The organism is Thioclava sp. SK-1 (genome assembly GCF_001705665.1).
Taxonomy (GTDB): Bacteria; Pseudomonadota; Alphaproteobacteria; order Rhodobacterales; family Rhodobacteraceae; genus Thioclava.
This window is the reverse complement of sequence record NZ_MDHA01000021.1, coordinates 170,946-228,109: the sequence shown is the minus strand read 5'-3', so window position 1 is coordinate 228,109 and position 57,164 is coordinate 170,946. Positions and strand designations below refer to the sequence as shown.

General features: G+C 56.6%; 53 protein-coding genes and 1 pseudogene (2 of these 54 cut by a window edge). 25 read left to right on the top strand and 29 right to left on the bottom strand.

Features of this window, described 5'->3' with window-relative positions:
* From BFP70_RS01880 to BFP70_RS01870, 3 genes are all read right to left on the bottom strand, one after another.
* On the bottom strand, positions 1-93 hold the 5' portion of the coding sequence (locus BFP70_RS01880) for a DUF3307 domain-containing protein (protein ID WP_176715467.1). It extends 369 nt beyond the left edge of the window; the window shows 93 of its 462 coding nt (coding positions 1-93); it begins with the start codon at positions 91-93; its stop codon lies off the left edge, out of view.
* 14 nt (positions 94-107) lie between these two features.
* Positions 108-710 (bottom strand): hypothetical protein, encoded by a 603-nt coding sequence (locus BFP70_RS01875; RefSeq protein ID WP_066009581.1) that lies wholly within the window; start codon positions 708-710, stop codon positions 108-110.
* An 81-nt stretch (positions 711-791) separates the two neighbouring features.
* Positions 792-1,163, bottom strand: coding sequence for an SUF system Fe-S cluster assembly protein (locus BFP70_RS01870; RefSeq protein ID WP_066009579.1), 372 nt, complete (start codon positions 1,161-1,163; stop codon positions 792-794).
* Between the two features lie 173 nt (positions 1,164-1,336).
* Here BFP70_RS01870 and prfA point away from each other — a divergent pair, with 173 nt between their 5' ends.
* The 12 genes and pseudogenes from prfA to BFP70_RS01810 all read left to right on the top strand — a co-directional run bounded on the left by prfA (position 1,337) and on the right by BFP70_RS01810 (position 13,022).
* The gene (prfA, locus tag BFP70_RS01865) at positions 1,337-2,392 is read left to right on the top strand and encodes a peptide chain release factor 1 (RefSeq protein WP_066009577.1); all 1,056 of its coding nucleotides are present in this window, start codon (positions 1,337-1,339) and stop codon (positions 2,390-2,392) included.
* Positions 2,389-3,255 carry a peptide chain release factor N(5)-glutamine methyltransferase gene (gene prmC / locus BFP70_RS01860; protein ID WP_066009575.1) on the top strand — a complete coding sequence of 289 codons (867 nt, stop codon included), beginning with the start codon at positions 2,389-2,391 and terminating at the stop codon, positions 3,253-3,255. The genes prfA and prmC overlap by 4 nt, the downstream gene beginning before the upstream one ends.
* A gap of 298 nt (positions 3,256-3,553) precedes the next feature.
* A pseudogene (locus BFP70_RS21550) lies at positions 3,554-3,814 on the top strand (DUF4167 domain-containing protein); the annotation flags it as partial.
* 876 nt (positions 3,815-4,690) lie between these two features.
* Positions 4,691-5,041, top strand: coding sequence for an H-type lectin domain-containing protein (locus BFP70_RS01850; RefSeq protein WP_066009573.1), 351 nt, complete (start codon positions 4,691-4,693; stop codon positions 5,039-5,041).
* Positions 5,042-5,296: 255 nt separating this feature from the next.
* Positions 5,297-6,175, top strand: coding sequence for a TIGR01459 family HAD-type hydrolase (locus BFP70_RS01845; RefSeq protein WP_066009570.1), 879 nt, complete (start codon positions 5,297-5,299; stop codon positions 6,173-6,175).
* 230 nt (positions 6,176-6,405) lie between these two features.
* Positions 6,406-6,840, top strand: a complete 435-nt coding sequence (locus BFP70_RS01840; protein ID WP_369820172.1) for a MaoC family dehydratase — start codon at positions 6,406-6,408, stop codon at positions 6,838-6,840.
* A gap of 43 nt (positions 6,841-6,883) precedes the next feature.
* Entirely contained in the window at positions 6,884-7,807 is a 924-nt protein-coding gene (locus BFP70_RS01835; protein ID WP_066009568.1) for a bifunctional riboflavin kinase/FAD synthetase, read from the top strand.
* Between the two features lie 56 nt (positions 7,808-7,863).
* Positions 7,864-8,304 carry a YcgN family cysteine cluster protein gene (locus BFP70_RS01830; protein ID WP_141693063.1) on the top strand — a complete coding sequence of 147 codons (441 nt, stop codon included), beginning with the start codon at positions 7,864-7,866 and terminating at the stop codon, positions 8,302-8,304.
* Positions 8,301-9,341 carry a low specificity L-threonine aldolase gene (locus BFP70_RS01825; RefSeq protein ID WP_066009564.1) on the top strand — a complete coding sequence of 347 codons (1,041 nt, stop codon included), beginning with the start codon at positions 8,301-8,303 and terminating at the stop codon, positions 9,339-9,341. The genes BFP70_RS01830 and BFP70_RS01825 overlap by 4 nt, the downstream gene beginning before the upstream one ends.
* Positions 9,342-9,757: 416 nt before the next feature.
* Positions 9,758-10,771: a TRAP transporter substrate-binding protein gene (locus tag BFP70_RS01820; protein WP_066009560.1), complete on the top strand. Its 1,014-nt coding sequence runs from the start codon at positions 9,758-9,760 to the stop codon at positions 10,769-10,771.
* A gap of 175 nt (positions 10,772-10,946) precedes the next feature.
* Positions 10,947-11,630 (top strand): TRAP transporter small permease, encoded by a 684-nt coding sequence (locus BFP70_RS01815; RefSeq protein WP_066009559.1) that lies wholly within the window; start codon positions 10,947-10,949, stop codon positions 11,628-11,630.
* Positions 11,631-11,633: 3 nt separating this feature from the next.
* Positions 11,634-13,022 carry a TRAP transporter large permease gene (locus BFP70_RS01810; RefSeq protein WP_066009558.1) on the top strand — a complete coding sequence of 463 codons (1,389 nt, stop codon included), beginning with the start codon at positions 11,634-11,636 and terminating at the stop codon, positions 13,020-13,022.
* 185 nt (positions 13,023-13,207) lie between these two features.
* Here the strand turns inward: BFP70_RS01810 and BFP70_RS01805 are convergent, their stop codons facing one another.
* A complete protein-coding gene (locus tag BFP70_RS01805; RefSeq protein WP_066009556.1) occupies positions 13,208-14,227 on the bottom strand; it encodes a ribose-phosphate pyrophosphokinase in 1,020 nt (339 codons plus the stop codon).
* 130 nt (positions 14,228-14,357) lie between these two features.
* Here BFP70_RS01805 and BFP70_RS01800 point away from each other — a divergent pair, with 130 nt between their 5' ends.
* Both BFP70_RS01800 and BFP70_RS01795 read left to right on the top strand, forming a co-directional pair.
* The gene (locus BFP70_RS01800; protein WP_066009554.1) at positions 14,358-14,960 is read left to right on the top strand and encodes a 2-hydroxychromene-2-carboxylate isomerase; all 603 of its coding nucleotides are present in this window, start codon (positions 14,358-14,360) and stop codon (positions 14,958-14,960) included.
* Entirely contained in the window at positions 14,957-15,763 is an 807-nt protein-coding gene (locus tag BFP70_RS01795) for an alpha/beta fold hydrolase (RefSeq protein WP_066009550.1), read from the top strand. The genes BFP70_RS01800 and BFP70_RS01795 overlap by 4 nt, the downstream gene beginning before the upstream one ends.
* 118 nt (positions 15,764-15,881) lie before the next feature.
* Here the strand turns inward: BFP70_RS01795 and BFP70_RS01790 are convergent, their stop codons facing one another.
* Complete coding sequence (locus BFP70_RS01790; RefSeq protein WP_066009549.1) at positions 15,882-16,310, bottom strand: helix-turn-helix domain-containing protein; 429 nt, start codon at positions 16,308-16,310, stop codon at positions 15,882-15,884.
* A gap of 115 nt (positions 16,311-16,425) precedes the next feature.
* On the opposite strand from BFP70_RS01790, the gene BFP70_RS01785 reads away from it, so the two are divergent.
* Positions 16,426-17,553, top strand: a complete 1,128-nt coding sequence (locus tag BFP70_RS01785) for an NADH:flavin oxidoreductase (protein ID WP_066009547.1) — start codon at positions 16,426-16,428, stop codon at positions 17,551-17,553.
* 185 nt (positions 17,554-17,738) lie between these two features.
* Here the strand turns inward: BFP70_RS01785 and BFP70_RS01780 are convergent, their stop codons facing one another.
* Positions 17,739-18,095: a rhodanese-like domain-containing protein gene (locus BFP70_RS01780; protein ID WP_066009546.1), complete on the bottom strand. Its 357-nt coding sequence runs from the start codon at positions 18,093-18,095 to the stop codon at positions 17,739-17,741.
* Positions 18,096-18,315: 220 nt separating this feature from the next.
* On the opposite strand from BFP70_RS01780, the gene uvrA reads away from it, so the two are divergent.
* Positions 18,316-21,171 carry an excinuclease ABC subunit UvrA gene (gene uvrA, locus BFP70_RS01775; RefSeq protein ID WP_066009542.1) on the top strand — a complete coding sequence of 952 codons (2,856 nt, stop codon included), beginning with the start codon at positions 18,316-18,318 and terminating at the stop codon, positions 21,169-21,171.
* 86 nt (positions 21,172-21,257) lie between these two features.
* Here the strand turns inward: uvrA and BFP70_RS01770 are convergent, their stop codons facing one another.
* The 5 genes from BFP70_RS01770 to acnA form a co-directional block, all read right to left on the bottom strand.
* A complete protein-coding gene (locus BFP70_RS01770; RefSeq protein WP_066009541.1) occupies positions 21,258-21,707 on the bottom strand; it encodes a hypothetical protein in 450 nt (149 codons plus the stop codon).
* A 17-nt stretch (positions 21,708-21,724) separates the two neighbouring features.
* Entirely contained in the window at positions 21,725-22,132 is a 408-nt protein-coding gene (locus tag BFP70_RS01765; RefSeq protein WP_066009538.1) for a hypothetical protein, read from the bottom strand.
* A gap of 177 nt (positions 22,133-22,309) precedes the next feature.
* Positions 22,310-22,690 carry a hypothetical protein gene (locus tag BFP70_RS01760; protein WP_066009536.1) on the bottom strand — a complete coding sequence of 127 codons (381 nt, stop codon included), beginning with the start codon at positions 22,688-22,690 and terminating at the stop codon, positions 22,310-22,312.
* Positions 22,691-22,870: 180 nt separating this feature from the next.
* Positions 22,871-23,932, bottom strand: coding sequence for a 3-hydroxyisobutyryl-CoA hydrolase (locus tag BFP70_RS01755; protein WP_066009534.1), 1,062 nt, complete (start codon positions 23,930-23,932; stop codon positions 22,871-22,873).
* Positions 23,933-24,166: 234 nt separating this feature from the next.
* Positions 24,167-26,917 (bottom strand): aconitate hydratase AcnA, encoded by a 2,751-nt coding sequence (acnA, locus tag BFP70_RS01750; protein WP_066009532.1) that lies wholly within the window; start codon positions 26,915-26,917, stop codon positions 24,167-24,169.
* Between the two features lie 218 nt (positions 26,918-27,135).
* On the opposite strand from acnA, the gene BFP70_RS20575 reads away from it, so the two are divergent.
* Entirely contained in the window at positions 27,136-28,239 is a 1,104-nt protein-coding gene (locus BFP70_RS20575) for a thioredoxin family protein (RefSeq protein WP_141693057.1), read from the top strand.
* Positions 28,240-28,260: 21 nt separating this feature from the next.
* Here the strand turns inward: BFP70_RS20575 and BFP70_RS01740 are convergent, their stop codons facing one another.
* The 3 genes from BFP70_RS01740 to tkt all read right to left on the bottom strand — a co-directional run bounded on the left by BFP70_RS01740 (position 28,261) and on the right by tkt (position 32,156).
* The gene (locus tag BFP70_RS01740; protein WP_083217290.1) at positions 28,261-29,133 is read right to left on the bottom strand and encodes a lysophospholipid acyltransferase family protein; all 873 of its coding nucleotides are present in this window, start codon (positions 29,131-29,133) and stop codon (positions 28,261-28,263) included.
* A gap of 38 nt (positions 29,134-29,171) precedes the next feature.
* Positions 29,172-30,044, bottom strand: coding sequence for a DMT family transporter (locus BFP70_RS01735; protein WP_066009530.1), 873 nt, complete (start codon positions 30,042-30,044; stop codon positions 29,172-29,174).
* A gap of 93 nt (positions 30,045-30,137) precedes the next feature.
* The gene (gene tkt / locus BFP70_RS01730; RefSeq protein WP_066009527.1) at positions 30,138-32,156 is read right to left on the bottom strand and encodes a transketolase; all 2,019 of its coding nucleotides are present in this window, start codon (positions 32,154-32,156) and stop codon (positions 30,138-30,140) included.
* A 291-nt stretch (positions 32,157-32,447) separates the two neighbouring features.
* Here tkt and BFP70_RS01725 point away from each other — a divergent pair, with 291 nt between their 5' ends.
* Genes BFP70_RS01725 through BFP70_RS01715 form a run of 3 tightly spaced genes read left to right on the top strand, consistent with a single transcriptional unit; the run spans position 32,448 to position 33,869 of the window.
* Positions 32,448-33,125 carry a hypothetical protein gene (locus BFP70_RS01725; RefSeq protein ID WP_066009525.1) on the top strand — a complete coding sequence of 226 codons (678 nt, stop codon included), beginning with the start codon at positions 32,448-32,450 and terminating at the stop codon, positions 33,123-33,125.
* Positions 33,118-33,495 (top strand): cell division protein ZapA, encoded by a 378-nt coding sequence (locus tag BFP70_RS01720; RefSeq protein ID WP_066009524.1) that lies wholly within the window; start codon positions 33,118-33,120, stop codon positions 33,493-33,495. Before BFP70_RS01725 ends, BFP70_RS01720 begins: the two co-directional genes overlap by 8 nt.
* On the top strand, positions 33,492-33,869 hold the full coding sequence (locus tag BFP70_RS01715) for an MliC family protein (RefSeq protein ID WP_066009522.1): 378 nt from the start codon (positions 33,492-33,494) through the stop codon (positions 33,867-33,869). The genes BFP70_RS01720 and BFP70_RS01715 overlap by 4 nt, the downstream gene beginning before the upstream one ends.
* A 267-nt stretch (positions 33,870-34,136) precedes the next feature.
* Here the strand turns inward: BFP70_RS01715 and purF are convergent, their stop codons facing one another.
* The 9 genes from purF to pyrC form a co-directional block, all read right to left on the bottom strand.
* On the bottom strand, positions 34,137-35,609 hold the full coding sequence (gene purF / locus BFP70_RS01710) for an amidophosphoribosyltransferase (RefSeq protein WP_066009519.1): 1,473 nt from the start codon (positions 35,607-35,609) through the stop codon (positions 34,137-34,139).
* 166 nt (positions 35,610-35,775) lie between these two features.
* Positions 35,776-36,333 (bottom strand): CvpA family protein, encoded by a 558-nt coding sequence (locus BFP70_RS01705; protein ID WP_066009518.1) that lies wholly within the window; start codon positions 36,331-36,333, stop codon positions 35,776-35,778.
* A 40-nt stretch (positions 36,334-36,373) separates the two neighbouring features.
* Entirely contained in the window at positions 36,374-37,741 is a 1,368-nt protein-coding gene (radA, locus tag BFP70_RS01700; RefSeq protein ID WP_066009516.1) for a DNA repair protein RadA, read from the bottom strand.
* Positions 37,742-37,923: 182 nt separating this feature from the next.
* Positions 37,924-38,385, bottom strand: coding sequence for a paraquat-inducible protein A (locus BFP70_RS01695; protein WP_066009514.1), 462 nt, complete (start codon positions 38,383-38,385; stop codon positions 37,924-37,926).
* Entirely contained in the window at positions 38,366-39,244 is an 879-nt protein-coding gene (locus tag BFP70_RS01690) for a hypothetical protein (protein ID WP_083217289.1), read from the bottom strand. The genes BFP70_RS01695 and BFP70_RS01690 overlap by 20 nt, the downstream gene beginning before the upstream one ends.
* A 282-nt stretch (positions 39,245-39,526) precedes the next feature.
* The gene (alr, locus tag BFP70_RS01685; protein WP_066009512.1) at positions 39,527-40,576 is read right to left on the bottom strand and encodes an alanine racemase; all 1,050 of its coding nucleotides are present in this window, start codon (positions 40,574-40,576) and stop codon (positions 39,527-39,529) included.
* Between the two features lie 245 nt (positions 40,577-40,821).
* Positions 40,822-42,330: a replicative DNA helicase gene (locus BFP70_RS01680; RefSeq protein WP_066009508.1), complete on the bottom strand. Its 1,509-nt coding sequence runs from the start codon at positions 42,328-42,330 to the stop codon at positions 40,822-40,824.
* A 252-nt stretch (positions 42,331-42,582) separates the two neighbouring features.
* Positions 42,583-43,263, bottom strand: coding sequence for an orotate phosphoribosyltransferase (locus tag BFP70_RS01675; protein ID WP_066009506.1), 681 nt, complete (start codon positions 43,261-43,263; stop codon positions 42,583-42,585).
* A gap of 103 nt (positions 43,264-43,366) precedes the next feature.
* Positions 43,367-44,407, bottom strand: coding sequence for a dihydroorotase (gene pyrC / locus BFP70_RS01670; protein WP_066009505.1), 1,041 nt, complete (start codon positions 44,405-44,407; stop codon positions 43,367-43,369).
* A gap of 209 nt (positions 44,408-44,616) precedes the next feature.
* On the opposite strand from pyrC, the gene BFP70_RS01665 reads away from it, so the two are divergent.
* Positions 44,617-44,838, top strand: a complete 222-nt coding sequence (locus BFP70_RS01665; protein WP_066009504.1) for a hypothetical protein — start codon at positions 44,617-44,619, stop codon at positions 44,836-44,838.
* A gap of 119 nt (positions 44,839-44,957) precedes the next feature.
* Here the strand turns inward: BFP70_RS01665 and BFP70_RS01660 are convergent, their stop codons facing one another.
* From BFP70_RS01660 to BFP70_RS01650, 3 genes are all read right to left on the bottom strand, one after another.
* A complete protein-coding gene (locus BFP70_RS01660; RefSeq protein ID WP_066009502.1) occupies positions 44,958-45,890 on the bottom strand; it encodes a hypothetical protein in 933 nt (310 codons plus the stop codon).
* A gap of 158 nt (positions 45,891-46,048) precedes the next feature.
* On the bottom strand, positions 46,049-47,098 hold the full coding sequence (locus BFP70_RS01655) for a glycosyltransferase family 2 protein (RefSeq protein WP_255356559.1): 1,050 nt from the start codon (positions 47,096-47,098) through the stop codon (positions 46,049-46,051).
* 23 nt (positions 47,099-47,121) lie between these two features.
* Positions 47,122-49,455: a glycosyltransferase family 2 protein gene (locus tag BFP70_RS01650; RefSeq protein ID WP_066009496.1), complete on the bottom strand. Its 2,334-nt coding sequence runs from the start codon at positions 49,453-49,455 to the stop codon at positions 47,122-47,124.
* 152 nt (positions 49,456-49,607) lie between these two features.
* Between BFP70_RS01650 and BFP70_RS01645 the strand changes: the two genes are divergently transcribed.
* Positions 49,608-51,833 (top strand): hypothetical protein, encoded by a 2,226-nt coding sequence (locus BFP70_RS01645; protein ID WP_066009495.1) that lies wholly within the window; start codon positions 49,608-49,610, stop codon positions 51,831-51,833.
* A gap of 268 nt (positions 51,834-52,101) precedes the next feature.
* Here BFP70_RS01645 and BFP70_RS01640 read toward each other — a convergent pair whose 3' ends face one another.
* The 3 genes from BFP70_RS01640 to BFP70_RS01630 all read right to left on the bottom strand — a co-directional run bounded on the left by BFP70_RS01640 (position 52,102) and on the right by BFP70_RS01630 (position 55,124).
* Positions 52,102-52,704, bottom strand: a complete 603-nt coding sequence (locus tag BFP70_RS01640) for a L,D-transpeptidase (protein ID WP_066009494.1) — start codon at positions 52,702-52,704, stop codon at positions 52,102-52,104.
* A 199-nt stretch (positions 52,705-52,903) separates the two neighbouring features.
* Positions 52,904-53,443, bottom strand: coding sequence for a translation initiation factor IF-3 (gene infC / locus BFP70_RS01635; RefSeq protein WP_066009492.1), 540 nt, complete (start codon positions 53,441-53,443; stop codon positions 52,904-52,906).
* Between the two features lie 181 nt (positions 53,444-53,624).
* Positions 53,625-55,124 carry a CoA-acylating methylmalonate-semialdehyde dehydrogenase gene (locus BFP70_RS01630; RefSeq protein ID WP_066009490.1) on the bottom strand — a complete coding sequence of 500 codons (1,500 nt, stop codon included), beginning with the start codon at positions 55,122-55,124 and terminating at the stop codon, positions 53,625-53,627.
* A 120-nt stretch (positions 55,125-55,244) separates the two neighbouring features.
* On the opposite strand from BFP70_RS01630, the gene BFP70_RS01625 reads away from it, so the two are divergent.
* From BFP70_RS01625 to coaD, 3 genes are all read left to right on the top strand, one after another.
* A complete protein-coding gene (locus BFP70_RS01625) occupies positions 55,245-56,150 on the top strand; it encodes a LysR family transcriptional regulator (RefSeq protein ID WP_066009689.1) in 906 nt (301 codons plus the stop codon).
* Between the two features lie 162 nt (positions 56,151-56,312).
* Complete coding sequence (locus BFP70_RS01620) at positions 56,313-56,747, top strand: CBS domain-containing protein (RefSeq protein WP_066009489.1); 435 nt, start codon at positions 56,313-56,315, stop codon at positions 56,745-56,747.
* A gap of 131 nt (positions 56,748-56,878) precedes the next feature.
* Positions 56,879-57,164, top strand: partial view of a pantetheine-phosphate adenylyltransferase gene (gene coaD / locus BFP70_RS01615; RefSeq protein ID WP_066009687.1) — the 5' portion only. 209 nt of this gene lie beyond the right edge of the window; 286 of the gene's 495 nt are visible here — the first part of the coding sequence; its start codon is at positions 56,879-56,881; the stop codon falls past the right edge of the window.

The window sequence follows — 57,164 nt, the reverse complement described above, 5'->3', positions numbered from 1 at the left end:
TGCGAAAGGTTTCACGGCGCGCGCTGCTTTTGCGCGGGCCATCGCATCGGTCTGAAACAAGAAATCCGCCAAGATATGCGAAAAAAGCAGCATGGAGAATGTTTCAATCATTGGGCCTCCAACAGTGTCAATGCGTCACTCAGGGCGGGCCAGCGTGCAGAATTTAGGGCTTGATCAACTGCTTGGCGTGATTTTTTCAGCACACGACCAATTTGCGTAGTGCCGGGGGCGGGCAGATGTAAGGCGTGAACCATGGCCTGTGCTTGCGCTGTCGTCCAGCCATCACTGACCATACAGGCCAAACGGGTTGTGGCCGCCACCGCTCCGCCGTCTGCATGGGCCAGGCCAATATCTCTCAATGTATCAAGGCAGCGCCCCGATGCGATGAAGGCCGGTGTGTTCAAGGCATTCAGGTCGGTCTGCGCGGGCAGCGGGCCTGGGCCCGACGCAATGGCAATACGGGTGGCCAGGCGCGATGGATCCGCCCGCAGTCCTGCGCGGATCAGCAAGGCGATGCGCAGACCATGCGCAACAGCGGGGCTTGCGATTTGCCAGCCGTCACCGCGGGTGCGGGCCAAACGTGTATTGGGCGCAAATGCCTCAATCACCGTGGTCAGCCCGGAAATCACACCAAAAGAGGCCTCTAGAGTGGCCGTGCTGTGGCGGGTGGAGGCAATAAAATCCCCCGTAAGAACGCAAATATCGGGCATGGATAAGCTATAGCGCTTGTCCTTGCCTGAAAGCAAGTTGTTTGGCTTGCGGTGCGCGTCTTGCAAGCCAAATGGCTTGCGTTACATGAATCCCAATTCCAAACGCGCCTCGTCCGACATCATGTCCATACCCCACTGCGGGTCAAAGGTCATTTCGACATCGACGGTTTTGATGCCCGATACGCAGGAAACGGCGTCTTGCACCCAGCCGGGCATTTCCCCAGCAACCGGGCAGCCAGGAGCCGTCAGGGTCATAATGATCTTGGCATTGTCATCGTCATCCAGCTCGATCGTGTAGATCAGGCCCAAATCGTAAATATTTACCGGAATTTCTGGGTCAAACACGGAACGGCAGGCATCCACCACCGGGTCGTGAAGCGGGTGATCGGTTGACGACGGCTTGATCAGCGGCGTGCCTTCCATTGGAATATTCTCTGGGGTCTCGGTGCTCATGGCTTGCTCCGCTTCGCAATTCTCGACTGAATATATAGGGATTTGGATCGCAGGGTAAAGGGCTGTGCCCATATATGTGCGTATCGGTGGGCAAGGTGCCGGTTGTGTGAATGCGCCAGTGGCGGCACGCTTCGCGCTTGACCGGGGCCCTCATTTAGGGGCAAAGCGACATTATGGTTCCACATGATACATTACAGCAGATCATCGAGCGGTTCGGCTTTCTTGAAGCGCAGCTTACGGGTGGCGCGTCACCAGGAGATATTGCCCGGATCAGCCGGGAATATTCTGATCTGAAGCCGATCGTTGCGCAGATCGAAGCCTTTCGTCAGGCGCAATCTGATCTGGAAGAAGCGCAAGGCTGGCTGTCGGATCCGGAAATGCGTGCCCTGGCCGAAGAAGAAATGCCTCAGCTCAAGGCGCGCTTGCCCCAAATGGAGCAGGCCTTGCGGCTGGCGCTGTTGCCCAAAGATGCGGCCGATGCGCGCCCGGCAATTGTGGAAATTCGTCCGGGCACTGGTGGGGATGAGGCGGCGCTATTTGCTGGTGACCTGCTGCGCATGTATCAGCGCTATGCCGATGCCAAGGGCTGGCGCTTTGAACTTCTGGAAATGAGCCAGACGGAATTGGGCGGCATCAAAGAGGCCACCGCCCGGATTGAGGGCGAGGGCGTGTTTGCCAAGCTGAAATACGAATCCGGTGTTCACCGTGTCCAACGTGTGCCTGAAACCGAAACGGGCGGGCGCACCCATACCTCAGCCGCGACTGTCGCCGTCCTGCCCGAGGTTGAAGATGTTGATATCGACATTCCAGCCAGTGATATTCGCATTGATACGATGCGGGCATCGGGAGCGGGCGGTCAGCATGTGAATACCACTGATTCGGCTGTGCGTATCACCCATATTCCGTCCGGGATTGTCGTCACCAGTTCCGAGAAATCGCAGCACCAGAACCGCGCCAACGCGATGTCTGTCCTTCGCGCCCGATTGTATGAGGCAGAACGCGATCGCGTCGATTCGGAACGTGCCGCCGAGCGGAAGTCGCAGGTGGGATCGGGGGATCGCTCCGAGCGCATCCGGACCTATAATTTCCCGCAAGGGCGAATGACCGACCATCGGATCAACCTGACGCTTTATGCGTTGACGCAGATTATCGGCGGGGATCTGGATGCCATTATCGATGCACTGACGGCAGAGGATCAGGCGCGGAAATTGGCGGAGATGGACGGATGACACAGGTCACGGGCGCGGTTGCGCTGCGTGATGCGATTGCCACGCTGCGCGGTGCCGGCATTGAAAACGCCCCCGGCGATGCGCGCCGCTTGCTGGCCCATGCGTTACAGGTTGCGCCGAACCGGCTGACGTTGGCGCTGCATGATATGATGACAGCGCAGGCGCAAACCCGTCTGGAAGCTGCGCTTGCGGCACGGTGTCAATTTCAGCCCGTGGCGCAAATCACCGGCAAACGCCTGTTTTGGGGGGCGGAATTTTCGGTGACCCCGGATACGCTGGATCCACGGCCAGAAACCGAAATTCTGGTGGCCCAAGCCCTGAAATCTCCCTTCGACACCATCTTAGATCTTGGGACAGGAACTGGCTGTATCTTGTTGTCTTGTTTGGCAGATATGGAAAACGCGCGCGGCATCGGAACGGATATTTCCGCCGCAGCCCTTCAGGTTGCACAGCAAAACGCGCAGGCGCTTGGTTTGGGCGGGCGGGCGCAGTTCCTGCGCTCTGACTGGTACAGCGCGGTAACGGGGCGGTTTGATCTGATCGTTTCCAATCCGCCCTATATCGCCGCCGATGAAATGGCTGGCCTGTCGCGCGATGTGCTGGACTGGGAGCCGCATGGCGCCTTGACCCCGGGCGGCGATGGGCTGGCGCCATATCGGATTTTGGCCCGGCAGGCCCCCGCACATTTGACCCCGGGCGGGCGGATGCTGCTGGAAATCGGCCCGACGCAGGGGCAGGCGGTCAGCGGTTTCTTACGTGATTCTGGCTTGACGGATGTGGCGGTATTGCAAGATCTGGACGGGCGTGACCGGGTTGTCACCGCATGCAGCGCTGTGGATACGGTGGGTCTGAGCGCCTCATAAGCCGATATTAAGCAGAAATTGAGGATGTTTTGGCATAATTTCCAAGAAAACCGTGCTTGGGTTAAGATTCTGACTTGCCAGCCACACTATAGCATGATTATCAAAGTTGCGTGCCGTGAGGGAGCCGATCCCCCGCACAGCTCAGCTTCACAACGCGGGCAAACCGATCTGGGGGCGACAGGCGCCTCTCGTTGATCGCACCGTATGGCCCGGTCCGTTCGCACGTTGAAGTGTGATACGTGACCCTGACCCTGGCAGACCCGCTGATATACTATGCGGGCCAATTGAACGAAAGCAGATGAGATCTTCGAAATCCCGTTCGCGCTCGAAGTCGAACCGTCAACGTTCGATGGGCAATATTATAAACCGGGTCTTTGACAGCTCCGGTCCTGAGGGGAAAGTGCGCGGCACGCCTCAGCAGATTATTGAGAAATATCTTGGGCTTGCCCGTGATGCGCAGCTGTCCAATGACCGCGTGGCAGAGCAGAACTTCTTGCAACACGCCGAACATTACACACGGATGCTTCACGAAGCGCAGCGCGAAATGGCGCAGCGTCAGGACAGCAACCAAAACGCGCAAAATGGCCAGAACAACGGCCAAAACAATGGTCAGGGTGGGCAAAACCATAACCAGCGCAATGGCCAGAATTCAGGTCAGAACTCTGGGCATAATGGCGATGGCAACCGCGATGATCAGTCAGGCGAACGCCAGGGCGAGCGGAACGATAATCGCAATCGCAACCGCAATGACAACCGCAGCAATCGTGATCAGAACCGGCGCGGGCGCAATGACGCACCGGCAATGACAACGGCGCAAAACGAAGACGATTCAACTTTGGTGGAAACACCCGAATCGCGTGCCGCGGCGCATCAGCCGCAAGCGGTTGAGACGGCTCAGGCAATGCCTGGGCAATCACAGCCGGCACCTGCCGCCGTGCCGGACACTCAGCCGGTTGCTGCAGAACAGGCCCCGGCTCCGGTTGCGCAGCCTTCGGCAGATCAGGCGCCGTCTGAACAGGTCCCGTCTGAACAGGCGCCGTCTGAACAGGTTCTCCCGGCCCCTGCCGCCGAGGATAAGCCCAAACGCGCACGAAAGCCACGGGCGAAAAAGCCCGAAGATGACGCGGAAGATAAGCCCAAGCGCACGCGCAAACCCCGGGTGAAGAAATCCGAGGATGCGGATGCCACCCCGGTGGCCGATGGCGAAGATACGGCCAAGGCGGCCAACGGCTGATATCCGCGGTCGCGAATGCGAAACCGATCAAAAACCGCGCCAGTGTATGGCGCGGTTTTTTAATGCGCGCATGTCTTGCCTGTCTTGCGGTGTAAATTGCCTCCGCAAGACTGCCTGCGCTGCGTTGCGCCGCAATTCGCGTCTTTTGCCAAACGTGAATTCGCGCTAAACCAACTGTAGTGAAGGTCGCAGGGATAAGTGATGCTAAAGATTGATGGTGCGCGGGTTGGCGTTGCGCAAGGATCCGTGATGCTGTTTTCAGATTATCAGGACGGCGGTGTAATGTGGACCGGCGAAGGCCCGCGAGAGCTGCGCAAATTGATCGAGTTTCCCGAAACCTATCGTGAGACGCCCGTTGTGCATGTCTCATTATCCATGTGGGATATTGATCAAAAGCAAAACCCACGCATGGATATTTCCACGGATATGGTGACCGAAGAAGGATTCGTCATCGTGTTTCGGACGTGGGGGGACACGCGGGTCGCGCGTGTGCGCGCCGATTGGATGGCCATCGGCGGCGTGCGCCATGATGATGACTGGGAGGTCGAATAACCCTTGTCCGGGCCTGTTGTTGTGCGGGCGGGACGGGCTGGCCGGAGGGCGGCGCATCGCCGCTCGACGCCGGGCACAGGGGGTCGATGCCCCTGTGAACGGCATTTTGATCAACTTGGTCAACGCTGCGTCGGGGGGTTCAGCTTTTGTCACCTGCGTGCCATAGATACCCTCTACAAGCCAACCCGGCGTTAGCCGCCCTGTGCCGTGAACAGGGAAAGGCCCCCGATTCATATCTTGCCAAAGCAGGTACTCATGACCACTCTCATCCGTGCATTTTCTGAAATCTCCTCCCAATATGACGCTGTGTTTTGCGATCTGTGGGGATGTTTGCACAACGGGGTTCAGGCCTATCCCGAAGCGGTTGCCGCATTACGTGCGTTCCGCGCCTCTGGCGGCAAGGTGGTTTTGCTGACCAATGCGCCACGTCCGGCAGCCTTTGTCCAAGAACGTTTTGCCAAGATGAACATCCCTGATGATGCTTGGGATGTGATCGTCAGCTCAGGCGATGCGGCGCAAGATGCAATGTTTGCCGGCGCGGTCGGCCATAAGATCTGGCACCTAGGCCCCGATAAGGATGATGGATTCTTTACAGCCGTACCAGAGGCATGGGCTGGAAAATCCCATATTGAGCGTGTGCCTTTGGATGAGGCGGAAGGCATTGTCTGCACCGGCCCTTTCCACGAGGACACCGAGGTACCTGACGATTACCGCGCCACATTCCTACAGGCGAAAACACGTGGTATTCCCATGCTATGTGCCAATCCCGATATTGTGGTCGACCTGGGGGATCGCCGGATCTACTGCGCCGGTGCGTTGGCTGAACTGTATCAGGAAATGGGCGGCGAGGCGCTTTATTTCGGTAAACCCCATCCACCAATTTATGATTTGGCGCGCCGCAAGCTGGCGGCGATGGGGCTGCGCGATGATGCGCGTATTTTGGCCCTTGGCGATGGTGTGAACACGGATGTGGCTGGCGCTGCGGGTGAGGGAATCGACTGTCTCTTCATCACTGGTGGCTTGGCTGTGGATGAGTTTGGCGATGACCGTGATGCCCCCGATCCAGAGATGCTGCGCGTCTGGTTGGCCGAACGCCAACAAGATCCCCAGTTCACGATTTCGAAACTCCGTTAAGCCCACTCTTCCCGAATTTATCGAACCCTCTGCCCGCGGGGCAGGGGGTTTTTCTTTGGTTTGAACCGCTTGCCTCATGATATTGCCATTTGGAATTACAAAAGTAACTTTGTTGCCATAAGGTATTACTTGAAGAAATCTTATTGCTCTCTAATATTGATTTTTGTGCTGCACCTGCTATGCTGCACTGCAACATGAGGGCCTTTCAGGAGGGCAGCACGATGACCATTATGGACCTAATTCGCATCGGCACGATCTTCATTGAGGATTTGGAAGTTGGCATGATGCGCAACTTGCATAAAACGATCACGGATCATGACATCACGCTGTTTGCGGAAGTTTCGACCGATCGCAATCCGGTGCATCTGGATCAGACCTACGCTGAAGACACGCTGTTCAAGGGGCGTATTGCGCATGGTATGTTATCAGCCGGGTTGATTTCAGCGGTGATCGGAGAGCAATTGCCCGGCCACGGCACAATCTACCTGTCGCAATCGCTGAAATTCACCGCCCCAGTGCGGCCCGGCGATATCGTCGAAGCCCGCGTGACCGTGATGGCGGTTGATCCGGTGAAGCGTCGCGTGACCCTTGAAACCCGCTGTCTGGTGGGCGATACGGTTGTGTTAAAGGGCGAGGCTGTGGTTTTGGCACCCTCGCGCAACTAAGACACCCGGCGGTGCCCGCCGGCAAGGTGGGACCGAACGGGTTATGCACATCAACCGCCATTGGCAAGATATTGACCATGCCGCGCGGGGCGCTTCGGTCGCGCTTGGGAATTTTGATGGGATTCATCTGGGCCATCAATCGGTTTTGGATCTGGCGCGGCGCAAGGGCGTGCCGCTGGGGGTGGTGACTTTTGAACCCCACCCGCGCGAATTTTTCGCCCGAACGACTGCGCCATTTCGTTTGATGAATCCCGAGGCACGGGCGAACCGACTGGCACGACTGGGCGTTGATCAGCTTTATGAGCTGCCTTTTGATGCCACCTTATCCGGTATGGATGCGCAGGGATTTGTCAAAAACGTTCTGGTGGATGGTCTGGGTGTGCGCCATGTGGTGGTGGGGCAGGACTTCCGCTTTGGCCGCAAACGTGCAGCCGACGCCGGTGATCTGATACGTTTGGGACAACAGGCGGGGTTTGATGTCACGGTCGCGCCTTTATTGCATCAAGACGGAATAGAGATTTCGTCAACCGCGATCCGTCTGGCTCTGACGCAGGGGCGGCCAGAAGATGCCGCTGCCATGCTGGGTCATCTGCACCGAATCGAAGGAGAGGTGGTTCACGGCGAAAAACGCGGCCGTGAATTGGGCTACCCCACGGCGAATATGTCGGTGGCCGGTTTGCATTTGCCCAAGCTGGGCGTTTATGCGGTGCGTGTCGATGTGCTGACCGGGCCGCATAAGGGCACATATCTTGGTGCGTCCAGTTTGGGCGTGCGGCCGATGTTTGGCGAAAACACCCCCAATCTTGAAACATTCCTGCTGGATTTCAGCGGTGATCTTTATGGTGCGCATCTGTCGGTCGCGCTTGTTGAGTATCTACGCCCCGAGCTGAAATTCGACGGTCTGGATGCGTTGATTGTTCAGATGCAGCTGGATTGTGATCAAGCGCGCGAAATTTTGACGCGCTGACCCTGCTGACCCATTGCAATTTGCGCTGAAATGGCAAATCTCGCCAGATGGATAAAATGCGCCCTAATTTTTGGACTTTGCCGCTCTCGCAATTGACGACTCCTGAATGGGAGGCGCTGTGCGATGGTTGTGGAAAATGCTGTCTGAACAAGCTGGAATATGAAGACACAGGAGAGGTGGAATTTACCCGCGTAGCCTGCCGTTTGTTGGATGGCGCGACGTGCCGATGTTCAAAATACGACACCCGGCATAAATATGTCCCCGAATGTGTTCGCCTGACACCGGAATCGATCAGCCAGATCGCCTATTGGATGCCGCGCAGCTGTGCCTACCGTTTAAGATTTGAAGAAAAGCCGTTGGAATCGTGGCACTATCTGGTCTCGGGGTCGCATGAGACCATCCATCAAGAGGGGCGGTCGGTCAAAGGTTGGACCGTGTCTGAAAGTGACATCCCAGAAGATGATTGGGATCAGTATACGATTGAAGATCTGTCGTGAATTTTACATCTGACAATACATCGGGCGTCGCACCCCGGATCATGCAGGCGATGATGGCGGCCAATGACGGGCATGTGCCGTCTTATGGTGCGGATCCGCTGTCGGCGGCGGTGCAGGCGCAGCTGCGAATTTTGTTGGATGCCCCGCAGGCGCAGGTGTTCTTGGTGTCCACCGGCACCGCGGCCAATGCGCTGTCATGTGCGGCGTTGACGGATTCCGAAGGGATGATCTTCACCCATCGTCATGCGCATATTGTCGAAGATGAAAAAGACGCGCCGTTGTTTTACACCCGCAACGCCGAGCTGGTGCTGCTGGACGGGGCGGATAACAAATTCACGGCGGCGGCGCTGAAGACGGCTATCACCTATACCAAACATGTGTGTCAGCTTGATGCGCTGCGTGGTATGGTATCGTTGACCAATGTCACCGAGGCAGGCGCGCTTTACTCCCCTGATGAGGTGGCAGCGATTGCTGACGTGGCGCATCAGGCCGGGTTGTATGTGCACATGGACGGTGCGCGTTTTGCCAATGCTGTCTCTGCGCTGAATTGCACACCTGGGCAGCTGATATCGGGTGTCGATGTGCTCAGTTTCGGTGGCACCAAGAACGGCTGTCTGGCTGTTGAGGCGATTGTGTTTCTGACCCCGGAGCTGGCGGAAGGTTTCGCGGATCTGATGAAACGCGGCGGGCATGTAACGTCAAAGATGCGCTATCTTGCAGCGCAGATGATGGCCTATCTGGACAGCGGCCTATGGCTGCGGCTGGCAGGGCAAGCCAACCGTATGGCCAAGCGCCTGTCGGATGGCATCCTGGCTGCCGGCGGCAGTGTGGCGCATCCGGTTCAGGCCAATGAGGTCTTTGCGACCTTGCCGCGCAGTGCACATGATAAATTACATGCGGCGGGGGCGCGCTATTATTACTGGCCCGATGATCCATCGCGGACCGGTCCCGCGGATGAGCAAATCTTGGCCCGTCTGGTGTGTTCTTGGGCCACGACTTCGGCCGAGGTGGATCGCTTCCTGGCGCAATTGTCCTGACCTAAGGGCAGGGCGATGCCGATCGGTGATCCCAATTCCAATTGATCAGATCTGTGACGCCGATTGATCATCTGGCGTCTGTAGATGTGGTGGTGCCCGTTGACGTCCTGATCGCCCGGCGAACTGACTGCCCGGTAAACTGAGTGCGTGGTGAGGGGGGCTGTGCGAGCGCGTGATCATTGCTGCGCTGCAATAGCGGCTGGTGCTGTGCAATATTTCGCACAGGCGCGTGATGGGGTGTGTGAAAATCCGCACGCATTACTTGGCCTATTCGGCGGTATGCCTTGTATTGTATTGAATTTATTGAAGTTATTTAATTTCTCATATCACGGTTGCGTGTGGTGCATGGCTCAAGCAAACCTTATTCCGGAAGGACGGCGCGGCAGTCGCGCCGATAGATCTTGGGAGGATCACTTATGACCGCACTTAACGCTGTAAAGGCGCTTGCATTGGCATCCACCGCTTTGGCCGCTACCACCGGTATGGCCGCAGCCGCATGTGACGCCGGCGAGACCGTCATCAAGTTCAGCCATGTTACCAACTCTGACAAGCACCCTAAAGGCATCGCTGCTGCGCTGTTTGCAGAGCGTGTGAATGACGAGCTGAACGGCACAGCCTGTGTTGAAGTTTACCCGAACTCGACCCTGTATAACGATGATCAGGTTCTGGAAGCGATGCTGCAAGGCGACGTTCAGATGGCGGCACCGTCGCTGTCGAAATTTGAAACCTTCACCAAAGTATTCCGCATCTTCGATCTGCCCTTCATGTTCAAAAACATGGACGCGGTTGAGGAATTCCAGCAATCCGAAGCCGGTCAGAACATGATGGCATCGATGGAGCGTCGCGGCCTGTCTGGTCTGGCGTTTTGGCACAATGGTCTGAAACAATTCTCGGCCAATAAGCCGCTGGTAATGCCAACCGATGCCGCGGGCCTGAAATTCCGCGTTCAGCCCTCCGATGTTTTGGTCGCACAGATGAAAGCACTGGATGCCAGCCCGCAGCCGATGGCTTTCTCGGAAGTATATGGCGCGTTGCAAACCGGCGTTGTAGATGGTCAGGAAAATACCTGGTCCAACATCTACGGTCAGAAATTCTTTGAAGTGCAAGATGGGATCACAGAAACCAACCACGGCCTGCTGGACTATATGGTCGTTGTGTCCGTTGATTGGTGGGATGGTCTGGACGAAGGTCTGCGCACCGACCTGGCCCGCATCATGGATGAGGTTTCGACCGAGCGTAACGCAGCCATCGCAGAAGTTGACGCTGACAACCGTCAGGCTGTGATCGATGCCGGTTCCGAAGTGCGTGAGCTGACACCTGAGCAACGTCAGGCATGGGTTGATGCGATGAAACCAGTGTGGAGCGAGTTTGAAGCCGACGTTGGTGCCGATAACATCGCCGCTGCACAGGAAATCAACGCGAAACACTAAGGGTCTGGCCGATGGGCTGCCCCTGATATTTGGCGGGCCCCGCGCAATTTGCGGGGCCTGTTCACTGAAAGATCCGTGACTTGGGCTGATGGTCTGTCACGGTTGGGGATCTGGCCCAAGATATGCGCGCCGTCCCATCCAACCCGAAAGAGAAACCCGAACAAAGGGGGCAGGAATGTCCGGCTATAACTCTAAGCCGCGCGGACCGCTGGGGGCTTTCATTGATGCGTTAGAAGAGAACGTTATCGGTGGGCTTCTTGGGGCGATGGTTGTGATTACCTTCGTCAATGTGGTGCTTCGCTATGTCTTCAATCATGCGCTGATCTGGGGGCTTGAAGTCACGTTGATCTTGTTCGCATGGCTGGTGATCCTTGGTATTTCATACAGCTTCAAAAAGACGGCGCATCTGGGTGTTGATGCCATCATCAACATGTTGCCGTCCAAGGGGAAAATGGTTCTGGCCGTTATCTCGGCGCTGTGCTGTTTGCTGTATACTGTGTTGCTGATGAAGGGCGCGTGGGATTACTGGGCCCCCTATGCCGGGCTTGACCGGACTGCAGGACACTGGTTCCCCACCGGGTTTGAAAAGACCCGCGATCAGGCATGGTATGAAACTGATCAGGTGCCGATGATTGCGATTTTCCGTTGGTTGGAAGGGGCGATTAATATGGGCGAGGCTTATGATAAACTGCCCCGAGTGATCCCTTATTTCATTTTGCCCTTTGGTGTGGCGCTGACCCTTTTGCGTGTCATCCAGGCGACGATGCGTGTCATTGCCGGGCGTCAGTCCAGCCTGATTGTCAGCCACGAAGCTGAAGAAGAAGTCGAGCGCGTCGCGCGCGGCCATCACGAGGAATAAATCATGGATGTCGTTCTTCTTTTCTGCATGATCGTCGGTCTGCTGCTGATTGGTGTGCCGATCGCCGTTTCGTTGGGTCTGTCGTCAATCATCTTCCTACTGGCGTTTTCCGAGACCTCGCTGGCCTCTGTCGCGCAGTCGCTATACCAGGCGATGGCAGGGCACTATACGCTGCTGGCTATTCCGTTCTTTATCCTTGCGTCTTCGTTCATGTCGACCGGCGGTGTGGCCACGCGGATCGTGCGTTTTGCGATCGCATGTGTGGGCCATTTCCACGGTGGTCTGGCGATTGCCGGCGTGTTCGCCTGTATGATTTTTGCTGCCCTGTCCGGGTCATCGCCCGCCACCGTTGTGGCCATCGGAACAATCGTCATCGCGGCGATGCAAAAAATGGGCTACACCAAGGACTTTGCCGCAGGCGTGATCTGTAACGCGGGCACCTTGGGTATTTTGATCCCGCCGTCGATCGTTATGGTGGTTTATGCGTCCACCGTCGAAGTGTCGGTTGGCCGGATGTTCCTGGCGGGTGTTATTCCGGGCCTATTGGCTGGTCTGATGCTGATGATCGCGATCTATATTTTCGCCCGGATCAAAAAGATGCCTAAAGGCGAGTTCGCAGGCTGGGCCGAAATTTTCGCAAGCTTCAAAGACGCGTTCTGGGGTTTGATGTTGATCGTGATTATCATGGTCGGGATCTACGGTATTCCAGGTATCACCGGGGCGATCTTTACCCCCACCGAAGCGGCCGCGGTTGCCTCTATCTACGCGTGGCTGGTGGCAAACTTCATCTACAAAGATATGGGCCCGCTTAATGAAGGCGAAAGCAAGCGCAGCTTGCTGTCCAAACCCATCGCCTTGGTGACAGCCTTGTTCCACAAGGACACCCGCAAGACCCTGTTTGATGCCGGTAAGCTGACCATCACCTTGATGTTCATCATCGCCAACGCGCTGATCTTGAAACATGTTCTTACAGATGAGCAGATCCCGCAAAAGGTCGCAGAGGCGATGCTGGGCGCGGGCATGTCTAAGATCATGTTCCTGATTGTGGTCAATGTGATCTTGTTGATCGGTGGTCAGTTCATGGAACCTTCGGGGCTGATCGTGATCGTGGCGCCGCTGGTCTTCCCCATCGCGATGGAGCTGGGCGTGGACCCGATCCACCTGGGCATCATCATGGTGGTGAATATGGAAATCGGGATGATTACGCCGCCTGTAGGTCTGAATCTGTTCGTAACCTCTGGTGTTGCCGGCATGCCGATGATGCGTGTGGTCAAGGCTGCAGCGCCCTTCCTGGCCGTGCTGTTCGTGTTCTTGATCATGATCACCTATATGCCGTTCCTGTCCACGTGGCTGCCAACCATGTCCATGGGGCCAGAGATCATCGTGAAATAGGCCAACCCACAATCATGACACAGCAAACGGCCGCCCGGATCGGGGCGGCCGTTTCGCGTTTTGGCCAGATGTGGGGCGTGTGTGGGGCAGGGAACAGAGCCGCTGCACGACAGGCCAACCATTAAAAACGCCTGCCAGTGAAACCGGCAGGCGTTTTGCAAAAACGTCAGTATTGCGGGGGGCGCTTAGCCTTGCGAATACATCCCCTCATAAATCGGAACCAATGTGTCAGTTTCAAACAGCGATGATACCGACGTGCCCGACCATGTGTTCAAGATCGCCTGCGCGAAGACCGGCGCAGTAGGAACGATGCGGATATTGGGGCAATCCAAAACCGCCTGCGTTGGTTGGATCGAGTCCGTAATAACCAGCGATTTCATTACCGAATTGGTCACACGCTCCACTGCGGGGCCGGACATAACCCCATGAGTGATATAGGCGTGAACCTCGGTAGCGCCCGCTTCCAGCAGCACTTCGGCGGCTTTGCACAGCGTGCCCGCCGTGTCGCACATGTCGTCAACGATGATACATTTCTTGCCGGTCACATCCCCGATCACGGTCATGCCCGACACTTCGCCAGCCTTTTCGCGGCGCTTGTCCACGATCGCCAATGGGGCCGAAATCCGCTTGGCCAATTCTCGCGCACGCGCCACACCACCCACGTCAGGCGATACCACCATCACGTCGTCCAGCTGGCCTTTGAAATTATGCAAGATGTCCAACGCAAAGACCGGCGCCGCATAAAGGTTGTCTACCGGAATATCAAAGAAGCCCTGAATCTGTGCCGCATGCAGATCCAGTGTCAATATGCGGTCCACACCGGCCTCGGTCAACAGGTTCGCAACCAGCTTGGCCGAAATCGGCGTGCGGGCCTTGGCGCGGCGATCTTGGCGCGCATAGCCAAAATACGGGATCACAGCGGTGATACGATCTGCCGATGACCGCTTTAACGCATCGGTCATGATCAACAGTTCCATCAGATTGTCATTGGCCGGGTTCGACGTCGACTGGATAATATACATATCTTCGCCGCGCACATTCTCGAACACCTCGACGAATATCTCAGCATCGTTGAACCGCTCAACGCGGGCATCAACCAGACCAACCGACATCCCGCGGTGCATGGACATGCGGCGGGCGATCGATTGGGCAAGCAACTTATTGGCATTGCCGGAAATCAGTTTCGGTTCGGTCATGGCTGGCATATCAAAGAGCTCCGGGAGGGGCCGTCCCCGTATCATCGACGGTCACGGCAAGGATTCGCTTGGATTGCGCATGCCTTAGCACCGGGTTACTCTCCAATCAAACCTCAAGCGCATGTCAGGACCTGTCGAAATGGCTCATATCGACTATTATTTCTCAGTTTTCTCTCCTTGGACCTATCTCGCGGGGCTGCGGCTGGAAGACATCGCGGCCCGACACGGGGCGCAGATCATCTATCGTCCGCTGGACCTTCTGGCGCTGTTTGATCGCACGGGTGGCACACGCCCGGCAGCGCGCCATCCCAGCCGCATGGACTACCGCCGGCAAGAGCTGGACCGCTGGGCCGATCGGATGGGGATGAAAATGGTCGCACAGCCGACGATTTATCCCCCCAACCCTGCGCCGGCGTCTTATGCGATTATCGCAGCGCAGAATTCCGGCGCTGCCCCGGTCGGGCCTCTGGTGCACGGGATTTTGCGTGCGCTATGGGCCGACGACCGCGACATTAGCCAAGATGACGTGATCCGCGACATTCTGCGCGATACAGGCTTTGACGAAGCCTTGGTGACCACAGGTCTGTTCGATGGCGCCATCACCTATGAGAAAAATTTGGATAGCGCTATCGTCCAAGGCGTGTTCGGCGCGCCATTCTATATCGTGCGCGAAAGCGATCAGCGGTTCTGGGGGCAGGACCGGTTGGACTTTCTTGACGCCCATCTTGGTACATTGGCATGACATCGGTGATCCTTGGCACGAAAATTCACGCACAGACCTTGGGCACGGGACCACGCCCAGCCCTGGCCATCCATTGCGCTATGGGTAACAGCCGGATGTGGCGGTCTGTCCTCAGCCCGCTGGAAGATCAGCTGACCACCACCGTCTTCGATCTTCCAGGACATGGTCAAAGCGGCGATTGGGACCGCGATATCCATGCCGGGGACTATCAAAAACACGCCACCCAAATCGCCGCCAGCTTCATCCGCAGGCCTGTCGATATTATCGGCCATAGTTTCGGCACAGCGGCCGCCTTGCGTATTGCGGTTGCAGCGCCTGATGCGGTGCGCTCCCTCACGCTGATCGAACCGATCTTGTTCAAGGCGATCGAAGGCACCGCAGACTACGCCCGCTTGCAGGCCGATCAAACGCAATTGGAAACACTGATCGCATCAGGGCAAGACGACAACGCCGTAAAAGGGTTCATCGACATTTGGGGGGCCGCCGGGATGTGGGAGGCCCTCACACCTGATCAACGTGCCCGTCGCTGCGCTCAGTTGCCGATCATTGCCTCCGCCTCACGCAGCAACCTCGAAGACCCCGGCGATATCCTGCGCCCTGATGGGCTGGAAAGTATTGACGCCCCGGTATTGTTGATCCATGGCGATAAAAGCCCCGCATCGGTTGCACAGGTTTGTCAATCGCTTGCACCGCGTTTCCAAGACGTGGGCACCGCATGCGTTCCCAACGCGGGCCATATGGTGCCTATCACCCACGCGCAGGTGGTTAGCGATTTAATTGCAATGAATATCGACCGCAGTTAACGCCTCAACAGGGCCGTCAATGCCCAACGGCGGCCCTTTCATCTTGCCAAAAATATCCAAAGCCCGCTGCAGGCGTGGCATGACATCGCGAAAACCGTGTCGAAGATGCCTATAGGGCTCAACCGCTGCGGGCATCATATTCCGTTCGGGCCTGCGATACAGCGGCATAATTATCCTTTGTCCAGCCATATAACGCACGAAACGGTGGCAGCAGTGTTTTGCCAAGCGGGCTTAATTGATATTCAACCGCCACAGGCGTTGCCGGCAGCACCGTGCGAATGATCACCCCATTTCGTTCCAATTTCCGCAAGGCCTGAGTCAATGATTTCTGGCTCACCCCTTCAAGGCAGCGTTTCAGCGCATTGAAACGTGTTGGGCCGCTGTCCAAAACAGTCAATATCATCATCGACCATTTATCTGCGATCTGATCGAACAATTCCCGACAGGGGCAGGCGACCGAGAAATTTGCAACAGAACAAACATTCGGCGCTGATGTATCAGCGGTCGCCTCTGGCGCAGCGACGAAAGTGTCAACGTGATCATTCATGCGGGTTACCTTCAGGTGACGTAGTGCAATATAGGTGCCTTATTGACACTAGGTATCACAAATATACCTATAGGGCCAAGTCTGAAGATAAGCCTAGCAAAAAGGAACCTCCCCGATGTCTCTTGATGGACCGACCTCCAAAACAGAAACGCTTTTTCGTCCCTTTACCTATAAGGGCCTGACGCTGAAAAACCGGATTGTCATGGCGCCGATGACACGCTCTATGGCGCCGCAGGGGATCCCCGGGCCGGCCAACGCCAGCTATTACCAGCACCGCGCCGAAGGCGATGTCGGCCTGATCCTCTCAGAGGGCACAGTGATCGACCGCCCCGCATCACGCAACATGGCAGGTATCCCGTTTTTCCACGGTGACGAGGCCCTGTCAGGCTGGAAACGTGTGATTGACGCGGTGCATGGCGCAGGCGGCAAAATGGGCCCGCAGATCTGGCATACTGGCTCGACCCGTTCGGGCGAGTGGGAGCCTGAGGCTCCGGTGGAAAGCCCCTCTGGCCTGATCGGTCCGGGTGATCCGCGCGGTGAGACCATGACAGAAGAGGATATTCAGGCGGCAATCGCAGGCTATGCCAAAGCAGCCAAAGCGGCCAAGGATCTGGGCTTTGACGTGGCCGAACTTCATGGTGCGCATGGCTATCTGATCGATCAGTTCTTCTGGGAAGGGACCAATCTGCGTGACGATCACTGGGGTGGGAAAACCATCGCAGAGCGATCACGCTTTGCTGTAGCTGTTGTAAAAGCTGTGCGCGAAGCCGTGGGCCCTGACTTCCCGATTATTTTGCGTGTCAGCCAATGGAAACAGCAAGATTATTCGGTGCGATTGGCCCATAGCCCCGCCGAGATGGAGGATTGGCTGCAGCCGTTGGTGGATGCAGGCGTGGACATCTTGCACTGCTCGCAGCGCCGGTTCTGGGAAGCGGAATTCCCGGAAATCGATGGCGAAGACGGTTTGAACTTTGCCGGTTGGGCGAAGAAAATCACCGGTGTGCCGACGATCTCTGTCGGGTCGGTTGGTTTGTCGGGGGAGTTCTTTGGTGCGTTTGCCGGAGAAGGGTCGAAGGCGACATCGCTTGATAAGTTGACCGACCGGATGGCGCGCGATGAATTCGACCTGATCGCGGTTGGCCGGGCGTTGATTTCCGATGCGCATTGGGCGGCAAAGGTAAAAGCCGGTGAGGCGGATCAGCTGCACGGGTTTGACGCCAAAGACCTGGGCGCGCTGGACTAAGCGCAGCGTAAACCCAAATCGCGCCGCTGCGGGCATCGAACCCGCAGCGGCGCGGTCAGGGGCCGTTGGCCCCTTCCAAAATGCGGTTGACTGTTGTTGCGCCACATAGTGCCGGTGTTATCGGCGCCAGCCTTCAGGCCAGACAGAGGCCTGCGCAACGCAAGGCGCCGCTGCGGCCTGCTGTGTTACGCAGACACCGGTCCACCGGCCTGCTGCCAATCCGAGAACCCGCCGATATTATAGACTTTGGCGTAGCCAAGCTGTGTCATCACCTCGGCAGCCTTTCGGGCCCGCCCCCCCATTGCGCAGTAAATGGCCACGGGTGTTTGGGTCGACAGCTGTGATAATTTCTCTGGGCTGTCGGGCGCGGTTTTCGCCGCAACCTGTGCCAGGGGAATATGCAGCGCACCTTGGGCTTTTCCAGAAGCGGTCAGCTCTGCCAGCTCTCTGACATCTATCAATTGCAATTGTCCGCTTGCAGCCATTTCGATGGCCTCGGCAGCAGTCAAAGGATGCGGTGTGTTCGGGGTGTTTGAAGACATATGACGATCCGTTATGCGAAGGGCTGCAGGCTCTGCCCTAGATGTGAGCCCCTTTGCCCGGCGATGCAAGCGATCGCATTCATGGTGGCGCGACTGTGATTTTTTCCAAAATGCCATGCATTTGAACGAATGCGCAGAAGTTCACAGTTTGTTCGCACTTTTCCATTGGCGATGGCGCGGTGACACCCTATCTAGGGATCAGGTTCCGAAGGGGTATAGCATGGCCGAGCTGAAAACCATTGAGGTGCGTGGTGCGCGCGAACACAATCTGAAAAACGTGGATATGGATATTCCGCGCGATCAGTTCGTGGTGATCACCGGCCTTTCGGGGTCGGGAAAATCCTCATTAGCGTTTGATACGATCTATGCCGAAGGGCAGCGGCGTTATGTCGAAAGCCTGTCGGCCTATGCGCGCCAATTTCTTGATATGATGGGCAAGCCTGATGTTGATCATATCAGCGGGCTAAGCCCGGCGATTTCGATCGAGCAGAAGACGACATCAAAGAACCCACGGTCAACCGTTGGGACAGTGACTGAAATCTATGACTACATGCGGCTGTTATATGCCCGCGCCGGCACGCCCTACAGCCCCGCGACAGGCGAGCCGATTGAAGCGCAGCAGGTTCAGGATATGGTTGACCGCACCATGGCAATGGAGGAAGGCACGCGCGGCTATCTTCTGGCGCCCATCGTGCGGGACCGTAAGGGCGAATATAAGAAAGAATTCATTGAGCTGCGCAAGCAGGGCTTTCAGCGTGTGAAGGTCAATGGCACTTTCCATGATCTGGAAGAGCCACCCGTTCTGGATAAGAAATTCCGCCATAATATTGATGTGGTCGTGGATCGGATCGTCGTGCGCGAAGGGATGGAGACCCGTCTGGCCGACAGTTTCCGTACAGCACTGGATCTGGCTGATGGGATTGCGATTTTGGAAACAGCTCCGCGCGAAGGTGAGGGAGAGCGGTTCACATTTTCTGAAAAATTTGCGTGCCCTGTCAGTGGTTTCACTATTTCTGAAATTGAACCTCGGTTGTTTTCGTTCAACGCGCCTTTTGGGGCCTGCCCGGTCTGTGATGGTCTAGGGGTAGAGCTGTTTTTCGATGACCGTCTGGTGGTGCCGGATCAAACCCTGTCGGTGGCGGCGGGTGCCATTGCACCTTGGGCGCGCACCAAAAGCCCCTATATCACCCAAACCATTGAAGCCTTGGCGAAACATTATGATTTCGACAAGAAAACCGCGTGGAAAGACCTACCGAAAAAGATCCAAGAGCTGTTTTTGCGCGGTTCTGGTGATGAGGAAATTGCCTTCCGCTTTGATGAGGGTGGGCGGGTCTATTCAGTTGAACGCAGCTTTGAAGGCGTGGTACCCAATCTGGAACGCCGGTTCCGTGAAACCGAAAGCGCATGGTCGCGCGAGGAAATGGAACGGTATCAGAATAACCGCCCCTGCGGGTCCTGCGGTGGATATCGCCTGAAGCCAGAGGCGCTGGCGGTGAAAATCGCCGGGCTGCATGTGGGGCAGGTGGTTGAGATGTCGATCAAGGAAGCCCATGCTTGGATCGGTGATGTGCCAGAACAGCTGAGCCACCAAAAAAATGAAATCGCCAAAGCGATTTTGAAAGAAATCCGCGAACGGCTTGGATTTTTGGTCAATGTCGGCCTGGATTATCTAACTTTGTCGCGGGCCGCAGGCACGTTATCGGGCGGCGAAAGCCAACGTATCCGCCTGGCCAGCCAGATCGGGTCCGGCTTGACCGGCGTTTTGTATGTGCTTGATGAACCCTCTATCGGGTTGCATCAGCGTGACAATGACCGGCTGTTGACCACATTGAAAAACCTGCGTGATCAGGGCAATTCGGTCATCGTGGTGGAACATGATGAAGACGCGATCCGGCATGCGGATTATGTTTTTGATATTGGTCCGGGTGCCGGTGTTCATGGCGGTCAGGTGATCGCGCATGGCACGCCCGAACAGATTGCGGCGGATCCCAACAGTATCACCGGACAATATCTGTCGGGCCTGCGTGAAATTCCGGTGCCTGCGACGCGGCGTAAGGGAAATAAGAAAAAAGTGAAGGTTGTCAAAGCCTCGGGCAATAACCTGAAGGATGTAACGGCCGAATTCCCGCTGGGCAAATTTGTCTGTGTCACAGGTGTCTCGGGCGGGGGGAAATCCACGCTGACGATTGAAACATTGTTCAAAACCGCTTCGATGCGGTTGAACGGTGCACGTCAAACTCCGGCCCCTTGTGAAACGATCAAGGGGTTGGAACATCTGGACAAGGTCATTGATATTGACCAACGCGCCATTGGGCGAACGCCACGATCAAACCCTGCGACCTATACCGGCGCCTTCACGCCAATCCGTGATTGGTTTGCGGGCCTGCCAGAATCCAAGGCACGCGGCTATAAGCCGGGCCGGTTCTCATTCAACGTGAAAGGGGGCCGCTGCGAGGCCTGCCAAGGCGACGGTGTCATCAAAATTGAGATGCACTTCCTGCCCGATGTCTATGTGGAATGTGAGACCTGCAAGGGCAAACGCTATAACCGTGAAACGCTGGAAGTGCAATTCAAAGGTCAGTCCATCGCAGATGTTCTGGATATGACTGTTGAAGATGCGCAAAGCTTTTTTAAAGCCGTCCCCTCCATCCGGGAGAAAATGGACGCGCTGGTTGAAGTCGGCCTTGGCTATATCAAAGTGGGTCAGCAAGCGACAACATTGTCAGGCGGCGAGGCACAAAGGGTCAAGCTGTCGAAAGAATTGTCGCGACGGTCGACCGGGCGCACGCTGTATATCCTGGATGAACCTACGACGGGCCTGCATTTTGAAGATGTGCGCAAGCTGTTGGAAGTCCTGCACGAGTTGGTAGAGCAGGGCAATACCGTCGTGGTGATCGAACATAATCTGGATGTGATCAAAACTGCGGACTGGATCATTGATATTGGTCCAGAAGGCGGTGATGGCGGCGGAGAGGTGGTGGCCGTTGGCACCCCGGAAGAGGTGGCCAAAGAGCCGCGCAGCCATACCGGGCGCTATTTGGCACCAATGTTGGAAAGCAAAGCTGCGGCGCAGTGAACGACTTCGGCCTTAGGGCCGGAGGATGTATCAGGTGTTAATATCAGATGCGCGCAGCCAATGAACCGGGGGGGCGCTGCGCTCGGTCAACGGCCAGAGCGATAGCCCACCACTTCGATCACCTTGTTGGTGTCGGCGGCGACCTTGTAGACGATGTTATCGGTCATATAATAGCGCCAGTTGCCGTCGACATCGGGAAGATCATAGCGGCGTAAATCCATCAACATGGATTGTTGATAGACCGGATAGGCATCTCCAACTGCATAATCGGGCGTGGCCTTGTTGGACAAGACCCAGCGACCGGTTTGGCCGCTGGGCGAAACAGTGCGGCAAAATCGATCGCCCGAGCGCAAGTCGCGGCACTCTTGCAGGCCTGTGTCGGCGGTGATCTCGCTCTCAATTTTTTGGCTTTGCATTGCGGCGCCTCCGCGTAAAACCGTCTGCGCCTGACTGGCCATAGGTGCAAGAAGCCCAAATCCCACGACCCCCACCGACAACAGAATTGGGTGAAGAATGTTGGATCGGGGCTGTTGCATTGGCTATCCTGTCAGAGTCAGTTCATAAGGGCGGTCACGGCACCGATCAGGGCAAGGATTTGCTGCGAGTCACGGTCCACACGGTAAATCTGGTCGCCGTGACGGCGATATTCGTAGTGCGGATCAAGTCCATAGCGGCGCGGGTCTTTGATGACAATATAGTCCGAGGTCATCCGGTCGCCCACCCGAAACCTGTCGTCACGATGTCTGCCGCCCCCATCTGCGCGGCGGTCATGTTTATCGTAACGGTGAAAGTCACGCGCGTCGTGTTTCTTGACCTGTCCGGGAGGGCCGCATACCCCATGCCCTTGTTGATGTCCGGGGGGGCAGCCGCGTGGATCAGCGCTTGCGACGCCGGCACTTAGGCCACAGGCAAGCGCAGTGGCGGTTGCAAGAAGGGTCAGCTTAATTTTTGATGTGCTCATGGAACATCCTCCTAATGTTACAAGTGCAATGCAGTGACAGGCAAAACAGTTCCAATCACATGCGTGTTGTGCAGTTTGGGTTGGGCGGAAAGGGGCCGATAAGCAGCAGCTTAGCGCTGGCGCTCGGGCCGGTCAGAGGGTCTGTGCCCTCTGACCTGACAAGGCCGTTGCGCCACTTCAGTTATTTAGCAATGCGCTGACTAGGCCCACGGCAGCAACCACTTCCAGCGTGTCTTTGTTCACCGTTACGACGCGGTCATCAACGATACGATATTCGCGCCCTGATGGGGGCGGGGGCAGGCGTTTCAACTGCGCAGATGTGGGGGCGTGCCCGGGCGCAGAATGTTTCTTTGCGGCCTGCTTTTGCGGTGCGGCTTTATGGTCGGATTTTTGTGAATGCTGCGCCTGCGGTGCTTTGACGTGATCGGATTTTTGCGCATGGGGAGCATCACATTTTTGCCCCGGTGCGCAGGCGTTGGGGCTGTTATTAGGGCCTGCCATTGCCGCGCCGGAAAAGGCGATCATTGCGGCAGAAGTCATCATCATTAAACGTTTCATCGTCTGTATCCTTTGTCATGCTCAGATACAGATAGAACGCTGCTCCCCCTTGGTTTGGTTGCGTGAAATTATATAAAAAACCTTTTCGTGATAGTATGTTAGCATATTTCAAATCCACGCTTTGGAAATATGCCACCCATCCATTAGACTGCTTTATACGGCCATTATGCGGCTGTATTTTCATAAGGCCCTGTTTGGGGCGGGGGCACCAAAATTAATGCCCGCCTGTGCTGGAAGCGGGGCCAAAAGCGCCTGAACCCGCTGCGAAGTCAGGCTGTCGGGTGTGTCTTGCCAATGCGGTGTGCGGTCTTTATCGATGATCTGGGCGCGCACCCCCTCCAAGAACTCGGCCAATTCGCAGGCCCGGTAAGTAAAGCGATACTCATTCGACAGCGCCTGACAGATATCGTTTTGTGCCCGCGCTATCCGGATCAGCTGTATCGCGGCCTGCATTGAGAGGGCGGCATTTCGCGCCACAACGCTTAAGGTCTTATGTCCAAATTCACTGTCGGCGGCGCGCAATGCAGTTAGGATCTGCTCCAAATCGGGACGTGAGAATATCGCGTCAATCTGTGGGCGCATTGCCTCCAGGGTGCTGGAATTTGGTGGGGTTTGGCCGCTGGGCATATCGCGCAGATCGCCGTGGTCGCACAGTGCCTGTATAATCTGCGGCCATGTTTCTTCTGGCAAATAGCGATCAGCAAACCCTGCATAAAGTGCGTCAGCCGGTGTCATGCGCGCACCGGTGACGCCAAGATATTCGCCTATATGTCCCGGCGCATGGGCCAAAAGATAGGTGCCGCCGACATCGGGGATAAGCCCAATGCCGCTTTCAGGCATGGCCATCTGCGTTGATGCGCCGATGATACGGTGGCTTGCATGCGCCCCTACACCCACGCCGCCGCCCATCACAAAGCCCTGCATAAAGGCGATGATCGGTTTGGGATAGGCGGCGATCTTGGCATTCATTCGGTATTCGTCGCGCCAAAATTGTTGCCCGGTAGTGAAATCGCCTGTGATGCCGGCGTGATAGACTGCGGCGATATCACCGCCCGCGCAAAAGGCGCGCTCACCTTGGGCATCGATGACGATAAGCGCGACGGCGGCATCATCACGCCAGGCATCAAGCGCGCGCTCTAGCGTTAGGCACATTGGGTGGTTCAGCGCATTAAGCGCCTTGGGGCGGGCAAAGGTGATCCGCCCGGCGTGACCCTGGACATATGTGCGAAGATCATCGGTCATGGGGATCCCTCCTGGCTGATGCCATGTCATGGGCCATAGTGTCCCGCCCAGACGCGGGGATTGCAAGGCCAAGCGCAGGGCGACAAGCGGCACTCGGTCGATGTAGCGCGTGCCGGCCGCAGCGGCTGTTCTTTGCCGCCAGCACTTTGGGCGATACGTAGGGGTGGCAGATGACCCCTGACAGCAAAAAGCCCCGCCAAGGCGGGGCTTTCGATTGCATCACTGGATCAGGGATCAGCTTTTGGCAAGGTTGCGCAGCACATAGTGCAGAACGCCGCCGTTTTTCAGATACTCGATCTCGACCGCGGTATCGATCCGGGCTTTGAGCTGGATCTCTTTAGTGGAGCCATCTTTGAAGGTGATGGTGCACGGAACGTTGGACAGCGGTTTGATATCGCCAGCCAGGCCGGTGATGGTCACCGATTCGTCACCTGTCAGCCCCAGCGTTTTGCGCGTGTCGTCGCCGGTGAATTCGAACGGGATCACCCCCATACCGATCAGGTTCGAGCGGTGAATACGCTCAAAGCTTTCTGCGATCACACCTTTGACGCCCAGCAGGTTGGTGCCTTTGGCCGCCCAGTCACGCGAGGACCCTGCACCGTATTGCTCGCCACCGAAGATGACCAATGGCTTGCCAGCCTCTTGATAGGCCATCGACCCATCAAAGATGGTGGTTTGTTCGCCATCGGGTCCTTTGGTGAAGCCGCCTTCGACACCATCGAGCATCTCATTCTTGATGCGGATGTTGGCGAATGTGCCGCGCATCATGATTTCATGGTTGCCACGGCGCGAGCCATAGCTGTTAAAATCTTTTGGTGCGACCTGACGCTCGGTCAGGTATTTTCCGGCCGGAGTATCCGCTTTGAACGAGCCCGCAGGGGAGATGTGGTCAGTGGTGATCATATCCCCCAGAACAGCCAGAATACCTGCATCTTCGATATCTGAAATCACACCAGCGTCCGGGCTCATGCCGCGGAAATATGGTGGATTTTGGATATAGGTTGACGAGGCGGGCCAATCATAGGTTTCGCCACCAGATACTTCGACAGCCTGCCATTTTTCATCGCCTTTGAAGACGTCGGCATATTTGGACTGGAAGGCCTCACGGGTGACAACTTTGTCGACCAGATCCGCGATTTCCTTATCGGTGGGCCAGATGTCTTTCAGGTAGACATCTTTACCATCTGGCGTCTGCGTGATTGGCTGCGACGACATGTCGATATTCATGTCACCGGCCAGCGCATAGGCCACGACCAGCGGCGGCGACGCAAGGTAGTTCGCGCGCACATCGGGGGAGATACGGCCTTCAAAGTTGCGGTTGCCCGACAGGACAGAGGTGGCGATCAGGTTGTTATCATTGATCGCTTTCGACAATTCCGGCGCAATCGGGCCAGAGTTACCGATACAAGTCGTGCAGCCATAGCCCACAAGGTTGAAGCCGACAGCGTCCAGATCTTCAGACAGGCCAGCGGCGTCCAGATAGGCGGTTACAACCTGTGATCCCGGTGCCAGCGATGTCTTGACCCAAGGCTTGCGGTCCAGACCCAGTGCACGCGCTTTGCGGGCCACAAGGCCTGCGGCGATCAACACATAGGGGTTGGACGTGTTGGTGCATGATGTGATCGAAGCGATCACGACCGAGCCATCACGGATTTCATAGTCCTGACCGTCAACCTTGGCGGTTTTCTTCAGGTCCATGACTGTGTCGGGGGCCGGGGCCTCAGACAGCATCTGTGCGGATGCGGCGCTTTCGTCCTGGCCACGGAATTCCGATACAACCGCGTCGAACGCTTGTGCGGCATTGGTCAGGGCGACGTAATCTTGTGGGCGTTTGGGGCCCGAGATTGCCGGAACGATGCTGTTCATGTCCAATTCCAGCGTCGACGAATAGATCGGGCTGTAATCGGCATCGCGCCAGAAACCATTTTCCTTGGCATAGGCTTCGACCAAGGCAATGCGGTCTTTGTCGCGCCCCGTAGTTTCCAGATAGCGCAGGGTCTCACCGTCGATCGGGAAGAAGCCACAGGTTGCGCCATATTCAGGTGCCATGTTGGCGATCGTTGCGCGCTGTGCCAGCGGCAGATTGTCCAAACCTTCGCCGTAGAATTCGACGAATTTTCCGACAACGCCATGTTTGCGCAGCATTTCAACGACTTTCAGAACCAAGTCGGTGCCGGTCGTGCCTTCGACCATCGCGCCTGTCAGCTTAAAGCCGACAACTTCAGGGATCAGCATGGAAATCGGCTGACCCAGCATCGCGGCTTCGGCTTCGATACCGCCAACACCCCAGCCCAGAACGGCGGCGCCGTTGACCATGGTTGTGTGGCTGTCGGTGCCGACCAGCGTATCAGGATAGGCAACTTCCTTGCCGTTTTGGTCCTTGTCGGTCCAAACGGTCTGCGACAGGTATTCCAGGTTCACCTGGTGACAGATCCCAGTGCCGGGCGGCACAACGCGGAAGTTTTCAAACGCGCCTTGGCCCCATTTCAGGAACTGATAGCGCTCCATGTTGCGCTCATACTCGCGGTCAACGTTTTGTTGGAACGCGCGTGGGTTGCCGAATTCGTCGATCATGACCGAGTGGTCGATGACCAGATCAACGGGCACCAACGGATTAATTTTCTGGGCGTCGCCACCAAGGCCCTTGATGCCGTCGCGCATGGCCGCAAGGTCCACAACGGCGGGAACGCCGGTGAAATCTTGCATCAGCACGCGGGCAGGGCGATAAGCGATCTCGCGCGGGTTCTTACCGCCTTTTTGTGCCCATTCGCCAAATGCCTTGATGTCGTCGACAGAGACGGTGAACCCGTCATCTTCGAACCGCAGGAGGTTCTCAAGAACGACTTTCAGCGAGGCTGGAAGTTTTGAAAAATCGCCCAGACCGGCTTCGGTCGCAGCGGGGATCGAGTAGTAGGACAATGTCTTGTCGCCAACCGTCAATTCACGACGGGTGTTGGCGGTGTCCTTACCGGTTACGATGGTCATGGGGTTTGGCCTCCCTTTGGGAAATTAGGGTATCGCTGGGAACTAACTGCCCCATTGCGTTGCCGCGTTCAAGGGGGCAGTGGAATTTTTTGTATACCATTGCACACAGAAAGGAGGGTCAATACGAATTATTTACCACTTTCACGCTTATATAACGCTATGGCAGGGCTGGTAGGCATGGCAATGCGTTTCATAATCTCGCAAAACCTTGATTGGTCATGCAAGGGGTCGGGCATTACGACTCTTACACGACATGGAAACAGGAGCTTGATCTGCCGATGATGATGAAGACGCATGCGCCATGGCGACAAACTGCCGTCTGCCTTGCCTTTGCCATCGTTGCAGGGCTGGCGACGGATGCACGGTCCCAGAATTTGGGTGGCGCGGATTTGGGCGGCCTTGACTTGGGTGGGCGCGATCAGGCGGATTCTGATCTAACGCAGGACGCCGCGGAATCCGTCGCACAATCGATTGATGACGCTGCGCCAACGCCCGACATCGCACAAGACACTACACAAGAAAGCGGGATCGAACCCTCTGATGTGGCAGCCGGATCTGCGCTGGCCCCATCAGGTGCGATGAATGGTGCGATTTCTAATCCGGTCCCTGCGGCGCGCATGGCCAAAGGGTTCAACGGATCGGGGGCAACCCAGGTTGGCAAGCGACCGTCTGGCCCTGTTGTGGTTGAATTGTTCACATCGCAAGGCTGCGCGTCATGCCCGCCTGCAGATAAGCTGTTTGGCAAGATATCACAGCGTAAAGACGTCATAGCGTTGGCCTTGCATGTTGATTATTGGGATTATCTGGGTTGGGAAGATCCGTTCGCCCAACCTGCCTTCACCACGCGGCAAAAAGCCTATGCTCGTGCGTCGGGGGAGCGGATGATTTATACGCCGCAGTTGATCGTCTCGGGCCGGAAAAGCCTGGTGGGGGCCGATCCTGGCGCGGTTTATGAGGCATTGGATGACGCGCAAAATGTCACCTCGCCCGTGTCTATTTCTGTCAGTGGCGGCAAGGGACAATATCAGATTGAACTGCGCGCCGACCCGCCGCTGGACGGTGGGGCCGTGGTGCAGATCGTGCGCTATATCCCCTCGGCGCGCGTGGATATCTTGCGCGGTGAAAATGCCGGGATGGAGATCGACTATACCAATGTTGTGACCGCCTGGCACGCGGTGGCCGATTGGGACGGGCGCACTGCCACACGATTGACGGCAAAAATTGACGGTAATGAACCCGCCGTTTTGCTGGTGCAGGCGGCGCGGCCGGGGCGGTCCTCCCCATTGCCGGGTGCTATTCTTGCAGCGGCAGAGCTGAAATAATCAGCCAAAATGAAATAATCCTTAGCGATTTTTCCAACGGCGATGGATCCAAAACCACTGCCCCATGTGGGCGCGCACCTGTGATTCCAGCGAATCATTATAAGCCTGCGTCATCTCTTCAGCCGAGGTGACAGGGATCGGCCTTTCCACGATGATCGTAAAGCTAAGCCCGTCGTCCTTGCGGATTGCATAGATCGGGATCATGTCCACATCATATTTGATCGCCAATTCCGCCGCCGATAGGGGGGAGGGCGCGGTCTGGCCAAAAAACGTCAGCTGCGCGCCGCTGTGAAAATATTGATCGCTGGCCAACCCGATCATACCCCCATCTTTCAAGTGCCGCACCATCCCTGCCATGCCGCGCCGGTCCCGTGGGAACAGGGGCTCTGCGATGCGCGAAATCGCCTTCAGGTAATCGCGGTTGAACAGGCGGTTATTCATCGGGCGATACAGCGCGCCAATTTTGAACCCTTGCGCATGCAAGGCCCCACGCCATGCGTCGTAATTCCCAAAATGCCCGGTGACCAGAACCGCCGATTTCCCCGCATCGCGCAGGGCAATAAGATGATCTGCCCCCGGTCCGCTTAGCTGCAGACCCTGGACATGGGAGATGAATTCATCCCCGGAATAAATCTCGGCCAGAGAGCGACCGATATTATCGGGCACCGACTCACAGATTTGATCGATTTGCGCCGCGTTCAGATCTGGGCAGGTCAGTGCCAGATTGGCCCGAATGCGCCTATGCATCCCCAATGCGGGCGCAAGCCGGGCAACCATGCGTCCGGCCAAATGAATGCGCCGTGGATAGGGCAGACGCCGAAGCACGCTCATTCCGGCTTTGAAAACATTGGCCGAAACTCGGTCTGTCATCGTCGGTGTGTCGCGCTTTGCCATCTGGGCCTCCGGTTTTGGGTGGCTTGGAGGGCGGAAGGTTATGCCCGCCGCTCCCGCGCCCAGACATAAATACCCGCGCCTACGATCACAAGCGCACCGATGATGGTATGGATATCAGGGATCTGGCCAAAGAACAGCACGCCCCAAAGGGTTGCCCAGATCAGACCGGTATAGCCAAATGGGGCCAGTGCGGTGGCTTCCCCCAATGAATAGCCCTTGATGATCATCGCCATGCCCACGGTGCCAAACACCCCAAGCGCCAGCATGACCCATAGGTCTTGCGCCTGTATTGGGGTCCAGAAGAATGGCACCGCCACACTGGAACAGATCAGGCCGATTGCCGCGGACCACAGCACAGAGGTCGCGAGGCCGTCACGCTGGATTAGCCGGGTTAGCAACATACCGGCGGCGAATAACACCGCCGTTGCCAGCGCCAAAAGCGAGGCGGGATGAAACACGCCCGCGCCAGGGCGGATAATGATCATCGCGCCCACAAAGGCCACAATAATGCCGACGATCCGGCGTGGGCCAAGCCGTTCGCCCAGGAACAGCGCGGCCCCCAGGGTCACCAGAACCGGGTTCAGATCGGCCAGCGCGGTAGCCTCTGCCAGCCCGATATATTGCAGTGCGACAAAAAAGGTCAAAACCGTCGAAAGTTGCGCCACAGAGCGCAGGATCTGCAATCCCGGCTGGCGCGCAGGCAGCAGCGTGGTCAGGCGCGGGGTAAAGACCGCGAAGACCAGAACCGTATTGACCACATAGCGGGTCCAAACGATCTGCACTGGATCATAGCGCACGGCCAAAATCTTTGCCATCGCATCCATCAATGTGAAACAGCCAAATGCCCCCAGAAGGAACAAGATACCCAAGCCGTTGCGATGCACCGGCGCGGCGGGGGGAGGGTCTGGCATTTGTAAGATTGTTTCCGACACAATCTGTCCCTTCAAAATAACAAGAGGGGGCCGTGATGGCCCCCTCTGTCGGATCTACGTTGGTCGGTCTGCTTACAGCAGGCTTTTGACCTTTTCCGCGACAGCTTCAGGGGTGATGCCGAACTTTTGATAGAGATCACCGATCGGAGCAGAGGCACCGAAGCCCTCCATCCCTACGAAACCTGCTTTTTGTTCACGACCACGTTCGCCAAGCAGCCATTTGTCCCACGGCTGACGTACAGCGGCCTCAACGGCGACACGCGCTGCACCGGGGGGCAGGATTTTGCGGCGGTAGCTCTCGTCTTGTGCTTCAAACAGCTCCATGCAGGGCATGGACACAACACGGGTGCCAATCGCTTCGGCTTGTAGCAGATCGCGGGCCTTGAGCGCGATCTCGACCTCAGAGCCAGTGGCCATGATGATCGCCTGACGTTTGCCTTCGGCTTCCTTGATGACATAGGCACCTTTGGACACCTGATTGGTGTTCGTGTGCTTTTCACGCAGGCACGGCAGACCCTGACGCGACAGCGCCAGAACCGATGGTGTGCGTTCTGCCGATAAGGCAAGCTCCCACGCTTCGGCGGTTTCCACCACATCGGCGGGACGGAAGGTCCATGTGTTTGGCGTCGCGCGGCACATTGCCAGATGTTCCACCGGCTGGTGCGTCGGGCCATCTTCGCCAAGACCGATGGAGTCATGGGTCATGACATAGACCGCGGGAACCCCCATCAGGGCCGACAGACGCATCGCGCCACGGGCATAATCGGTAAAGCAGAAGAATGTGCCGCCATAGGGACGAATGCCGCCATGCAGATACATCCCGTTCATCGCTGCTGCCATACCGTGTTCGCGGATGCCGTAATTTACATAGCGGCCCTTACGATTGTCCGTGTCAAACACCCCTAGGTCAGGGGTCTTGGTCAGGTTCGACCCGGTCAGGTCGGCAGAGCCGCCCACGGTGTCCGGGATCGCAGGGTTGATCACGTTCAGCACCATTTCAGAGGCTTTACGGGTGGCAACCTTGGTGCCTGCCTCGATCTGCTCTTTTTTGAAACGGCGCACCACTGACGCCAGCTTTGGCGCGGCCTCCCCTGCCATCAGCCGGGTGAATTCGGCTTTGCGATTGTCTGACAGCGCGTTGAAACGTTCGTTCCATGCGGTCACTTCGCCTGCGCTACGCGATCCGATGGCCTCCCATGCGGCCTTCACATCTGCCGGGATTTCGAACGGGCCATGTGGCCAGCCGTAGATTTCTTTCGTCGCGGCGATTTCTTCATCACCCAGCGGCGCACCATGTGCGGCATAGCTGTCGGCCTTGTTCGGGGCGCCAAAACCGATAAAGGTTTTGCAATCGACCATGACCGGTTTATTGGCTTTTGCGGCCTCAGTTAGGGCGCGGTCGATATCTTCGGGATCGTGGCCATCGCAATGCAGCACTTTCCAGCCTGCTGCTTCAAAGCGTTTGCGCTGATCTGTCAGGTCGGACACGGTAACGCGGCCATCAATGGTGATGTTGTTATTGTCCCACAGCACGACCAGGTTTGACAGCTTTTGCTTGCCGGCAAGGCCGATGGCCTCGTGGCTGATACCCTCCATCAGGCAGCCATCGCCCGCGATCACCCATGTTTTGTGATCGACGACCTTTTTGCCATAGCGTGCGCGCAGGTTCTCTTCGGCAATCGCCATTCCCACAGCGGTCGCAATCCCCTGACCCAAGGGTCCGGTGGTGGTTTCGATTGCATCCACAAGGAAGTTTTCCGGGTGGCCTGCCGTCAGCGCACCGGGCTGGCGGAAGTTTTTGATCTGCTCCAGCGTGATCTGCGCATCGCCCGTCAGATATAGCAACGCATAGATCAGCATAGAGCCGTGACCGGCGGATAGAACGAAACGATCGCGGTCGGCCCATTTGGGCTGGCTTGCGTCAAATTTCAGATGGTTCTTGAACAGAACCGTGGCCACATCGGCCATGCCCATCGGCATACCGGGGTGGCCCGAATTTGCGGCTTGCACTGCATCCATGGCAAGTGCCCGGATGGCAGATGCCAGTTTCCAATGTTCGGGGTGCTTCGCGCGCAATTCTGCGATTTCCATAGCAGGACCTCCTTACCCATACCGATGACGGTTAGCGTTATCTTTGCCTCTGATAGCAGGGTTCGGCCCAAGATCAAGCACAGGCCCAATGTTTCACAGGCAGAAAGCCGCGTCGCGGGGGTGATTGCCGCCCACTGTTGCAGGCAAAATGGTGCAAACATGGTCTTTTCGGGCGCGACATCTGCCGTCACAGGGCCCAGAACTGTGTGAGGGGTTTCACTTTCCCTTAGGATTTGGCAAAAGTCGAATACGTTGCGGGCGCGGCCGCGACTGGCACGACGGAGACAGCAGATGAGTGATGAGACGGCTGAAATCGCTGAATATGAGCGCAGGCTATCCTATGCGGTAGAGCGGCTTGCGCGTGGAATGGATCAACTTGTCGCCACCCGCACTGAATTGCAAAATGAACTGAGCGAGGCGCTGGAGCGTATCGCGACATTGGAAACAGAAGCCGCGCAGGCATCTACAGCCTCTGCCGTCGATCCCGATACGCCACAGATTGATTTGGCGGAGGTGCAGGCGCTGGTCACCGCCCATCAGGCGTTGCAAGCCGAATTGGAACAGCTGCGCGCCCAGTTGGCAACAGAACAAGATGAAAAAGCCGTGCTGGAACAGGGTCTGGCCGACCTAAAGGCCCAGCAAGACGCGGCGCTTCTGGCGCTTGAGAAACGTTTGGGCCAGCGTGCGCGTGCGGCGACATTGATGCAGGCCGATATTGGTCATTTAAAACAGGCCAATGATGCGTTGATTGAGGCAAACCAGCTGATGATGAACACCCGTGGTCCAGCATCAACGCAATTGGTGGATGCGCTGACCCGTGCCGAACTGGACGCCCTGCGTGCCGCCCGCGCCGCCGAAACACGGGAGCTGGATGAGATTCTTTCGGGGTTGGAGCCGCTGCTGTCGCGCATGAACAGCGCCGAAGAAGATGCAGACCCGAACCATCAGGAGGCACAGACCAATGGCTGAAGTCACAATCACCATCGGCGGCCGCGAATTTGAGGTCGCCTGCCAGAATGGCGAAGAACATTTCTTGCAATCGGCGTCGATGATGTTGGACCGTGAAGCCAGCGTGCTGGTCAATCAGATTGGCCGTATGCCAGAGGGGCGCATGCTACTGATGGCCGGGCTGATGCTCGCCGATAAGACCGCTGCCGTTGAAGATCAGGCGCGCGAATTGACGGCCCGTATACAGACGTTGGAAAAAGAATTGGCAGATGCACGCGCCAACCCCACCAAAGTTGAGGTGCCCGTCTTGCCAGAGGGGCTGACGGATACATTGGCCGAATTGTCAGCGCGCGCGGAATCCCTGGCCGATAAGGTCGAGGAGACATTGTGAAACAGATTTGGGCTGTGGTGCTTTGTCTGTGTATGGGGCAGGGCGCGGTGGCGCAGGTGTCGGGCCAAGAGCCAAGGCAAGACGCAGCGCAAGAGGGCGTCACGATCGATACGCGGGTGTATCACTGCGAAGCCGGCGCACAGGTGCAGGCGACCTATGTCAACGGGATCACACCTGCGGTTGCGGTGATCGTCATCCACGGGCAGCAGATCGCGTTGCGCACGGTTCCCAGTGGTTCGGGTGCGTTTTATGCACAGCACGTCGTGGCGGGTGATCCCAGTGGCTATCTTTGGATCACCAAGGGTGATGAGGCCGCTTTGGAATGGCGCGGCAAGGCGGACCAACGCCCCTTGCTGCTGGGGTGCATGTCCTAATTAGGGATGCCAGCCAGCATCATAAGACTTATGCATAGGGGCCGTCCCGGCGCGCATGCGATGGGGGCTATCGCAGCCGCGTCCTATTCAAACCCGATTTACCACAGGCCTTAAAGCCGGGAACCATCCGTTGTTGCGTGATTTGGATATGTTTTGGTGCCAAAACGCCCCGAAGACGGCTTCGGAGCGTTTTTGCAGTGTCAATTCAAGGCGGCGCTATTTGGCGACGATGCAGGCCGGCATCCGAAAACGCCGGTCTGACGGGGCTTATTCCGCCGCCGTTTTCATCTCGAATCCCTTGTCAATTTGATCAGTCGGGGTCACCGGGTATTCGCCCGAGAAACACGCGTCGCAATATTGCGGCGTCACGTTGTCGCGCCCGTTGACCTCACCTGCGGCGCGATACAACCCGTCAAGCGAGATGAACTTCAAACTGTCGACATTGATCCACTGGCGCATATCCTCTTCGGACATATTCGCCGCCAAAAGCTTGGAGCGATCCGGCGTGTCCACCCCATAGAAACACGGCCATGCCGTCGGCGGGGAGGCAATGCGGAAATGCACCTCTTTGGCACCGGCATCCAGGATCATATCTTTGATTTTGCGCGATGTGGTGCCGCGCACAACCGAGTCATCCACCAAGATCACACGTTTGCCTTTGATCAGCGCACGGTTGACGTTCAGCTTCAAACGCACGCCCATATTGCGGATCTGCTCGGTCGGTTCGATGAAGGTCCGGCCCATATATTGGTTCCGAGTGATGCCAAGGGCAAAGGGAATACCCGATTCCTGGCTGAAGCCAATCGCGGCAGGAGTGCCTGAATCCGGCACAGGACAGACCAGATCGGCCTCAACCGGGGCTTCGCGTGCCAACTCAACACCGATCTGATGGCGCGTGTCATAGACCGAGCGACCGCCATATTGGCTGTCCGGGCGCGAGAAATACACATGTTCAAAGATACAGAACCGCGATTTGGCCGGGGCGAAGGGGCGCGAAGATTTGACGATCCCGTCTTCAATCACCACCATCTCGCCGGGGTCAATCTCACGCACCAGCTCGGCACCGATGATATCCAAGCCACAGGTTTCCGATGACAGCGCATAACCGCCATCGCCCAGCTTGCCCAGAACCAGCGGGCGCACGCCCAGCGGATCACGCACACCGATCAGCTTCGTGCGGGTCATCGCGACCACTGAAAACGCGCCTTCGACACGGCGCAGCGCATCGGCAATGCGATCAGCATGGCGCTTCTGGATCGATCGCGCCATTAGGTGAATGATACATTCCGAATCCGAGCTGGATTGGAAAATCGCGCCCATTTCAATCAATTCGCGGCGAAGCTGGTCTGCATTGGTCAGGTTGCCATTATGCGCAATCGTACAGCCACCCATGGAAAATTCACCAAAAAAGGGTTGAATGTCGCGGATCACCGCGCCTTTCTTCCCGGCGGTAGAGTAGCGCACATGCCCGATCGCCACAGGGCCGGGCAGGGTTTCCATCAACGACGCTTTGGTGAAATTGTCGCGCACATAGCCAAACCGATGCGCTGAGTTGAACCCATGTTCAGGATGGTGGGCAACGATACCGCCAGCCTCTTGGCCGCGGTGCTGCAAAGCGTGCATGCCAAGGGCGACGAAATTCGCGGCGTCTTTCACGCCGACAACGCCGAAGACACCACACTCCTCTTTCAGCTTATCATCATCAAAAGGGTGCGAATAAAACGCGGGCTCATCAGTCATGCGAGGACTCCGATTTCCGGTAGCTTGCGTAAATCGGGATCCAGCAGGCAGATGATTCCCGAAAGGCCGTATGCCGCGTGATGTAATGCCAAACGGGAGAGGTGTTAACCCCTCCCGCCGATAAAAGCTTTATACGATTGTCATGAATGCCATGAAACAACCGTTTTTACGGTGCCGGGCAGCTGGCAACCAGGTTTTCATAACGGGCAACGATCCAACCGGGGGCGTCTTCTGGCATTTGTTCATCCATCGACAGCGACATCCGGGCAAAAACCTTGGCAGAGCGCGAATCGTCCACCACCGGCATTGCCTCGTTCACCATCACGCGATCATAGACCACAAAAGCCACCGCCACGAGAATGACACCCCGGATCACGCCGAATAAAAAGCCAAGACCCTGATCCAATCCGCCAAGCGCAGAGCGCTGAACGGCCGAGGCAAATAGCGGCGTCACAATAGAAAACACCACCAACCCCAGCGCGAAAACCGCGGCGAACCCGCCAATGGTTGCCAGTTCGCAGCTGTCGCCCAGAACCTTGTTCAACCCCGGGATCTGCGCAATCAGCGGACGCGCCGCATCGGCAAACAGATAAGCGATGATGGCGGCGCCGATCCAACCAATGATCGCCAGCCCCTCGCGCACAAAGCCACGACTATAGGCCAAAATGGCCGATAAAATGATGATGACCGCCACAATAGCGTCGACGATGGTAAACCCGTCCATAAGTCTTTGCGTCCCCTCGACCCAATTTCTTGCGGCGCGCCTATCCTGCGCCGAACATATCCCCGACGAATGTCACCAGATCGGGCAGCTGACGGGGGGTTATCCCCTCATTTCCGGCGACCTTGGTGCCCCGTGGAGCAATCGCTTGTGAAAAACCAAGTTTTGCCGCCTCTTTCAACCTGTTTTCCGCCTGACCCACCGGACGCAGCGCCGCAGACAGGGAAATTTCACCAAAAATAACCATATCTGCGGGCAGGGCGACATCCTCACGCGCGCTCAACAATGCCGCAGCGGCCGCCAAATCCGCAGCAGGCTCTGACACCCGCATGCCTCCTGCCACGTTTAAAAACACATCCAGCCCGGTGAAAGGAATGCCGCAGCGGCTTTCCAATACCGCTAGGATCGTCGAAATACGGCCGGAATCCAGCCCCACAACGGTGCGTCTTGGGCTGGCCAAAGAAGACGGGGCAACAAGCGCTTGAATCTCGGTTAAAACCGGTCGCGTGCCCTCAATTCCAGCAAAAACAGCGGATCCGGGCGCAGCCTGCCCCCGCTCGGACAAGAACAGGGCAGAAGGGTTGGATACTTCTGCCAGCCCTTGGCCGGTCATTTCAAACACGCCAATCTCTGCAGCTGGGCCAAAGCGGTTTTTGACCGCGCGCAAGATACGAAACTGATGCCCGCGCTCGCCTTCAAAATACAGCACTGTATCGACCATATGCTCGACAACGCGTGGCCCCGCAATCTGACCCTCTTTTGTGACATGTCCCACCAGGACAACAGCGCAGCCGCGCTTTTTCGCAAATGTTACCAGCTCATGACAGGCTGCACGGACCTGAGACACAGATCCAGGCGCAGAATCGACCATATCGGCCCACATCGTCTGGATCGAATCAATGATGACCAGATCCGGGGCTTCCGCCTCCATCGTGGTCAAAATATCTCGTAGGTTGGTCTCGGCCCCCAATTGAACGGGCGCTTCTTGCAACCCCAAGCGCTGTGCCCGCATCCGCACCTGCGCCGAGGCCTCCTCACCGGAGATATACAGGCATTTCAAACCCGCCGTGGCAAAACGCGCGACCGCTTGCAGCAGTAACGTGGATTTTCCGATACCAGGATCACCGCCGACCAAAATGGCAGAGCCAGGCACCAACCCGCCCCCGAGCACACGGTCGAATTCCGCCATCCCCGAAACCGAACGCGGAGGTGGTGGTTCTTCATCCGAAAGGGCGGACAACCCAATGACCCGCCCCTTTGTTGCTCCCAGAGATTTTCCCTTGGGGCCGGCTGACAGCGGAGCCTCTTCGGTCAATGTGTTCCATTGTCCGCAAGCATCACACTTGCCGCCCCATTTTTTATGAACCGCACCACATGCCGTACAACTATACGAAAGAATTGATTTTGCCATAGGCGCATTTTGCAGAACATCATGTGAACATCAAGATCCCAAAAACGGGAAAATCCGGTTCTTTTCATCTTGCCACCAAATATCCCGGGGGATCGCGCTGTTAGGGGCATCGAGCCCCTAACAGCGCGGTCGGGGCAGAGCCCCTCCACGCTCAGAATTTAGTGTAAGACAAATATCGAATGTCAGATAGGGTGTGGGTTCTTACTCATGGCGCCGATGAATAGGGAGGACAGGACGCAAAATCCGTAAAGATAGAGCCCCCAAGCGGTTTCTACGCGCCCAAATGTGATGCCTTTGGCCATCACGATATAAAGCGCAATTAAGAAGATATCGGCCATAGCCAACCGGCCTAACAGCTCAATTATCGGCAAGGCGCGCGGCGTCAGACGGTGTGATTGCACTCCGACAAGTGCTGCGCATTTCGCCATTGGTGCCACCACAGCAAATATGGCAACCACAACCGCTAGCGCTTTGTCTGTTTGCCATAATTCGGTCAGTCCAGTGGCAATGGAGATTGTCGTCAAATCAAAGAAGGGCAACACCCCCGCCCGCATCAACGGCGCACACCAAGAGACGGGAAACAACACCAGCAGTGCGAACGTCCATCCCCGCAAGATCACCCGATCAAGCCGGATCGCCATCATCACTTGCCCGTTTCGCCGCGGACCTTGGCTTGGCCGTGCTCACTTGGGATTTCGCCGTACCGGCCTGCGGTAGGGCCACCACGTTGTCTGGCCCTGGCGGTGGCGCAATCTCTTCCATCTCATACCCAAGACCGGGCAGGATTTCTTCCAGATCGCGTTCAAGCATCCGATATTGCTGCGCCACAAGGCGTTCTTCCGTCTCTACATCGGTCAGCCAGTGGCGCAGTTCGGCGCAGGTGCGCCGCGCAGCCGAGATCTGATCGTTGACACGCTCTGCCTCTGCCTGACGATGCGCCAAAAATTCACGCGCCCGCGTGACATGCTGGTCTGAATAGACGGCGGAAAGCTCTCGCGACTGCAGGCTCATCTGCGTCGCCAGCTCAAGCAGCTCCGGCTCCAACCCTGCCAAATCGGGATGTTTGCGCAAATGTGTCAGTCGCTCGCGCATAGCGTCGAACTCTCCTGACAGGGTAAAAACGCCGCGGCGGTCACTTTCATGCGCGATCCGGTAGGCATGTGCCACGTCTTTCATCCCAAGATGAAAGCTGCGATGTGATCGTTCCAGCCGCGCGACACGTTCATGCGCAGGTAAATATAGCGCAAGGATCAGCCCCAAGGCCGCAGCACCGCCTTGCAGCCAAGCGCCGGCATAAGGCACGGTGTTTTCACCAAAACGGGCAGCAATTTCCAGCCACGGCATCAGCCCAACAGCCGATGCCAGAAATGCGCCGATGGCCAATAGCGCAAAGACAAAGACGCAAACGCTCAATGATGTGCTAAGCGCGGATAGGATCGCGGCCGAAGGGTCCGCGCGCATATGCAACCGCTCTGGCGATTGCGGTGTTCCGATCCCACTCATACCCCAACCCCCAGTTGGCCCTGCATTACTTGACCTAAGGATCATGTATCGGACCGTTCAAATCAACTCTTTATATAAAAACCAATAGGTTCCGCGCAGGTCTTTAACGGGATCCAAGCATGGGTTTCACCGTATGATACCTATAGGATTTACCTTAAGTTATTGGCGCAAATAATTGATTTTTATAAATTTTATTAAAATAAAAATCAGGGGAACATCCCACCCACCCATTCAGGCAAAAGGATTGTTTCCCTGATTGAGACTATTCGTTTCGGTAATCACTTAGGCGCCTGACACGTGATAGCTGCGATTATAGCGCGTGCCCAAACTGGTCAAAACCTCATATCCGATTGTGCCGCTTTGCGCCGCCAGATCATCCACGGTTTGATGCTTGCCTAACAGATCAAGCGCATCAGGGCATGCGGCAAGGTCGGTGACATCGACCGTGATCAAATCCATAGATACACGGCCGATCACCGGGCAGGCCGTGCCGTCAGCCCATAATTGCGTCCTATTCGACAAGATGCGATGGATCCCATCGGCATAGCCTGCGGCAACTGTGGCCACGACAGAGTGGCGCTGTGCTGTCCATGTGTTGCCATATCCCACGGTCTCCCCCGGGGCGACACTGCGGGTTTGGATCACGGGCAGGGACAATGTCACGACACGCTGCGCATCGTCAAAGGGCATGCCGCCATATAGGCCCACACCCGGGCGCGTGATGTCAAAATGAAACTCTGGCCCAAGCAAAATACCACCCGTCGCTGAAAGAGAGCGTGGCACGTTCACCCCCTGTGTCATGCGTAGAAACTCTGGCAGCTGGCGTTCGTTCATGCCGACCTCCAGCTCATCCGAGCAGGCAAGGTGGCTCATGATCAGTTTTGGGGATAGCGCCAGCGCGTTGGGCGCGATTTCTGACCATTCTGCGGCTTCCAGCCCCAGGCGGTTCATCCCGGTGTCAAGTTGGATGCCAAAGGGGGTATCGCTGCAGGCGCTAAAATGGCGCTGCACCTGCTGCGGCGAATTCAGCAGCGCGATAAGCGAATGGTTTTGCAGCAAGGGGGCATCGCCCTCCATATGGCCACTGAACACATAGATTTTTGGGCCGTCACCGATCGCTTTGCGCAGCGCAGCGCCTTCTTCTGCGATGGCGACGAAGAATGTGCGCACACCCGCGCGCATCAATGCCTGCGAGACGCGACCAGCGCCCAACCCATAGCTGTCCGCCTTGACCACGGCGCCCGTTTCCGTCGCCGTGCCCGATTTTGCATTTAACGCACGCCAGTTGGCGGTAATCGCGTCAAGATTTATGTGAAGTGATGCTTGTGCCATACTGCGTTTCTTCTTCCTCGCCGGGCGAAGGTCAAGGGAAATTGCCATGCATATCGTGCAGCCCCGCTGATCACTTAATCGGCGTTGCTGTGATGATGCCAGCAGGCTGCACAGATGACCATTGACGGGGCGACCCGTCCCTTGGCTGCCCCTGAAACGCGCAAAGGCGCCGCGCCTGTTTTGTGGCGCAGCCCTTCAGATATGTTCGGCCCTTTAACCGCCAAGCTGTCTAAACATAGGCCGGCTTAAAACCCGTCACTGCCATCGCCTTGCCACGATTTTGCTAGATCGGAGAAACGTGTAAAGCGGCCTTCAAACGCGACCTCGACGCTGCCAATCGGCCCGTGGCGCTGTTTGCCAAGAATGATCTCGGCTTTGCCATGAACCTGCTCCATCAATTGCTGCCAAGCGGCCATTTTTTCCAGTTCATGATCGCCAGGCTTTTCGCGCTCTTTGTAATATTCGTCACGGTAAACGAACATTACCACATCCGCATCCTGTTCAATCGAGCCGGATTCGCGCAGGTCAGACAGTTGCGGCCGTTTGTCTTCACGGCTTTCCACCGTCCGACTTAGCTGGGACAGGGCAATCACCGGCACATGCAGTTCTTTGGCGATGGCTTTCAGCCCCATCGAAATCTCACCGATTTCTTGCACGCGGTTGTCACCACGTCCCGTGCCGCGCAACAGCTGCAGGTAATCGACAATGACAACATCCAGCCCATGCGTCCGTTTCAGACGGCGGCATCGCGCAGCAACCTGCGCGATGGGCAGGGCTGGCGTGTCGTCAATATACAGCGGACAGGTTTCCAAAGATTTTGCAGCTTCGACGAAACGGCGGAATTCAGCCTCGGACATGTCGCCGCGTCGGATTTGTTCGGACGGAACCTCCGATGCCTCAGACAAGATACGCGCGGCCAATTGTTCGGCTGACATCTCCAGGCTGAAAAAGCCAACGCAGCCGCCTTCAACTGCGCCTTCACTGCCATCCGGTTTTTGTCCACGGCGATAAACCTTGGCAATGTTAAACGCGATATTTGTCGCCAAAGAGGTCTTCCCCATGGAGGGACGGCCCGCCAAAATGATCAAATCTGACGGGTGCAGACCGCCAAGTTTTTTGTCCAAATCTTTCAACCCGGTTGAAATCCCTGACAAGCCGCCTTCGCGCTGATAGGCCGCATTGGCAGATTGCACGGCATCGGTCACAGCCTTGAGGAAGGACACAAAGCCTTTTTCCGCCGTGCCAGATTCAGCAAGCTTGTAAAGATGTCCCTCGGTTTCAACAATCAGCTGCTCTGCCTCGCGCCCGACATCCAGCTTCCCCGCCGCATCGGACAGGTTGCGGCCAACATTGATCAGTTCGCGACGCAGTGCCAGATCATGGATCATCTGGGCATAATCACGCGCAGCATAGGCCGAAATCGCAGCCCCCGCCAAACGCGCCAGATAGGCCGGCCCGCCCAAGGCCTGCAAACCCGGATCATCCTCAAGATATCCTTTCAATGTGACCGGGGAGGCCAGAGCGTTTTTTTGAATCCGGGCAATCGCGGTTTCATAAATCCGGCGATGGACGGGTTCATAGAAATGGTCTGCCTTCACGACCTGAGCGATACGGTCGTAAATGTCGTTATTGGTCAGGATCGCCCCAAGCAGCTGCTGCTCTGCTTCGATATTATGAGGGACGATATCATCATCGGTGGAGCTGGCTTGCGCCATGTTGAGTTGATCATTTCTGACTGCGCTGATTTCGTTCATGACTGCCTCAATACCCGTAAGAGGATTGCTTTAACGGATCTCAACCTATTCGCCAAATGGGAAAACTCTGGGGAAAAGCCACGGGCTTTCTCGCCAAAGATAGATCATCTGGTAGATTGGCACCGCGCTCTTACCCTATATAGGAAAATGTAGACGGCAGAGCGTAAAAAAATGCGACCGTGCACAATTCATGCACAGCCGCATCCACAAAGTCATCCACAGGTTCTGTCGAGGATGGCAAAATACTGCCGATCAGCCCTTCTGGCGGGCCTCTTGCCAGGCTCGCGGTGCCGATAAAAAGGTCTCAACCTCGTTGAGCGTGTCTTCATCAAAAGCCGCTTGCGCCCGGGCTTCGGCCAAAACATCCCACCATGTGCACAGATGGTGCAGCTCGACACCATGATCGCGCAGATTTGGGATAGTGTCGTCAAAGATGCCATAGTAAAAAATAACGGCAGTGTGACCACAGGTGGCACCTGTCTCACGGATCGCGTCAACAAAGGACAGTTTCGACCCACCATCGGTGGTCAAATCTTCGACCAGCAACACGCGCTCGCCCTCAGTCATGGCGCCTTCAATCCGCGCGTTTCGGCCATATCCTTTGGGCTTTTTGCGCACATATGTCATTGGCAAGGCCATGCGCTCGGCCACCATCGCAGCGAAAGGGATACCTGCAGTTTCGCCACCTGCAATGTTGTCAAAAGCCTCAAACCCCGCATCGCGCATGACTGTCACTGTCAGGAAATCCATCAAAGTCGCGCGAATACGCGGAAAGCTGATAAGCTTGCGGCAGTCGATATAGGTCGGCGATGGCAGTCCTGATGCCAGAGTAAAGGGCTCGGCTGCATTGAAATGCACGGCTTTAATTTCAAGAAGCATCTTGGCCGTTAGGCGCGCAATCTCGGTTCTTTCTGGAAAGCTTGTGGGGATCATTCGAAGACCTTTCTGAATTCATCTTGCTTAAAATATCCCCGCCGGAGGCTCCGACTTTGGCGACCGGACGCTCCGCGGGGGATATTTCTGGCAAGATGAAAGTTTAGTTCTCAATATGCCAATAGACGGGAAACCCAGGGTCGAACACCGTGACAGGGCCTGCTGCTGAGGCGATTTTACTCGGCCAAGTCGCCGTTTCTGATTTTTTTGTCAGCGTCAAACTATTGGTATTTACTGGTAGGCCATAAAATTTAGGGCCGTTTTCCGAAGCAAATTTTGTGAGCGCGTTGAGCTTGCCTTCTGCGTCGAACACATGTGCAAGAAGCTGCATTGTATTGGTTGCCGTAAAACATCCCGCGCAGCCACATGGCGATTCTTTGGCATCATCCGTGTGTGGTGCGGAATCCGTTCCCAAGAAGAAATGTGGGTTGCCTGAGGTTGCGGCTTCGACCAAGGCGCGGCGATGTATTTCGCGTTTTGCCACTGGCAGGCAATAGTAATGTGGTTTGATGCCACCGACGAGGATATGGTTGCGGTTGATAATCAGGTGGTGGGTTGTGATTGTGCCCCCCATGTCGCTGCCTTGTGCGCTGACGTAATCCACGCCTTCTTTGGTCGTGATATGTTCCATCACCACGCGTAATCCTGGTGTCGCTTTGCGCAGCGGATCCAGCACTGTGTCGATAAATGTGGCTTCACGATCAAAAATATCGACCTCGTGGGTGGTTACTTCGCCATGGACGCATAGCGGCAGGCCGATCTCGGCCATTTTTTCCAATACGGGGCGCACATTGTCGAAATTACGCACGCCGGAATTGGAATTTGTCGTTGCGCCCGCCGGATAGAGTTTCACGGCTTTGACCAAGCCCGACGCATGTGCGGCGGCCACGTCCTTGGGGTCGGTGTCCTCGGTCAGGTAGAGCACCATCAAGGGTTCGAATGTGCTTCCTTCGGGCAGGGCGGCCAGAATGCGGTCACGATACGCGCTGGCCTGTGCGCCCGTCACCACAGGGGGGACAAGATTTGGCATAATGATCGCGCGAGCAAAATGCTGCGCGGTCTGCGGAGCGACAGCCTTGAGCATCTCGCCATCGCGCAGATGCAAATGCCAGTCATCGGGGCGGGGAATGGTGATCTGGGTCATATCACCCGATTACCTAATGGTGCGGCGCAAATCCAGTGGCAAACATGCGTAGCTATGCGAGAATCGCAGCCCACCTATCCAGCGCTGCGCTGCGTGCATGGCGGCCTTTCCAACCTGTCTGTAGTCATGTCAGTGAAGATGACCCATATTCGTGTGCAAGGGAAACATCCCAAAAGCACGAAACAAAGCACGAAACTGGAGTTCCAGAAATGGCATTTACAACCGCCTCCCACGGTTCCATCGCCGCCAACGGTATCCTAGGCCGTATGGGCCGCGCAATTTTCAACGGTCTAGTTACCTATATGGAGCGTAAATCGCGCCGTGACGAAATCGAGCGCCTGCAGCGCAAATCGGATGAAGAGCTTGCCGCAATGGGCCTGAAACGTGATCAGATCGCGTATCACGTCTTCCGCGACATGATGCATTACTGAGTGATCCGTTTGTCGCTGCGGCGGCGCGGAATTGTTCCAAAAAACCCGGGCCGCATGTTGCGCCCGGGTTTTTTATGTCTTCGCTTTGCAAATGGTGCGGCAGATGAATACTGGCCGTGTCAGCTATGTTCCATCGGTTCGGGCAAGGTGATTCCATCCTCTGCCAGCTGTTCGGTCAATTGGTTGAGCCGTGAACGGAAGCGGGGGCCGCCGCGGCGATTGACGACATTTCGGCACAGCAATGCTTCCAGGTAGGAACGTTGGGTATCACGCAGCCGACCTGCCAACCCGCGCAGATACCGAGGAAGATCGCGCCGCGCCCGAAACAGCGTCCAAAAATCATTGGGAGAGAATTCTCCGGCGCAGGCGCGTTCCAAGATCTCATCCAATAGGCCGATATCGTTCAAAATCATATCGGTATGGGGGCCACAATTGCGTGCGGGCAACAGCGTGATGTCAGGACGTGCAAACAACGCGGCATGCATCGCATCGATACGTTCCATCGGATCGTAAATGATGAAACCTCTACCAACACCATCCATCATATCGGGCGCAAAGCCATAGCGGCTGGTGAAATCTACGCGTTTACTTGCCGGAAAACGATCATCCCAGCCAGCCAGTGAAGGGGTCAATGTGGCCTGTGGTTGCACCGCAATCACTGTGGCGCCGGGCGCTGCGACTGAATAGCTGGCCGCAGCATAGCCACATGATCCGGCACCGTAAAACACCACCCGATCAAAATCCTCAAAGAAGGCATCGTCCACAAGCCGGTCAAAATATGCATAGAGTTCCGGGGTGCGGAACCAACTTTGATGCTCTGCGATTAAGGTGAGGCTGGACCAGCCTGCACCCTCGGTGATTTGAACCGCTTTGGGTAATTGATTGTCCTGTCGTGCAAGGCAATGCTGCTTCAATTCGAATGTAACCAGCAGCACAGGGCCTTCATCGACGAAAAGCGCAGCGTGATCTTTGCCCAGAGGCTCATAATAGCCTGCGGTTTCGCCAAGCTCTTCGATCTGGGTCTGCCATTGTGCTTCGGTCAATTCCCGCATGATCTCGTGCCTTTCTGCGCGTTATCGCTTCCAACCCGTTTCACCTTGCCATCGTCGCCCGCGAAGGATGACGGTGGTTTGGTTAATCTATCACCACTTAAAAGCGACCAAAATGAGGGAATGTTCGGAAAATCCGAAGGACTCACACGGTCTGCCTGCTAATCCTGATCATAGGTCGCCATTGTTTCCACCCTGGATCTAGTGGCGGCACGCTGCGCCATGGCGACCATGCGATGAGCCAAGGAATCCGGCAGCGGCTGCGAAGGCGGGGTTAATAAAAGCCGCCCAAACAATTGCCGATACTCTTCTTGTGTCATAAGTGATTCGAATTGTTTGCGACGCCATATCACCGCCTGATTGTGCAGCTGCATAATCGTGGCATCACCACGCAGCGTCGACATTTGCGATTCTTGCGCCTGCGCATACCGCCCAATTGACGCATCTTCGACCGAGGCAAAATTGCGCTCTACATAGTAGGATAGATCGAACCCGCCCACATCTCGATTGGCCCGCCCGCGCGCGCATTTGAGCACATAGCTTTCCATCGCGCCCAGGGCGTAGTGGTTCAACTGCACCAGCCCATAGCTGTCGCGCTGCGGCGGAGTGAACAGACGCTTGGTATGATAGGTGGATGGCAGGCGCTGACCGGCCCCATCATACCAGCATGCGGTTTGTATTTTTTCCGGATCGGGACTGCGTGGACGGTGCACGCCCAGTTTTCGATAGGTGCCATCATTGCGAAACAAGGTCTTGAACATTGACGCACGCCACGGCCAGGCCATACCGGCAGGGGCGGCGCGTAAGAACTGCTGTGTGACGGGGCGATCATTAAAATTGACCACGCCACCATTACCAAACAGCCGCCATGTCAGCGCGATGGCTGTGGCGTCTGGCATATGGTCGATCAGCTCTGTCAACGTGCCATTGCCATGGTGAATATTGACGAATTCATCCACATCACAGACCAAGATCCAGTCGGCGGCAACCGTCAGCGGGTGCCGATCCGCAGCTTTTAGCGCATCCCATTGCGGGCCGCTGCTCCAGGGGGCGGGATTGCGGATATGGGTCAGCCAGCCCAGAATTTGCAACTGATCCAGCATGGCATCGGTGCCATCGTCGCAATCATTGGAGAAGATCAGGAAATCCGTTACACCCACTGCGCGATGATGGGCCAACCATTCCAATAAGAAGGCCGCTTCGTTTTTCACGCAGGTGATGGCCAGGATTCGTGTCAATGTTCTGCCTCGCCGTCATGCTCAACGGTGAAGAAGAAATCCGGCGGCAAATCGCGGTCTTGCAAATCGGGGGGAATCACCCCCGGACCCGCACCAAACACGGCCGAGCCGAACACATGCAAGATGCGCGACAACCGTTCAAACCGGCTGCTGGTCAGCTCTCCGTAGAATTTTTCGTAATTCTCAGTTGCGCGCAGCGCGGCAATTTTGTCCTGATGCTGGCCCACGGAATATTCATGTGCAGCGCGGATGTCGGGATCGGCCATCAAGCGATTATATTCTGTCTGCAACGCAGGGATCATCCGCTGGATCGAGGTTTCGGTTTCCGCATTATGGTTCATACGGAACCAATAGTTCAGCCCCTGATCACGATCGACATGGTTCACCCGGCCCCGGTCACGTTTGACAAGAAAGCTCTCGGCAGAGCGCACGGCGTAATGGTTCAGTTGCACCCAATCATAGCCATAGGTATCCATCGTCGACCGCCAGCCATTCCGGAACAATTCGCGTGGCATCGGTTTACCCGACCCGTTGATCCATTTCACCCGGTCCCAAAGATCGGGCACCAGCCCCTTGGGGCGATGCACGCCCATCTTTTTATACAAATCGATATTGCGAAACAGGGTCTTGAACCCCCATGCCTGATGCGGTTTGCGCACGACTTCAGGTGCGCAGGTGGTGAATTGATCCAACAAGAACGCGTCTTTATATTCATGCACATCGCAATTGCCGAACAGCCGCCATGTCAACGATACCATATTGGCCTCGCCCATCGCGTCATACAGTGCCTTTAACGTGCCATCGCCGATTTTGATATTGATGAATTCATCCACATCCATACAGATCGACCAGCCGGCATTTTGGATCACCGGTTCGCTTTCACTGGCTTGCAGCGCGGCATGCTGAGGTTTGAGCTCGCCCCCCGGGCGCCAAGGGTTCTCGCGATGCACCACCAAACCTTTTTCGGTCAGCATATCCAGCATCGTATCGGTGCCGTCAGTGCAATCATTGGTATAGATCAAAAAATCATCCACGCCGATCGCGCGGTGATAGGCCAGCCATTCCAAAATGAACGGCCCTTCGTTTTTCATCGTTGTGACGATCGCGGTACGCCCGGCCTGAGCGGCCTTTTTCGGCGCGGCCTTCACCTTTGACACCGGCGGGCGCACCGGCTTATGCCCGAAATTATCCTGCGCCACAGCCAAGAGCGTCTCATCTTCCACCAGGGATGTTTTCGGCGCCAGTTCTGCGGCTTTGACATCAGGCACGCGCAGCGCCATCGCTCGCCAAAACGGATAGACCTTGCCGGGATCAGGCTTGGCATAGGCCACACGGGCCATGCGCCACGTTGCCTCTAACCCGGTTTTCGTGGGTGCACAGCCCCAGCGTGCCATGCCGCGCCGCGCATCGAATTGGCGGCAGATGTGATCGGCAAATCGTGCCTCATCACGCGGGCGCACGCGCCACGGGTAAACACGCCGCCCCACCAGCAAAATTACGCCTTTTTTCGCGGCCTGGCAGGCATCAAAGGCGGTGGGCGTACCATCCTCATGCGGACACAAGAAATCGGTAACATCCAATGTCAGCACGGCGCGGGCCTGTGCCAAAAAGCGCCACTTTACGATTTCAAATATCGTACCTTGACCCATCGGAGCGCGCTGCGCATCGGGTTCGGGCGGGGTCATACGATCCTTGCCAGGGGCATCGGGGGCCAGGAATGGGTGGCTTTCCGGCCCCATATCGGGTTTGCCCATTGGCACCGGGCAGTCCAGCACCACGACGCGAATATCCAGATCGCGAGCGTCAATCCCCGCGTTAAGCGCGTCGATAAAGCCGTCATCGGGTGTGCGATTGACGATCACCGCGCCTGTGGCCCCGTGTTGATCTTCGTGCCAGCTAAGCCAATCAAGAACTGTCGCCGGGCTTTCTTCCAACCGCTGGCCAATCAGACAGTCGCGCCCGGCCATCAAATCCCATTCTGCGCGTGCAGGTGTGATATTGCGCCGGGTGGGGGCGGGGGGCGTGCCCCCTAGCAGCGGGTCAACCCCGGGTGGCCATGTGGCAATCTCGATGCAGCGCGGGGGCTGTGTGGTGGGGTCACTATCATCACTGGTTGCAGCAGTTGCCAGCACCATCGTGCCCCCGGCCACATCACGTCGTTCGGTGATCGTCAGCCCGTCACTGTCAGCGATCTGCGCCGATTTTGTCGGGTTGGCAAACATCAGCCGCAGCTGACACGCGCCATCGGCATGCCACATAACAGCATCCAAAAGCGGGGCATCCGTCTGCGAGGTTTCCGCCATAAGATGTCGCCGGATTACTGAGGCCATAGACTGTCCAATCTGTCATATTATTCCCAAACAGCTACCATATGCACGGCGCGGCGCAATGTTGTGCAACATGTTTGCATCGCTTTTGCCGTTGGAAAGTGGCAAATCCTAAGGCACAGTGTGGCAATTGATTGATATGGTAGGCATTGTGTATGGCACGTACCCGTGAAGTAGGCACATTATGGATCGGCGGAGAGCTAAGCTGGATGGAACAGCTCTGCTTGAAAAGCTTCGTAGATGCCGGGCAGAAAATCACGCTGTTTTCCTATGAAGATATTCCCAATGTCCCCGACGGTGTGATCCGCCGTGATGGGCGTGAAATCCTCGATACAGATGATTTTATCAAATATGAAAAGAAGAACAGCTACGCGTTATTTGCGGATTATTGGCGTATCCACATGATCGCCAAATGCCCATCCATGATCTGGGTGGATACCGATGTCTATTGCTGGCAAGTGATGGATTATGACAGCGATTACGTCATGGGGTTTGAATTGCCCGACAGTGATCGGGTGAATAATGCTGTGCTGGGCTTGCCCTATGATGCCGCGATAACGGCGGATATTTTGGCCTTTATGGAAGACAGATACTCCATCGCACCCTTTTTGCCCCGCCGCCGCCGCGAAGAATATGAAGCGGCGCGCGCAGCCGGTAAGCCGGTGCATATCACACAGCAGCCATGGGGCGTTTGGGGCCCGATGATGATTTCATATTTCGCCAAGAAACATGGGCTGTTGACGAAGGTGCAACCGCTTGAGGCCTTCTATCCTGTGCCTTTTCCGGATCGCACCAAGATGATCAAACGTGCCCAAAAGGTAGAAGACTGCCTGACCGACCAGACCACCGCTTTGCATCTTTGGGCGTCGAACAAGCGAGAACTTGGCATGCGGTTTGGTGGGATTCCAAAGCTGGGCAGTTTTTTGGATGTTCTATTGAAAAAGCACCAAATTCGGCCAGAGTTTGCGCCGTTAAAGGGGCGTGCGAACCGGGTGTTTGAGCCGAAATCCGCAGATCTGGGGATCATTGAGGCAACGGGCGTAGGCGCCGTATCCTCGATCGCGGATTTGGGCGGGACATCGCCGGGGCTGGTGCTGGCGGCATATGATCGTTGGGATTGTGACATCACCTTGATCGATCTGACGCAAGACGGGCAATGGCCCCAACAGCCGTCGGATTGGGTGGGGCCCTATATCGCACACCTGCAGGCGCAAGGCGTCGCCGAAGATCGCCTGCGCGTCGTGTCGCAGGCCAGTGCGCTGAAGCCTGTTGATCTGTTGTTGAACCTGTCCAATTTTGGCGATGTGGCCAAGGTCAAGCATTTAAGTGCGGTTTTGGACGGCGCGCTACATGCCGATAGCGTCATGCTGTCGGATATTCGCAAAGGCTCTGGCGCGTTTCCCTTTCTGCGCGGATTGGGAGAGGTGGAAACATTGGTAGATTTTGATGATCCCGTCACCCAGAATGTCGCGCGTGTGAAATTCTCTCCGGCGCCGCCGCAAACCACTGCCAACCCCGAATGGGCGAAGCTTGCACAGGAATTGGCCGGGCCGCAGGGGTTCTATACCGAAAACGACAGCCACAGTTTTCTATATATTCCGCGCGGCAAGACATTGGTTGTCACTTTTGACAACCTTGATATTGCTATGGAAAAACGTGATGACCGTCGCCCTTGGGGGTTTTCGTTTATTGAAAAGCAAGGCTGGTCGATGCTGGGCGTGATGGCTGGCGGGTGGACGTGGTATCGCGATCCATGGGTTTTTTCCGAATTCGACCGGCTGGCCGCGCAGGGCTTTTTCAAGCAGTTTGACCGTGTGGTGTTTTACGGCGCCTCAATGGGCGGTTATGCGGCGGCGGTGTTCAGCGCGGCCTGCCCAGGCGCCGAGGTTGTGGTCTTTTCCCCGCAATCGACATTGGATAAGGCAATCGTGCCCTGGGAGACCCGTTATAAGGTCGTTTGGGATAAGGATTTCAGCGGAAAATATGGCGATGCGGCGCAGGCGTCGCGCACGGCCAAGACCGTCTCGATCCTCTATGATCCCTATGAACCGCTGGATGCGGGGCATGTCGCACGCTTTACCGGCGATAATGTACGCCATTTGCGTGCGCCACTTTTGGGGCATCGGTTGGGGTCATCGCTGCAACAGATGGGTATTTTGACCCCGGTCATTCTGGGTGCGATGAATGGCACGCTGACACAGGCGGAATTTTATCGCCATTTGCGCGCGCGTAGGCAGTTCCCCCGCTATCAGCGTGAACTGTTCAGCCGCGCAGTTGAAGCAGGGCATCCCAAGCTAGCGGCGCAACTGGCACGTTGGGTCTTGGCGCAGGGTGACAACCGTGCGATCCGACTAGGATTGCAAAAATTGCAGCAGGGCTAACGCGCCGATCACATTGTGTCATAGATTTTTGACATGGATTAAAGTGACTTAGTCGATGCTGCCCTATATGAATTGCATCGGGTCCTGGTCTCCCGATCCGGCGTTAGATGACGCCCCTCGGACCCGATTGACGAGATTTGGCGCTCTCCCACGCCGTCTCATGGAAACGCTGCGGGCTTCCCTCTCGCAGCGTTTTTCTTTGCTTTGAACATGAAAAACGCGCCTCGTCGTCAGGCGCGTTTTGGTGCATCTTTGATGTGCTTACACGTTACAGGATTTTGACCTGTGTCCCAACCGGGCATAGCTCATATAGCTGTTCGATCTGTTCGTTGAACAACCCAATACACCCGGATGAGGACTTACGACCGATCTTGCGCGTGTCATGGGTGCCGTGGATGATATAGGCGGGCCAGGACAGATACATCGCATGGGTGCCCAGCGGGTTATCGGGGCCGGGCGGCATGTAATGCAAAGATGGGTCGCGTTCCAACATGGATTTGGTCGGCGTCCAATCCGGGCCGATTTTCTTACGCACGATTTCGGTGTAGCCACGCTTTGTCAGCTCATCCGACAGCGGAACAGAGGTCGGATACATCCGGTAATCGGTGCCGCCAACAGACCAGTAATGCAGCGCCTTGGAATAGGTATCCGCAATAACCGTAACGCGGTTCAGGTCATCAAAATGATCGTCCCAGCGCACTTCACGCCACGCTGAGACATTGTTGCGTGACGGGCCGGCCACGATAGCAGGCTGCTGCGCCATCGGGATGTCTTGTGTGTTGGCGCGGGCAAGCGCCGGCGTGAACAGCGCGGCCCCGCCCAGCATCAATGCGCGGCGACGCGACAGCGGGCCAAGCGGATAATCTGCCATAGAAACTGCTCCTTACCGTATGCACGTGCGGGTGACGTGTCAGTATCATAAAATCGCATGGATCGCGTGTTTGCTCAACTCACAGCGGATCACGCAGATGCGAGCGGGACGGACGTGACTTATCAGCCACGATGATGCACCCCAAACGCAAAACCCTCCCCGGTGGGGAGGGACTTCACGGTCTGAACTGCGGTAGATGTTACCGCGGCCCGATCATCATGACCATTTGACGGCCTTCCATCTTGGGCATGCTTTCGACCTTGCCCAATTCATCAACGTCCGCCTTGACGCGATTAAGAAGTTCCAGACCAAGGTTCTGGTGCGCCATCTCACGACCACGGAAGCGTAGGGTCACTTTGACCTTGTCGCCATTCTCAAGGAATTTAACCACATTGCGCATTTTCACGTCATAGTCATGCGTGTCTGTGCCCGGGCGGAATTTGACTTCCTTGATCTCAATGATCTTTTGTTTCTTGCGGGCTTCGGCTTCGCGTTTTTGCTGTTCGTATTTGAACTTGCCGAAATCCATAATTTTGCAGACAGGCGGGTTCGCGTTTGGCGAGATTTCCACCAGGTCCAGCCCGGCTTCTTCAGCCATGGCCATTGCTCTCGCGGGCGGCACGACGCCGACGTTCTCCCCATCCGCGCCAATCAGGCGGATCTCGGGTGAGCGGATGCGTCCATTGACGCGGGGGCCGGTGTCGCGGGTCGGCGGGGCATTGTGTGGTCTGCGGGCTATGGCGTTGATCCTTCTATAGCCAAATCATTTGCGGCAGAATTTAATGCGCGCGACCGCCGCTTACAACCTTAAACGCAAGGCTTTCGCGGAATTTCATCAAATTCCACGCGTCAGAACGGCGATATAAGGCGCGGGCTGCCTGATTCTGGCAGCCCGCGCGATGTTTTGCTGTGCGAAGCGATCAGTCCATCGCTTTGAAATTCAGCGCAGCACCATCTTTGATGCCAGAGAACCAGCGCGCCGTGACGGTTTTTGTTTTGGTATAAAACTTGAACGCGTCTGGGCCGTATTGATTCAAATCGCCAAAGGCGGATTTTTTCCAACCGCCGAAACTGTAATAGGACAGCGGCACCGGGATTGGGAAGTTGATGCCAACCATACCAACATTCACCCGGCTGGCGAAATCGCGTGCCACATCCCCGTCACCGGTATAGATCGCGGTGCCATTGCCATATTCGTTGTCCATGACCAGCTGCAACGCGTCTTCGTAATTGTCCATCCGGACCTGCGTCAGAACCGGACCAAAGATTTCCTCTTTGTAGATGTCCATATCTGGTGTGACATTGTCAAACAGGGTCGGGCCGACGAAGTAGCCGTTTTCATAGCCCTGCAGCGTGAAGTCACGGCCATCGGTGACCAAAGTCGCGCCTTGATCCACGCCGGAATTGATCAGGCCCAAGATGCGGTTTTTGGATGCTTCGGTGATAACGGGGCCGTAATCCACATCGTCGCCCGCAGTATACGGGCCGACCTTTAGCTTTTCGATCCGTGGCACCAGCTTTTCAATCAGCTTATCCGCTGTCTCTTGGCCCACAGGGACCGCAACGGAAATTGCCATGCAGCGTTCGCCTGCCGCGCCGTAGCCCGCGCCGATCAACGCATCTGCGGCTTTGTCCATATCTGCATCAGGCATGATGATCATATGGTTTTTGGCGCCACCGAAACATTGCGCGCGCTTGCCGTTTGTGGCCGCGCGGCCATAGATATATTGCGCAATTGGGGTTGAGCCAACAAAGCCAACCGCCTGAATTGTTTCATTATCCAGAAGGGTATCGACGGTCAGCTTATCGCCGTTGACGACTTGCAGCACGCCATCGGGCAGGCCTGCTTCGCTGAACAGCTCGGCCAGGCGCATCGCGGTGGATGGGCACCGTTCGGATGGTTTCAAAATCATCGCATTGCCGCAGGCGATCGCGGGGGCCATTTTCCACAATGGGATCATGGCAGGGAAGTTGAACGGTGTGATGCCGGCCACAACGCCCAACGCCTGGCGCATGGAATACAGATCGATGCCGGGGCCACCATTATCAGTGAATTCACCCTTCAGTGCGGAGGGAAGGCCCATGCAGACCTCGACGACCTCTAGGCCGCGCTGCACATCGCCCTTTGCATCGGGGATGGTTTTGCCATGTTCGCGCGACACCAGCTCGGCCAGCTCTTCCATATGTTCATTGATCAGCGCGCCGAATTTCATGAACACACGGGCGCGGCGCTGCGGGTTTACAGCCGCCCATTTCACCTGTGCTTCGGCGGCTTTGGCGATGGCGTCTTCGACCTCAGCCACAGTGGCCAGCGCAACCTGTGCCTGCTGTTCACCTGTGGCCGGGTTCATGATCGCGCCGTAATTCCCTGATGTGCCAGCCACGCGCTGACCGTTGATCCAATGACCGATCTCTTGCATCTCGACCTCCCGAGTTTGAAATGTTGCCTATTTGGCTTGGCCGAATCCTAGCCTTGCAATAGTCGAATGAAAACGCCAGAAGATACAAAGGTTGTTTTGCAAAAATGCAAAGGTGTCAGCATGGATTGGGATGATCTGCGGGTGTTTTTGGCCGTCGCACGCGCCGAGAGCCTGTCCGGGGCAGGGCGGCTGTTGAAGGTGGATGCGGCGACCGTGGGTCGACGCGTGGCGCGATTGGAAGAAGCGCTGGACACCAAGCTGTTTTTGAAGTCCCCCCAAGGGTATACACTGACCGACCCCGGTGCGCGGATGCTGCCCCACGCAGAGGCAATGGAGCAGGCCATGTCTGGCGCGGCCGAGGAAATCAGTGGCCAGACGGGTAAATTAACCGGGCAGATGCGTATTGGCGCGCCCGATGGGATTGCGAATTACCTTCTGCCGCAGATTTGCCGGGACATTTCAAATGACAACCCAGAGCTAGAGCTGCAGATCGTCGCCTTGCCGCGTGTGTTCAACCTGTCCAAACGTGAGGCCGATATGGCCATCGCCGTGTCGCGGCCCACGGCGGGGCGCTTGACGGTGCAAAAGTTGACCGATTACCGACTATCGCTGGCGGCGCATCGTTCGTATCTGGCGAAGATGCCACCGATCTGCAGCCGCGCGGATTTATTGGCGCATCGGATGGTGGGATACATCCCAGATATGATTTTCGACAAAGAGCTGGATTATATGGCCGAGACAGGGGTGGACCGGGTCACGCTGGCCTCTAATTCCGTATCGGTGCAGATGCAGATGCTGCGCGCGGGCGGTGGAATCGGAATTGTGCATGATTTTGCCCGCCCCTTCGTGCCGGGATTAGAGCGGGTGCTGCCAGATGAGATCACGCTGACCCGGTCATTCTGGCTGCTACGCCATGCGGATGATCGCCGCTCGGAACGGCTGTCGCGTATCGCAGAGGTGCTGGGGCAGGGGCTGCGCCGTGAGGTCGCCCGGTTAGAGGGCGGCGGAGGCCCGCCAGGCCTATAGTGGATCGGCGCAACCTCGCACAGAAGATAGTTTAGATTGTATTAAATTTCAAATTATACCTTTTGGTGGCACGAATATTTCGCCGCGGACTTGACAGATTGTCGCAGGGCGCACAGCCTGAGGTTAGGGAGACGAAACTCATAGGCATAGAGGAGGACTGCCATGCAAGTTCTGCAAATTCTGAAGAAGAAGAATAGCGACAGTGTCATTACGATTGCACCGGGATCCACCATTGCCGAAGTGGCCGAGGTGTTGAGCGCGCGTCGAATCGGCGCCATTGTCGTATCACGCGATGGGCATAAGATTGATGGCATCGTGTCGGAACGTGACGTTGTGCGCGAATTGGGCAAACGCGGCGAAGCCTGTTTGCAAAATACCGTTGATGACATCATGACCAAAAAAATCACAACCTGTGAACGCGCGACTGATGTCGTTGATGTTTTGACGATGATGCATGAAGGCGGGTTCCGCCATATGCCTGTTGTGTCCAATGGCGATATGGTCGGTTTGATCTCTATCCGTGATGTGGTTGCCGCCCGTCTGGACGAGCTACATATGGAAAAAGAAGCGCTGACCGGGATGATCATGGGGAATTAAGTCCCGAAAACCGGGGCAGTTATGCCGCGCTTGTAAGGATATTGCGCATCTGGGCTTGCATCCGGATGCGCATTTTTGTCATCGTTCGCCGTGGCCCGCGCCTGTGCGGGAAGATGCGGCAGGGGGATGTGATGCGTATCGGACTTTATCCCGGGACTTTCGATCCCGTCACATTGGGACATATCGATATTATCGAACGCGGTTTGGCATTGGTCGATCGGCTGGTGATCGGGGTGGCCATCAACCGCGACAAAGGGCCCATGTTCACCTTGGAAGAACGGGTGGAAATGTTAGAGGCCGAATGCGCGGAAATCACGGACCGCGTTGGCGGAGAGATTATCGTACATCCGTTTGAGAATCTGCTGATTGATTGCGCCCGCGATGTCGGCGCAAATGTAATCCTACGCGGTTTGCGCG

What these genes read in the sequence shown, in the direction of transcription:
- BFP70_RS01875 (WP_066009581.1), bottom strand. Translation starts at nt 710, where the DNA reads ATGCCCGATATTTGCGTTCTTACGGGGGATTTTATTGCCTCCACCCGC.
- BFP70_RS01870 (WP_066009579.1), bottom strand. Translation starts at nt 1,163, where the DNA reads ATGAGCACCGAGACCCCAGAGAATATTCCAATGGAAGGCACGCCGCTG.
- prfA (WP_066009577.1), top strand. Translation starts at nt 1,337, where the DNA reads ATGGTTCCACATGATACATTACAGCAGATCATCGAGCGGTTCGGCTTT.
- prmC (WP_066009575.1), top strand. Translation starts at nt 2,389, where the DNA reads ATGACACAGGTCACGGGCGCGGTTGCGCTGCGTGATGCGATTGCCACG.
- BFP70_RS01850 (WP_066009573.1), top strand. Translation starts at nt 4,691, where the DNA reads ATGCTAAAGATTGATGGTGCGCGGGTTGGCGTTGCGCAAGGATCCGTG.
- BFP70_RS01845 (WP_066009570.1), top strand. Translation starts at nt 5,297, where the DNA reads ATGACCACTCTCATCCGTGCATTTTCTGAAATCTCCTCCCAATATGAC.
- BFP70_RS01840 (WP_369820172.1), top strand. Translation starts at nt 6,406, where the DNA reads ATGGACCTAATTCGCATCGGCACGATCTTCATTGAGGATTTGGAAGTT.
- BFP70_RS01835 (WP_066009568.1), top strand. Translation starts at nt 6,884, where the DNA reads ATGCACATCAACCGCCATTGGCAAGATATTGACCATGCCGCGCGGGGC.
- BFP70_RS01830 (WP_141693063.1), top strand. Translation starts at nt 7,864, where the DNA reads ATGCGCCCTAATTTTTGGACTTTGCCGCTCTCGCAATTGACGACTCCT.
- BFP70_RS01820 (WP_066009560.1), top strand. Translation starts at nt 9,758, where the DNA reads ATGACCGCACTTAACGCTGTAAAGGCGCTTGCATTGGCATCCACCGCT.
- BFP70_RS01815 (WP_066009559.1), top strand. Translation starts at nt 10,947, where the DNA reads ATGTCCGGCTATAACTCTAAGCCGCGCGGACCGCTGGGGGCTTTCATT.
- BFP70_RS01810 (WP_066009558.1), top strand. Translation starts at nt 11,634, where the DNA reads ATGGATGTCGTTCTTCTTTTCTGCATGATCGTCGGTCTGCTGCTGATT.
- BFP70_RS01805 (WP_066009556.1), bottom strand. Translation starts at nt 14,227, where the DNA reads ATGCCAGCCATGACCGAACCGAAACTGATTTCCGGCAATGCCAATAAG.
- BFP70_RS01800 (WP_066009554.1), top strand. Translation starts at nt 14,358, where the DNA reads ATGGCTCATATCGACTATTATTTCTCAGTTTTCTCTCCTTGGACCTAT.
- BFP70_RS01795 (WP_066009550.1), top strand. Translation starts at nt 14,957, where the DNA reads ATGACATCGGTGATCCTTGGCACGAAAATTCACGCACAGACCTTGGGC.
- BFP70_RS01790 (WP_066009549.1), bottom strand. Translation starts at nt 16,310, where the DNA reads ATGAATGATCACGTTGACACTTTCGTCGCTGCGCCAGAGGCGACCGCT.
- BFP70_RS01785 (WP_066009547.1), top strand. Translation starts at nt 16,426, where the DNA reads ATGTCTCTTGATGGACCGACCTCCAAAACAGAAACGCTTTTTCGTCCC.
- BFP70_RS01780 (WP_066009546.1), bottom strand. Translation starts at nt 18,095, where the DNA reads ATGTCTTCAAACACCCCGAACACACCGCATCCTTTGACTGCTGCCGAG.
- uvrA (WP_066009542.1), top strand. Translation starts at nt 18,316, where the DNA reads ATGGCCGAGCTGAAAACCATTGAGGTGCGTGGTGCGCGCGAACACAAT.
- BFP70_RS01770 (WP_066009541.1), bottom strand. Translation starts at nt 21,707, where the DNA reads ATGCAACAGCCCCGATCCAACATTCTTCACCCAATTCTGTTGTCGGTG.
- BFP70_RS01765 (WP_066009538.1), bottom strand. Translation starts at nt 22,132, where the DNA reads ATGAGCACATCAAAAATTAAGCTGACCCTTCTTGCAACCGCCACTGCG.
- BFP70_RS01760 (WP_066009536.1), bottom strand. Translation starts at nt 22,690, where the DNA reads ATGAAACGTTTAATGATGATGACTTCTGCCGCAATGATCGCCTTTTCC.
- BFP70_RS01755 (WP_066009534.1), bottom strand. Translation starts at nt 23,932, where the DNA reads ATGACCGATGATCTTCGCACATATGTCCAGGGTCACGCCGGGCGGATC.
- acnA (WP_066009532.1), bottom strand. Translation starts at nt 26,917, where the DNA reads ATGACCATCGTAACCGGTAAGGACACCGCCAACACCCGTCGTGAATTG.
- BFP70_RS20575 (WP_141693057.1), top strand. Translation starts at nt 27,136, where the DNA reads ATGCAAGGGGTCGGGCATTACGACTCTTACACGACATGGAAACAGGAG.
- BFP70_RS01740 (WP_083217290.1), bottom strand. Translation starts at nt 29,133, where the DNA reads ATGGCAAAGCGCGACACACCGACGATGACAGACCGAGTTTCGGCCAAT.
- BFP70_RS01735 (WP_066009530.1), bottom strand. Translation starts at nt 30,044, where the DNA reads ATGCCAGACCCTCCCCCCGCCGCGCCGGTGCATCGCAACGGCTTGGGT.
- tkt (WP_066009527.1), bottom strand. Translation starts at nt 32,156, where the DNA reads ATGGAAATCGCAGAATTGCGCGCGAAGCACCCCGAACATTGGAAACTG.
- BFP70_RS01725 (WP_066009525.1), top strand. Translation starts at nt 32,448, where the DNA reads ATGAGTGATGAGACGGCTGAAATCGCTGAATATGAGCGCAGGCTATCC.
- BFP70_RS01720 (WP_066009524.1), top strand. Translation starts at nt 33,118, where the DNA reads ATGGCTGAAGTCACAATCACCATCGGCGGCCGCGAATTTGAGGTCGCC.
- purF (WP_066009519.1), bottom strand. Translation starts at nt 35,609, where the DNA reads ATGACTGATGAGCCCGCGTTTTATTCGCACCCTTTTGATGATGATAAG.
- BFP70_RS01705 (WP_066009518.1), bottom strand. Translation starts at nt 36,333, where the DNA reads ATGGACGGGTTTACCATCGTCGACGCTATTGTGGCGGTCATCATCATT.
- radA (WP_066009516.1), bottom strand. Translation starts at nt 37,741, where the DNA reads ATGGCAAAATCAATTCTTTCGTATAGTTGTACGGCATGTGGTGCGGTT.
- BFP70_RS01695 (WP_066009514.1), bottom strand. Translation starts at nt 38,385, where the DNA reads ATGATGGCGATCCGGCTTGATCGGGTGATCTTGCGGGGATGGACGTTC.
- BFP70_RS01690 (WP_083217289.1), bottom strand. Translation starts at nt 39,244, where the DNA reads ATGAGTGGGATCGGAACACCGCAATCGCCAGAGCGGTTGCATATGCGC.
- alr (WP_066009512.1), bottom strand. Translation starts at nt 40,576, where the DNA reads ATGGCACAAGCATCACTTCACATAAATCTTGACGCGATTACCGCCAAC.
- BFP70_RS01680 (WP_066009508.1), bottom strand. Translation starts at nt 42,330, where the DNA reads ATGAACGAAATCAGCGCAGTCAGAAATGATCAACTCAACATGGCGCAA.
- BFP70_RS01675 (WP_066009506.1), bottom strand. Translation starts at nt 43,263, where the DNA reads ATGATCCCCACAAGCTTTCCAGAAAGAACCGAGATTGCGCGCCTAACG.
- pyrC (WP_066009505.1), bottom strand. Translation starts at nt 44,407, where the DNA reads ATGACCCAGATCACCATTCCCCGCCCCGATGACTGGCATTTGCATCTG.
- BFP70_RS01665 (WP_066009504.1), top strand. Translation starts at nt 44,617, where the DNA reads ATGGCATTTACAACCGCCTCCCACGGTTCCATCGCCGCCAACGGTATC.
- BFP70_RS01660 (WP_066009502.1), bottom strand. Translation starts at nt 45,890, where the DNA reads ATGCGGGAATTGACCGAAGCACAATGGCAGACCCAGATCGAAGAGCTT.
- BFP70_RS01650 (WP_066009496.1), bottom strand. Translation starts at nt 49,455, where the DNA reads ATGGCCTCAGTAATCCGGCGACATCTTATGGCGGAAACCTCGCAGACG.
- BFP70_RS01645 (WP_066009495.1), top strand. Translation starts at nt 49,608, where the DNA reads ATGGCACGTACCCGTGAAGTAGGCACATTATGGATCGGCGGAGAGCTA.
- BFP70_RS01640 (WP_066009494.1), bottom strand. Translation starts at nt 52,704, where the DNA reads ATGGCAGATTATCCGCTTGGCCCGCTGTCGCGTCGCCGCGCATTGATG.
- BFP70_RS01630 (WP_066009490.1), bottom strand. Translation starts at nt 55,124, where the DNA reads ATGCAAGAGATCGGTCATTGGATCAACGGTCAGCGCGTGGCTGGCACA.
- BFP70_RS01625 (WP_066009689.1), top strand. Translation starts at nt 55,245, where the DNA reads ATGGATTGGGATGATCTGCGGGTGTTTTTGGCCGTCGCACGCGCCGAG.
- BFP70_RS01620 (WP_066009489.1), top strand. Translation starts at nt 56,313, where the DNA reads ATGCAAGTTCTGCAAATTCTGAAGAAGAAGAATAGCGACAGTGTCATT.